Annotated in this window: 53 protein-coding genes and 1 tRNA gene (1 of these 54 running past the window's edge); 7 read left to right on the top strand and 47 right to left on the bottom strand. The window is 60.6% G+C overall.

What is annotated here, in order from left to right:
- Window positions 1–219: 219 nt before the first annotated feature.
- From fliM to AC1U7K_RS08225, 30 genes are all read right to left on the bottom strand, one after another.
- Window positions 220–1,206: a flagellar motor switch protein FliM gene (gene fliM, locus AC1U7K_RS08080; RefSeq protein WP_480250588.1), complete on the bottom strand. Its 987-nt coding sequence runs from the start codon at window positions 1,204–1,206 to the stop codon at window positions 220–222.
- Between the two features lie 149 nt (window positions 1,207–1,355).
- Window positions 1,356–1,889, bottom strand: a complete 534-nt coding sequence (locus tag AC1U7K_RS08085; protein ID WP_480250589.1) for a flagellar basal body-associated FliL family protein — start codon at window positions 1,887–1,889, stop codon at window positions 1,356–1,358.
- Window positions 1,890–2,258: 369 nt separating this feature from the next.
- Window positions 2,259–3,476 (bottom strand): flagellar hook protein FlgE, encoded by a 1,218-nt coding sequence (gene flgE, locus AC1U7K_RS08090; protein ID WP_480250591.1) that lies wholly within the window; start codon window positions 3,474–3,476, stop codon window positions 2,259–2,261.
- 34 nt (window positions 3,477–3,510) lie between these two features.
- Window positions 3,511–3,816, bottom strand: coding sequence for a flagellar hook assembly protein FlgD (locus AC1U7K_RS08095; RefSeq protein ID WP_480250592.1), 306 nt, complete (start codon window positions 3,814–3,816; stop codon window positions 3,511–3,513).
- 26 nt (window positions 3,817–3,842) lie between these two features.
- On the bottom strand, window positions 3,843–5,132 hold the full coding sequence (fliK, locus tag AC1U7K_RS08100) for a flagellar hook-length control protein FliK (RefSeq protein ID WP_480250594.1): 1,290 nt from the start codon (window positions 5,130–5,132) through the stop codon (window positions 3,843–3,845).
- Window positions 5,133–5,278: 146 nt separating this feature from the next.
- Entirely contained in the window at window positions 5,279–5,998 is a 720-nt protein-coding gene (locus tag AC1U7K_RS08105) for a MotE family protein (protein WP_480250595.1), read from the bottom strand.
- A complete protein-coding gene (locus tag AC1U7K_RS08110) occupies window positions 5,982–6,437 on the bottom strand; it encodes a flagellar FliJ family protein (protein WP_480250596.1) in 456 nt (151 codons plus the stop codon). Before AC1U7K_RS08110 ends, AC1U7K_RS08105 begins: the two co-directional genes overlap by 17 nt.
- Window positions 6,434–7,741: a FliI/YscN family ATPase gene (locus AC1U7K_RS08115; RefSeq protein ID WP_480250597.1), complete on the bottom strand. Its 1,308-nt coding sequence runs from the start codon at window positions 7,739–7,741 to the stop codon at window positions 6,434–6,436. The genes AC1U7K_RS08110 and AC1U7K_RS08115 overlap by 4 nt, the downstream gene beginning before the upstream one ends.
- Window positions 7,728–8,819 (bottom strand): FliH/SctL family protein, encoded by a 1,092-nt coding sequence (locus AC1U7K_RS08120; protein ID WP_480250599.1) that lies wholly within the window; start codon window positions 8,817–8,819, stop codon window positions 7,728–7,730. The genes AC1U7K_RS08115 and AC1U7K_RS08120 overlap by 14 nt, the downstream gene beginning before the upstream one ends.
- Window positions 8,816–9,808, bottom strand: coding sequence for a flagellar motor switch protein FliG (gene fliG, locus AC1U7K_RS08125; RefSeq protein WP_480250601.1), 993 nt, complete (start codon window positions 9,806–9,808; stop codon window positions 8,816–8,818). The genes AC1U7K_RS08120 and fliG overlap by 4 nt, the downstream gene beginning before the upstream one ends.
- A 7-nt stretch (window positions 9,809–9,815) precedes the next feature.
- Window positions 9,816–11,360 (bottom strand): flagellar basal-body MS-ring/collar protein FliF, encoded by a 1,545-nt coding sequence (gene fliF / locus AC1U7K_RS08130; protein WP_480250603.1) that lies wholly within the window; start codon window positions 11,358–11,360, stop codon window positions 9,816–9,818.
- Window positions 11,361–11,460: 100 nt separating this feature from the next.
- Window positions 11,461–11,766, bottom strand: a complete 306-nt coding sequence (gene fliE / locus AC1U7K_RS08135) for a flagellar hook-basal body complex protein FliE (protein ID WP_480250605.1) — start codon at window positions 11,764–11,766, stop codon at window positions 11,461–11,463.
- Between the two features lie 9 nt (window positions 11,767–11,775).
- The gene (gene flgC / locus AC1U7K_RS08140) at window positions 11,776–12,225 is read right to left on the bottom strand and encodes a flagellar basal body rod protein FlgC (RefSeq protein WP_480250606.1); all 450 of its coding nucleotides are present in this window, start codon (window positions 12,223–12,225) and stop codon (window positions 11,776–11,778) included.
- Window positions 12,226–12,265: 40 nt separating this feature from the next.
- Window positions 12,266–12,673 (bottom strand): flagellar basal body rod protein FlgB, encoded by a 408-nt coding sequence (gene flgB / locus AC1U7K_RS08145; RefSeq protein ID WP_480250607.1) that lies wholly within the window; start codon window positions 12,671–12,673, stop codon window positions 12,266–12,268.
- Between the two features lie 53 nt (window positions 12,674–12,726).
- On the bottom strand, window positions 12,727–14,160 hold the full coding sequence (locus tag AC1U7K_RS08150; protein WP_480250608.1) for a sigma-54-dependent transcriptional regulator: 1,434 nt from the start codon (window positions 14,158–14,160) through the stop codon (window positions 12,727–12,729).
- A complete protein-coding gene (locus AC1U7K_RS08155; RefSeq protein WP_480250609.1) occupies window positions 14,157–15,521 on the bottom strand; it encodes a two-component system sensor histidine kinase NtrB in 1,365 nt (454 codons plus the stop codon). The genes AC1U7K_RS08150 and AC1U7K_RS08155 overlap by 4 nt, the downstream gene beginning before the upstream one ends.
- Window positions 15,415–17,481: a tetratricopeptide repeat protein gene (locus tag AC1U7K_RS08160; protein WP_480250610.1), complete on the bottom strand. Its 2,067-nt coding sequence runs from the start codon at window positions 17,479–17,481 to the stop codon at window positions 15,415–15,417. Before AC1U7K_RS08160 ends, AC1U7K_RS08155 begins: the two co-directional genes overlap by 107 nt.
- Window positions 17,482–17,693: 212 nt before the next feature.
- Complete coding sequence (locus AC1U7K_RS08165) at window positions 17,694–19,136, bottom strand: sigma-54-dependent transcriptional regulator (RefSeq protein WP_480250612.1); 1,443 nt, start codon at window positions 19,134–19,136, stop codon at window positions 17,694–17,696.
- Between the two features lie 256 nt (window positions 19,137–19,392).
- Window positions 19,393–19,716 (bottom strand): Hpt domain-containing protein, encoded by a 324-nt coding sequence (locus AC1U7K_RS08170; protein WP_480250613.1) that lies wholly within the window; start codon window positions 19,714–19,716, stop codon window positions 19,393–19,395.
- Complete coding sequence (locus AC1U7K_RS08175) at window positions 19,697–21,742, bottom strand: response regulator (protein WP_480250615.1); 2,046 nt, start codon at window positions 21,740–21,742, stop codon at window positions 19,697–19,699. Before AC1U7K_RS08175 ends, AC1U7K_RS08170 begins: the two co-directional genes overlap by 20 nt.
- Window positions 21,727–24,780 (bottom strand): hybrid sensor histidine kinase/response regulator, encoded by a 3,054-nt coding sequence (locus AC1U7K_RS08180; RefSeq protein ID WP_480250616.1) that lies wholly within the window; start codon window positions 24,778–24,780, stop codon window positions 21,727–21,729. Before AC1U7K_RS08180 ends, AC1U7K_RS08175 begins: the two co-directional genes overlap by 16 nt.
- A gap of 349 nt (window positions 24,781–25,129) precedes the next feature.
- Entirely contained in the window at window positions 25,130–25,792 is a 663-nt protein-coding gene (locus AC1U7K_RS08185; RefSeq protein ID WP_480250618.1) for a response regulator transcription factor, read from the bottom strand.
- 359 nt (window positions 25,793–26,151) lie between these two features.
- The gene (locus tag AC1U7K_RS08190; RefSeq protein WP_480250619.1) at window positions 26,152–27,780 is read right to left on the bottom strand and encodes a CsgG/HfaB family protein; all 1,629 of its coding nucleotides are present in this window, start codon (window positions 27,778–27,780) and stop codon (window positions 26,152–26,154) included.
- 121 nt (window positions 27,781–27,901) lie between these two features.
- Window positions 27,902–29,116 (bottom strand): HDOD domain-containing protein, encoded by a 1,215-nt coding sequence (locus AC1U7K_RS08195; RefSeq protein WP_480250621.1) that lies wholly within the window; start codon window positions 29,114–29,116, stop codon window positions 27,902–27,904.
- Between the two features lie 431 nt (window positions 29,117–29,547).
- Window positions 29,548–32,739, bottom strand: coding sequence for an efflux RND transporter permease subunit (locus tag AC1U7K_RS08200; protein ID WP_480250623.1), 3,192 nt, complete (start codon window positions 32,737–32,739; stop codon window positions 29,548–29,550).
- Window positions 32,740–32,929: 190 nt separating this feature from the next.
- Window positions 32,930–33,250, bottom strand: a complete 321-nt coding sequence (locus AC1U7K_RS08205; protein ID WP_480250624.1) for a hypothetical protein — start codon at window positions 33,248–33,250, stop codon at window positions 32,930–32,932.
- Between the two features lie 179 nt (window positions 33,251–33,429).
- On the bottom strand, window positions 33,430–35,100 hold the full coding sequence (locus tag AC1U7K_RS08210; RefSeq protein ID WP_480250626.1) for an efflux RND transporter periplasmic adaptor subunit: 1,671 nt from the start codon (window positions 35,098–35,100) through the stop codon (window positions 33,430–33,432).
- 13 nt (window positions 35,101–35,113) lie between these two features.
- Complete coding sequence (locus AC1U7K_RS08215) at window positions 35,114–36,343, bottom strand: TolC family protein (protein ID WP_480250627.1); 1,230 nt, start codon at window positions 36,341–36,343, stop codon at window positions 35,114–35,116.
- 173 nt (window positions 36,344–36,516) lie between these two features.
- A complete protein-coding gene (locus AC1U7K_RS08220; protein WP_480250628.1) occupies window positions 36,517–36,843 on the bottom strand; it encodes a hypothetical protein in 327 nt (108 codons plus the stop codon).
- Window positions 36,844–37,215: 372 nt separating this feature from the next.
- Entirely contained in the window at window positions 37,216–37,443 is a 228-nt protein-coding gene (locus tag AC1U7K_RS08225) for a hypothetical protein (protein WP_480250629.1), read from the bottom strand.
- A 283-nt stretch (window positions 37,444–37,726) separates the two neighbouring features.
- Here AC1U7K_RS08225 and AC1U7K_RS08230 point away from each other — a divergent pair, with 283 nt between their 5' ends.
- Both AC1U7K_RS08230 and AC1U7K_RS08235 read left to right on the top strand, forming a co-directional pair.
- Window positions 37,727–37,897, top strand: coding sequence for a DUF4372 domain-containing protein (locus tag AC1U7K_RS08230; protein ID WP_480250630.1), 171 nt, complete (start codon window positions 37,727–37,729; stop codon window positions 37,895–37,897).
- 26 nt (window positions 37,898–37,923) lie between these two features.
- Window positions 37,924–38,871, top strand: a complete 948-nt coding sequence (locus tag AC1U7K_RS08235) for an IS4 family transposase (RefSeq protein WP_480250631.1) — start codon at window positions 37,924–37,926, stop codon at window positions 38,869–38,871.
- 244 nt (window positions 38,872–39,115) lie between these two features.
- Here AC1U7K_RS08235 and AC1U7K_RS08240 read toward each other — a convergent pair.
- The 8 genes from AC1U7K_RS08240 to AC1U7K_RS08275 all read right to left on the bottom strand — a co-directional run bounded on the left by AC1U7K_RS08240 (window position 39,116) and on the right by AC1U7K_RS08275 (window position 47,150).
- Window positions 39,116–39,191, bottom strand: a tRNA-Ala gene (locus tag AC1U7K_RS08240).
- Between the two features lie 304 nt (window positions 39,192–39,495).
- Entirely contained in the window at window positions 39,496–39,747 is a 252-nt protein-coding gene (locus AC1U7K_RS08245; protein ID WP_480250632.1) for a hypothetical protein, read from the bottom strand.
- A 34-nt stretch (window positions 39,748–39,781) separates the two neighbouring features.
- Entirely contained in the window at window positions 39,782–40,450 is a 669-nt protein-coding gene (gene purN / locus AC1U7K_RS08250; protein ID WP_480250633.1) for a phosphoribosylglycinamide formyltransferase, read from the bottom strand.
- A complete protein-coding gene (purM, locus tag AC1U7K_RS08255) occupies window positions 40,425–41,474 on the bottom strand; it encodes a phosphoribosylformylglycinamidine cyclo-ligase (protein ID WP_480250634.1) in 1,050 nt (349 codons plus the stop codon). Before purM ends, purN begins: the two co-directional genes overlap by 26 nt.
- 169 nt (window positions 41,475–41,643) lie before the next feature.
- On the bottom strand, window positions 41,644–43,050 hold the full coding sequence (locus AC1U7K_RS08260; protein ID WP_480250635.1) for a sigma-54-dependent transcriptional regulator: 1,407 nt from the start codon (window positions 43,048–43,050) through the stop codon (window positions 41,644–41,646).
- 9 nt (window positions 43,051–43,059) lie between these two features.
- Window positions 43,060–45,420 carry a sensor histidine kinase gene (locus AC1U7K_RS08265; RefSeq protein WP_480250637.1) on the bottom strand — a complete coding sequence of 787 codons (2,361 nt, stop codon included), beginning with the start codon at window positions 45,418–45,420 and terminating at the stop codon, window positions 43,060–43,062.
- Window positions 45,420–46,454, bottom strand: coding sequence for a peptidase MA family metallohydrolase (locus AC1U7K_RS08270; protein WP_480250639.1), 1,035 nt, complete (start codon window positions 46,452–46,454; stop codon window positions 45,420–45,422). The genes AC1U7K_RS08265 and AC1U7K_RS08270 overlap by 1 nt, the downstream gene beginning before the upstream one ends.
- A gap of 276 nt (window positions 46,455–46,730) precedes the next feature.
- Complete coding sequence (locus tag AC1U7K_RS08275; RefSeq protein ID WP_480250640.1) at window positions 46,731–47,150, bottom strand: DUF1844 domain-containing protein; 420 nt, start codon at window positions 47,148–47,150, stop codon at window positions 46,731–46,733.
- A gap of 127 nt (window positions 47,151–47,277) precedes the next feature.
- Between AC1U7K_RS08275 and mazG the strand changes: the two genes are divergently transcribed.
- Entirely contained in the window at window positions 47,278–48,114 is an 837-nt protein-coding gene (mazG, locus tag AC1U7K_RS08280) for a nucleoside triphosphate pyrophosphohydrolase (RefSeq protein WP_480250641.1), read from the top strand.
- 31 nt (window positions 48,115–48,145) lie between these two features.
- On the top strand, window positions 48,146–48,781 hold the full coding sequence (locus tag AC1U7K_RS08285) for a hypothetical protein (RefSeq protein WP_480250643.1): 636 nt from the start codon (window positions 48,146–48,148) through the stop codon (window positions 48,779–48,781).
- 253 nt (window positions 48,782–49,034) lie between these two features.
- Here AC1U7K_RS08285 and AC1U7K_RS08290 read toward each other — a convergent pair whose 3' ends face one another.
- The 5 genes from AC1U7K_RS08290 to hemE all read right to left on the bottom strand — a co-directional run bounded on the left by AC1U7K_RS08290 (window position 49,035) and on the right by hemE (window position 53,590).
- Window positions 49,035–49,454 carry a hypothetical protein gene (locus AC1U7K_RS08290; protein WP_480250644.1) on the bottom strand — a complete coding sequence of 140 codons (420 nt, stop codon included), beginning with the start codon at window positions 49,452–49,454 and terminating at the stop codon, window positions 49,035–49,037.
- Entirely contained in the window at window positions 49,451–50,050 is a 600-nt protein-coding gene (locus AC1U7K_RS08295; RefSeq protein WP_480250645.1) for a rhodanese-like domain-containing protein, read from the bottom strand. Before AC1U7K_RS08295 ends, AC1U7K_RS08290 begins: the two co-directional genes overlap by 4 nt.
- 112 nt (window positions 50,051–50,162) lie before the next feature.
- The gene (gene hemG / locus AC1U7K_RS08300) at window positions 50,163–51,611 is read right to left on the bottom strand and encodes a protoporphyrinogen oxidase (RefSeq protein WP_480250646.1); all 1,449 of its coding nucleotides are present in this window, start codon (window positions 51,609–51,611) and stop codon (window positions 50,163–50,165) included.
- Between the two features lie 6 nt (window positions 51,612–51,617).
- Complete coding sequence (gene hemH / locus AC1U7K_RS08305) at window positions 51,618–52,565, bottom strand: ferrochelatase (protein ID WP_480250647.1); 948 nt, start codon at window positions 52,563–52,565, stop codon at window positions 51,618–51,620.
- On the bottom strand, window positions 52,562–53,590 hold the full coding sequence (gene hemE, locus AC1U7K_RS08310) for a uroporphyrinogen decarboxylase (protein ID WP_480250649.1): 1,029 nt from the start codon (window positions 53,588–53,590) through the stop codon (window positions 52,562–52,564). Before hemE ends, hemH begins: the two co-directional genes overlap by 4 nt.
- 129 nt (window positions 53,591–53,719) lie before the next feature.
- Here hemE and AC1U7K_RS08315 point away from each other — a divergent pair, with 129 nt between their 5' ends.
- Window positions 53,720–54,676 carry a YbgA family protein gene (locus tag AC1U7K_RS08315; protein ID WP_480250650.1) on the top strand — a complete coding sequence of 319 codons (957 nt, stop codon included), beginning with the start codon at window positions 53,720–53,722 and terminating at the stop codon, window positions 54,674–54,676.
- A 3-nt stretch (window positions 54,677–54,679) separates the two neighbouring features.
- Here AC1U7K_RS08315 and AC1U7K_RS08320 read toward each other — a convergent pair whose 3' ends face one another.
- The 4 genes from AC1U7K_RS08320 to AC1U7K_RS08335 form a co-directional block, all read right to left on the bottom strand.
- Window positions 54,680–55,180, bottom strand: coding sequence for a hypothetical protein (locus AC1U7K_RS08320; protein ID WP_480250651.1), 501 nt, complete (start codon window positions 55,178–55,180; stop codon window positions 54,680–54,682).
- Between the two features lie 124 nt (window positions 55,181–55,304).
- Window positions 55,305–56,180, bottom strand: a complete 876-nt coding sequence (locus tag AC1U7K_RS08325; protein WP_480250652.1) for a DMT family transporter — start codon at window positions 56,178–56,180, stop codon at window positions 55,305–55,307.
- A 315-nt stretch (window positions 56,181–56,495) separates the two neighbouring features.
- Complete coding sequence (locus AC1U7K_RS08330; RefSeq protein WP_480250653.1) at window positions 56,496–56,726, bottom strand: hypothetical protein; 231 nt, start codon at window positions 56,724–56,726, stop codon at window positions 56,496–56,498.
- Between the two features lie 78 nt (window positions 56,727–56,804).
- Complete coding sequence (locus AC1U7K_RS08335; RefSeq protein WP_480250654.1) at window positions 56,805–56,981, bottom strand: hypothetical protein; 177 nt, start codon at window positions 56,979–56,981, stop codon at window positions 56,805–56,807.
- A gap of 182 nt (window positions 56,982–57,163) precedes the next feature.
- On the opposite strand from AC1U7K_RS08335, the gene AC1U7K_RS08340 reads away from it, so the two are divergent.
- Together AC1U7K_RS08340 and AC1U7K_RS08345 are read left to right on the top strand one after the other, a co-directional pair.
- Window positions 57,164–57,481 carry an FmdB family zinc ribbon protein gene (locus AC1U7K_RS08340; RefSeq protein WP_480250655.1) on the top strand — a complete coding sequence of 106 codons (318 nt, stop codon included), beginning with the start codon at window positions 57,164–57,166 and terminating at the stop codon, window positions 57,479–57,481.
- Window positions 57,482–57,494: 13 nt separating this feature from the next.
- Window positions 57,495–57,671, top strand: the beginning of a protein-coding gene (locus tag AC1U7K_RS08345; RefSeq protein ID WP_480250656.1) for a substrate-binding domain-containing protein. The gene runs 645 nt beyond the window's last position; 177 of the gene's 822 nt are visible here — the first part of the coding sequence; it begins with the start codon at window positions 57,495–57,497; its stop codon lies beyond the right edge, outside the window.

Here is a 57,671-nt window from a genome sequence, read left to right on the forward strand (position 1 = left end):
TTCAGAGACAGGACACTAGCAGGATGTTGAAAAAGGCCGCCAGCTTCGTTCTCGCTTCATTCGGACGCTCAACGTATCGAACTGAGTACGCCTCGCCTCCTCATTCGCTGCGGCGTTGCCGAACGACCTTTTTGAACATCCTGCGATGCTCTTTCTGCTCATGTTGCACCTTGAAGTCTTGTTGCTTCCGGCGCCGGGCTATCGTTTTTCAACAGCCTGCTATCCCTTCTGATTGTTCGTCAGGACCTTCACGATGCGGTACGCCCGGTTGCCTTTGAGTACGCCGGGGGTTCCGAGAAATTTCGGGAGACCTTCAACAGACGACGCCATGAGATCGCCGGGACTTTGATCGAGCACGATCACATCGCCCGGGCTGAAGTTCAGGACGTCTTTGACGCGCATCGTCGAGGTGCCGAGTTCCACCTTGATTTCGACGGGACAATCTTGGAGCGCCTCACGAAAGCGCCCGCCCCACCCGCTGTCTTCTTCGAGTTGATCGGAGAAGAATCCGGCGTACAATTTTTCCTTAATCGGTTCGATCATGGCGTACGGATAGACGACGAAGAGATCATGGCCGGAATCGCCGAAATCAACGCGAAACAAGACGGCCATCACGATCTCGGGAATCGAGACGACCATGGCGAATTGCGGATTGCTTTCCGAGCGCAGGTATTGAACCTTGGACGGGATGACGGCCTGCCAGGCTTTTTGCAAATCCTGTAGCGACCGGTCGACCATCGTTCTGATGATTCGTTGCTGAATCGCCGTGAAGTCCCGGCCCTCGGGCTTCACGTGTGTCTGGCAGCTCCCGCCGAAAAAGTGATCGACCAGCAGATAGACGAGGACGGCGTTCATCGTCAGCAGACCATGTCCCCTCAAGGGATCGATGCGGAACACGCTGAGCGACGAGGGGATCGGCACCTTTTTCAAGAAGTCCCCGAACTTCATGATCTGGGTCGACACGACGCTCACCTCGACGGACTTTCGAAGGGCCGTCGACCAGGACACGGATTGCAGGCGGCTGAAGCGGTCATTGATCATCTCGAAGGTCGGCATGCGACCACGGATGATCCGCTCTTGAGACCCGAGATCGTACTGCCGGATGCCGTCCTGCGGCTCTTCCTTTGGTGTCGTATCGACGTCGCCGCCGACCACTCCACGGAGCAGCGCGTCGACTTCTTCTTGAGAGAGGACTTTGTCAGCCATGGGATTAACCGACAAACAGTGCTGGGTGCTGGGTGCTGAGTGCTGGGTAACTGATAGCGAAGAGGAAAATTTCCATCGCTGGATGTCGGAAACGATTCGCCACTTCTTTGCCTTTACTCATCACTCAGCACTCACGACTCAGCACTTGTTCATTGCACGACGAATTCCGTGAAGTACGCGGACCGCACGCCGCCTTTCGGCAACAACGAGTTCACGCGCTGGGTGATTTCTTCGCGTAATTGGAACTTGCCTTGCGGTGTGCGGAGACTTGCGGCGTCCTTACTGGTAAGCAGAATCAGGACGGCATCGCGCACGTGAGGTACCCGAGCCGCGAGTTCGGCGCCCGCATCGGCGCGGTCCAGTTCGAGCTTGATCGTGATCTTGAGGTAACGGGATTCAGGCGCGTCGGCGAGATTCACGATGAAAGGATCGAGGTCGTAGATCACGCCGGGCCCGGCCGCCGCCGTAGAGGCCGCCGTTTTCGCAGTCGGCTCACCATGTTTGTCGGGGGCGAGAGTCGACACCTCTGCCGTCGGCTCTGTCTTGTCCTTTCCGGTGAACTTGAAAAAGGCGACCGTCCCCGCCAACCCAACCAGCAGCGTGACGACCGCGATCAGGATCACGACTTTAATCGGCATGCCGGGCGCCGGGACGATGATTTTCTCTTCAGTAGCTTCGGCCATAGATCACCTTTCAGTGTTTGACGTTCGGGGCGGATCAAGCAATGGATGTGCCATGCTCCGCTTAAAGGATCACGAAAGGAAGCTGCACCAATTCGGTAACTTCTGAAGCATACGTCCTGCGAGCGCAATGAGCATCGGCAAATCTGACGGCTGAGCGATTGACGGCGTCAGAATCGTGACGGAGGGCAGCGATGAAAGCGATCGTGTGATAGACACCGAGGACGAGAGAGTGATTCACGGACGAGGGCGGTGAGGATTCGCCGCAGCCAGGGAGGACGAGAAGGAAGATGACAATTCGGAACGAAGGGGGGCGTAGCGGTCAGCGGCAGCGCTCCTGCTGCCGCTGACCGCTCTCCCTCTTTGATTCAATTATCGCTTGAGGTTGACCAAATCCTGCAACATCTCGTCACTGGTCGTGATCGCACGCGAGTTGGCTTGGAAGGCGCGTTGCGTGATGATCATATCGACGAACTCCTTGCCAAGGTCGACGTTGGATTGCTCCAGCGCGCCCGAGATAATGCGCCCCAGCCCGTTGCTCTGCGGCGTGCCCACGACCGGCGTGCCGCTGTCCGTGCTGGCGGTGAACAGATTATCACCGACTCGGACAAGACCTTGCGGGTTGGTAAAGCGGTTCAGCACGACTTGGGCCAGCACCCGAGTCTGACCGTTCGTGAACTGGGCGACAATTTGACCTTTGGGATCCACCGTCATGCGCTGCAACGACCCCGACGCATAGCCATCCTGCGTTTGATCCAGCAGCGTGGACGGCGAGCCGAACTGCGTCATGTTGGTAAAGTCAACTGTGACCGTCTGCGGTGTGACCGCTCCGCCGCCGACCGCGAGCGACAACGCTTGCGTGCCGCCCGCCGATAAGGCGCCGGCCGAGGTAAAGGCCAAGTTCGTCCCCGCGGTCGCCGCCCCGCCGTCGACTTGGTACTCCAGATTCCACGTGTTGGCGGTGGACGTCTTGATGAAATAGAACTGCAGCGAGTGAGGACTGCCGAGCGAATCATAGAACGTCATGCCGGTTGAAAAGTTGTATGACGTCGGATCGGTGACGCTAAAGGCAGCCGACGGCACCGTGGCCGTTGCATCGAGGTTCGCTTTCACCATGGCTCCCGCTGTGGCTTGCGGCGCGCTGTTCGTGCTGGTCAGCGTGATCGCGCCGATGGTACCCGTAATCACACCGGCCGCATTGGCCTGATAGCCTTGAAGCAGATGCCCGGTTGGATCGACGACTTCGCCGACTTTATTGAGCTGAAACTGCCCGGCCCGTGTGTAAAAGTTCGCACCGCTCACATCCTGCAACTGATAGAAGCCTTCGCCGTCGATCGCCAAATCCAGCGTGTTGCCGGTCGTGGTCAACGACCCTTGGTTGAAATTGCCCTGGACCTCGTTCAGATACACGCCGAGCCCGACTTGCTGTGAGTTGGCAAGATTCGCGGAGATCAATTCGGCGAATGACGCGCGGCTCGACTTAAAGCCGATCGTTCCGACATTGGCGACATTGTTGCCGATGACGCCCAACGCATTGCCGTACGCGCTCAAGCCGCTGACGGCCGTAAACATCGAGGTCAGAATGCCCATGGGTCTCCTCCTTCGTGTTCTGTGATCGCGTGGCTTATCCGTGGGTGCCGGTCTGCGATGACGGGGTGGCCGCCGGGGCCGGCGTTCGGTCCACCAGCGTCTGCACCAAGCTCACCAGCTTGGTCAATTGTTCGACCTGACTGAACATCGCCGACTGCATGATGAACGCATCGTTGTCGGTCGGCTTCAACGGATCCTGATTTTGCAGTTGGGTCACGAGCAGCTTCAGAAAGTCGTCCTTGCCGAGCTGGTCATTGGTCTGGTCATTGGTATTGTTGGATACGCCTTGCGGCGTCGTCGCACTTGCTGCCAGAATGTCGCCGATTCCGATGCTGGCCATGGTTACTCCCTCCTGATTGGTCGGGACTACACGAACACACTGAGCCGCCGATCATCCCAGTGTTGGTCGCGTTCAGTGGCTGTGGGTATATCCCCGTCGCGATTCTCCGCAGCCTGTCGGGGATAGACATCGCGCTGTGCAGCGGTCCATTCCCAATCCGGCCGCTCGCGCCCCTGCCCTTGCACCTCGACCTGAAATCCGCCGATTCCCAGCCCGTGAGCTTGCAGGCCGCTTTCGAGTTTCGCGTAGTTTCTCGCGAGAAAATCTTGGACCTCCGGGCGCTCGGCGACCACGCTGGCATGGATCGTATGGTCGGCCAAGGTCACGTGAAGCCGTACCCGCCCCACATCGGTTGGTTGCACATCCAAGCGCACGGTGGTGATCGGCGTACCGGATGGCTGCGGTGGAACCTCTCGAACATTTGTCGGTGCCGACATCCGCTGGACTGCCCCATCGGCACGAAGCGGCGATGAGTCCGCCGTCGCCTGGAGGTGCGTCAATTGGCTTCCTTCTTCCTTGCGCTGTGAGGTGAAGAGCGGCTCGTTCCGGCCTTCGACCTGGCCAACTTCCGCCTCTCCCTTCAACATCTTCACGACGGCACCGTCACCGATCGTGCCCGGGGTATCAGTGGAGGCGGGACCCGCATCAGCGAGACGAGACGCGCGGCCTATTCCGTCATCGACTGGAATGCTTTCCTCCACCATCGCGCGAGTGCCGGCGGTCGCTGTCCTTGCAGTCGGCCGCTCCGGCTCCTGCTGAATGAGGATCGGTGCCAGGCCGCCCGTCTTCGGATCGTTACCTGTGTCAACCTTGCTCTGACAGCCGCTGGGATTTGAAGCAAGTTTCGTTTCAGTCGGCGCAGGCATTGTCGGGATCTCGCTCGAGCTGCCTCCTCCTGTGACCGGTCGTTCCATGCGCAATGCCGATTGTGCAGCTTTCAGCTTCTCGGCCAGCGCGGACGCAAGCTCACGTGCGCCGATCTCGCCGGGCTTCCCTTCCATGACCTGAAGTCGATCAGCAGCTAGACCAGCACTTGAGGCAACCATCCCTAACACTTCGAGCTGATGCAACAAAGCAGCAACACTGTTCGCGCCAGCAGTCCCTTCGTCGGACGGCTTGTTGTCGGTCGCATTTGCTTCTGCTTCTGGGTCCGGCCCAGTCACTTCCACTTGCCCTGCTTGTTGCCCGTTCAGCCCCAGCGCGAGCAATTGAAGCAGTTGCTGAAACGCGGCGGCGTCACCCGAGAGTGCCGGAATCTTTAGGTCCGGCTGTACGCCGACGTCGAGTTGAGGGATCGCTGGAACGACTGTAGGCACGCCGAGGGATTACTCAAGGACCATGCCAGTCCTCGGTACGGGCGGCCGTTGTGATATCAAGGCCTTGCTCGGCCATGTCTTCCGGCGTTGGCAATTGTTGCCGATGGGCTCGGCAAAATCGAGGCGAGGGTACAAGAGGGTACGCGCTATCGTGCCGCCTGACGAATGAACGAAGAAGAACCGCCAAGAAGCTGCTCGGTCAGTTTGGCGGCCTTCTCAGGCTTCATTTGGGAAAGAATCGCGCCGGCGGTTTTCCCCTTCAGTGACCGCAGAACCTGTAACGATTTTTCCATCGGCATCTTTTCCAGTCGCGCCGCCGCTTCTTCCGCCGGCATCGCTTCATAGATGGTCGCGACTTGCTGGATCGTCGTCTTCACCGTCGATTCGTTCGTCTCAGCTTTCGTCTTTTTCCCCTGCTGCCGGCTTGCCTCCGCCGCCTTGACCAACTGTTCGTGGCGCGAGACGATCTGCTGGATTTCGTCCCGCAGAGCCTGTAACCGTGCTTCTCCAATCCGAACCGCTTCTTCTCGTCGCTCGACCGCACGTTGCCGTTGGTTCAACATCTCGAGGACTTCTTGCGGCACATCCAAAGCCGGACCGTGTCGCCGCTCCTCCCCGGCTCGAACAGGGGATAGCGTCTCTGCAGCTTCCTGCTGAACGATCGACGACTCCTCAGGTCGTGGGCCGGCGCCTGCCGCTCCAAAAAAGGCGGCCATGAGGCTCCCGACGACGACCAGCCCTCCCATCAGCCAGATCGCGTAGGAGAACCGGACCATCATTGACGATATTCGGGGCAGCCCTCGAGCGGAATCGGATGTCGGCATGAATTCGGCGCACTCACTATAACCGTCACCCCGGGTCGCCATGGAGGTCTCCGCGTCGACTCCGCAAAAATCGGATCTGAGCCGCCTCATCGATAGCCTGTTGCTCCCGCCTGAGGAGGAGCAGCCGCCGTCTGAGCGCGTACCGGTGCTCGAGGCGTTCGAGCTTCTGGCGCTCCCGTCCGGCCTCGAGCACGACCTCGCGCTGCACTTCCCATCGCAGCCGAGTTGCATCAGCGGTGGCCATCGCGCTCCGAAGTTGATCTTCACACGCGACCACCTCGGCGTACCAGGCCTCGACTTCGACCGCCAATACTCCGCGATCCATCGCCGCCCTGTGCTCATCCACGAGCCTCTGAACCCTATCAGCCAGTGAATGTGTGCGCCCGACAAGATCGTGCAGTTCAGCCTCGAGCTGCATCAGCTCGGCCTTGACGATCTCTTCTTGCTGGAGACGATACTCCTTCAAGCGCAGGAGGTTCACCGCGCACCTTCGGCAAGGGTGATGAGGCGAGACACCGATTCGGGCAGGCCCGCGTACTCTCCCGCCTCCTGTTTAAGGTAGCTTTCGATCGCATCGATCGCCTTGACTGCGCGGTCCAACCGCGGATTCGCCCCGGTCTTATACGCGCCGAGGCTGATGAGATCCTCGCTCCGGCGGTAGGTCGCGAGCAACTCGACCACCGCTCGCGCGGCCGCATGGTGCTGCGGCGTCACGACATCGCGCATGACGCGGCTTGTGCTCTGCAAGACGTCGATCGCCGGGAAATGATTCCGCGCGACCAAATCGCGCGACAGCACAATATGCCCGTCCAAAATCGCCCGGGCCGAATCGGCAATGGGATCCGAGAGGTCGTCACCCTCCACCAGCACGGTGTAGATGCCGGTGATCGAACCGGCGCCGTCGCAGGTCCCGACCCGCTCGAGCAATTTCGGCAACAGGGTAAAGACCGACGGCGTGTAGCCTTTCGTGGTCGGCGGCTCGCCGATCGCAAGGCCCACCTCGCGTTGGCCATGTGCAAACCGGGTCAGCGAATCCATGAGCAGCAGGACGTTCTTCCCGCGATCGCGGAAATACTCGGCGATCGCCGTCGCGACGAAGGCGCCGCGGATGCGAACCAGCGGCGGCTGATCGGAGGTCGCGGCAATGACGACCGATCGCGCCCGTGCGTCGGAGGTCAGATCGCGTTCGAGAAATTCCTTGACCTCGCGGCCGCGCTCGCCGATGAGCGCAATGACATTCACATCGGCGGCCGTGTTTCGACTGATCATCCCGAGCAGGATGCTCTTGCCGACGCCGGACCCGGCGAAGATGCCGATCTTCTGGCCGATGCCGCAGGTCAACAAGCTGTTGATGGCGCGGACCCCGACGTCGAACGGCTGGGTAATGCGCCGCCGCCGAAGGGGATTCAGCGGTTCACTATACAGCGGATAGACCGTCTCTCCTCCAACTGCCCCGCGCCCATCGAGCGGCTCACCGAGCCCGTCGAGAATCCGACCAAGGAGATCTTGACCGACCCGTACGGATGCCTGACGCCCGGTCATCGTCAAACGGCTGCTCGAGCCGATCCCGCGCATCTCGCCGAGCGGCATCAACAACAACCGTTCGCCGCGAAATCCGACCACTTCCGCCGGCACGCGCCCTTGGCCATCCTCTCGAACGACCTCGCCCATGTCGCCAATCGCCGTGACTGGGCCATAGCCTTCGATCACCGTCCCGATCGCCTGCGCCACGCGCCCTTGAACAGCGATCGGATCGATTCGTTCCAGGAGATCAGCCGGCTTCACGACTGCGCCCTTTCACGGCCTGGCCGATCCGACTGAGCTTCGCTTCGATCGTCGCGTCGACGAACCGGACCGGAGTTTCAATGAAGCAGCCTCCCCGGGAAATCGTCGGATCGGGCTCGATCTTGAGCGAGACCGGTTTCTCGAAGGCGGCGGTCAAGGTGGGTCTTGCACCTTCGAGAATCGGAACGTCATCGGGGTGGACGCGAACGATGACCGCTTGGCTGTCCGGTACGCGCGCGAGCGCTTCCCGCACGTCGGCGACTGCGAAATCAGGGGTCGCCTCGACGACGTGACGAACGAGTTTCGCGGCGATGGCGACCGCCAGGTCGGCGATCTCATCCGCGGCTCCTTCAAGCATCGCGTGTCGAGCCCGATCGAATTCCCGAGCAGCGGCCCCGAGCATGGCAAGCTGCCGATCCAGACCCTGGCCGGCCTGCTCGCGCGCGCGGCGTTCCCCGTCGGCCACGCCTCGTTGATACGCCGCCTCGGCCACAGCCGTGTCCGTACTGCCGGCGTTGCGCACCGGCGACCGTCCTTCCTGAAGGTGCTCGAGCGTAAAATCTTGCAGCCGCACTCCCCCGCCGCGTAAGGCCGCCTGCTTCAGTAAGCCGTTTTCACTTCGGAGCCGTTGCATCTCGATGACGCGCTTGAGGACATGGAGGACGTGATCGGGGTCCAGCGGCTTGACCAAGAGGTCGAGGGCGCCGCTCTTCATCGCCTTGACCGCCACATCAACCGTTCCGTACCCCGTCATGACGAGCCCGATGATCCGCGCGTCGTACTGTCGAATCTGCTCGAGCAAGGCAATGCCGTCCGCGTCCGTCAATTTGAAGTCGGTCAGCACGATCTGAACCGGCGCCCGCTTGATCGCGGCCAACGCCTCGGCACCTGTCGCAGCCTCCGTCACCGAAAACCCGTGAGCCGTGAGCGTCTCGGACAACAAGGCCCGAATCGGCGCCTCGTCGTCCACGATGAGGACACGAGTGGGTGAAGGCGTCCAGGGATCTCCGGACGCGGGGAAGACGGCGGCCGACTGCGCAGCCGAAGCGGTCGCGGACGGCGCGGCTCGATCGGTCATACCATGACCTCACCTGCGCCGCCGACGACGATCCGACCTTCTTCCTCCAGTCGCCGGCACACCTTGAGGATATTCTGTTGCGCCCGCTCCGCGTCGCTGAGTTTGACCGGGCCGCGCGCTTCCATATCTTCCTTGAGCATCGCAGCGGCGCGGCTCGACATGTTCTTGAGGAACTTGTCGACGACATCGGGATTCGCCGCTTTGAGTGCGAGCGGCAGCTCTTCCTTGCTCACTTCCTTGAGCAGTTCTTGGATACCGCGGTCGTCGATCTTGATCAGGTCGTCGAAGACGAACATGAGGGAGCGGATTTGATCGGCCAAGGCGGAGTCCCGCTCGGCCAACTTGGACATGATCGAGGTTTCGGTATTCTTGTCCATGCGCGTCAAGATTTCGGCCATCACCTTCGCGCCGCCGATCGTGAGCGATCGGGGTCCGCTGCTGCCCCGCAACGCGTCTTGCAGCGCATCGCTCAAATGTTGCAGCATCTCGGGCTGCACTTCCTCCATCGTGGCCAGCCGTAGCGAAACATCGGCGCGTAAGGCATCGGGGAGCGCGGCGAGCACTTGACTCCCCTGTTCGGCGTCGAGATGTGCGAGGACGACGGCGATGGTTTGTGGATGTTCGACCTTGACGATTTGCGAGACGGCCCGCGGGTCGAGCCATTTCAATGTCTCGAGACCCGGATAGGTCATCGAGGTAAAGGACTCCATGATGTGCGCGGCTTTCTCATGACCGAGCGCCTTACTCAAGATCGTCTTGATGTATTCCCGTCCTTCGAACCCGATGCTCCCTTGGCTCGCGGCGGCGTGGAACTCATTCATCACCTCGCTTTCCTGTTCGCGCGAGATGTTTGACAGCTCGGACATATAGACCCCGACCTTGCGGATGTCCTTCGGCTCAAGATGTCGCATGACGGCGGCCGCGGCATCCTCGCCGATGGCCCGCAGCAGAATGGCCGCCTTTTCTTCACCGCTCAACTTGCTCGCCACGTGAGCCTCACGAACCGGACTTCAGCCACTGTTTGACCACGAGTGCAGTGGATTCGGGGTCCGATTTCGCAAATTCGAGCGCTCGTGTTTGGGAGACGCCGGCTAATTCCGCTTGTGCAAAGGCGGCCCCGGCACTTGCGCCTTGTGGCTGTATTGAGGGCGGTCCCGGCGCCGTCAGGGCGGCAACCAACGGCCGGACGACAAAGAGAAGGATCAACAGGAACAGGAGCCCGCCGACGCCGTAGCGGATATACGGTTGCCACTTGGCCGTCGCCGGCGGCTCTTCCGCCGATGCCCCGGCACCCGGCTCTGCTTCGAATCCAAACTGGACATTGACCACTTCGACTTCATCTTGCCGATCGGCCGAATAGCCCATTGCCTTCTTGACGATCTCCTCGATTCGTTTCATATCGGCCTCGGAACGCGGGATGTATTTGCGCGGGACATCCGCCGCCTCGCCTTCCTTCGGCGCTTCATAGGTGCCGTCGACGAGCACCGCGACTGAAAGCTTCTTGATCGTGCCGGTGGGCTCGATGATTTTCGAGACCGTTCGGCTGATCTCGTAATTGACGACTTCGTTCTTGTTGACGTTGCTCGTGCTGCTCGTCTGGGTCGGCTCTTGGGCCTCCCCGGGCGGGACGTTGGAGGCAACGCCCGGCACTCCGCCCGATACCCCGTTGGTGCCGGTCGACTTTTCCTGGCTGCGCTGCTCGCTGCGAGCGACTTGCCCGTTCGGATCGTACCGCTCTTCCGTCATCTCGACCTGACGGAAATCGAGAAGGCTCGAGACACGGACGACGGCCTTGTTGATGCCGACGATGCGCTCCAGCATCGTTTGGATTCGCGTTTCGATGTCCTTCTCCAGCGACCGTTGATACTCGAGCTGCGAGCCGGTCAGCCGTGTTGGCCCATCACCAGATCCATCGGACAACAGTCGCCCATGGCCATCGACAACGGTCACATCGTTCGGCTGCAATCCCTCGACGCTGCTCGCGACGAGGTGCACGATTCCCTGGACCTGCCCCTTGGTGAGTCCGCTGCTTCCCCGCATCGACAACACGACGGACGCACGCGGTCGATCCTGCTCATTGCTGAACAACCGGCGCTCGGGAACGGCCAGATGCACGCGCGCTCGGGCAACCTCGGGCATCTGGGCGATCGTTCGCGCCAATTCACCTTGCAGCGCCCGCCGATAGTTGAGCTTCTGCACGAATTCCGACATCCCGAGCGTCGACCGATCGAAGATCTCAAACCCCACGCCGCCGCCGTGTGGCAGCCCCTGTCCGGCGAGCAGCAAGCGGAGATCGTGGACTTGCGCATCCGGCACCAAGATCGATGTACCGCCGGCCGCGACTTGGTACGGGACTTTACTTTCTTTCAGTTTCTCGACGATCGCCCCGGCATCTTCCGGAGCCAGATTCGCGAAGAGCACCTGCATCTCGGGCTGCTGTGTCCAGAGCGCCACGCCGACCAACGCCGCGACCGTCGCCGCCAGCGCGATCACGATGCCGAGCCTTCGGACGACAGGCAGTGTCTGGAATTTGCTAAGCATAGTTTTGAGCGGCTTTACTCCAAGCGCCGCGGCGGACCGTCAGGCGACGTTGAAGCGCAAAGCGATGCGAGAACACGGCCGGCGGCCTTTTTCAACATCCTCACACCTGCATCCTCTGGATCTCTTCATACGCCGACACGAGCTTGTTGCGAACTTGCATCATCAGTTGGAAGGACACGTCGGCCTTCTGGAGCGCGATCATCATTTGATGGACGTTCTGGCTTTCACCAGCGACGAACTTGTCCACCGTCCGGCTGGCCGTCAGTTGCGCCTCATTGACTTGCGCAATCGCCTCTTTCAACGATCCGGCAAAACTCGCGCCCGAGGCTGCGGCCGCCCCACCAGCAGAGGAGACCAGGGCATCACCGCCAGCGGACCGGACCGATTTGATCGTCATGTCATCCATGGGCTACTCCTAGCGACCGATATCCAACGCGCGATTCCACATCGCACGGGTGGCGTTGATTGCCTGGACGTTGGCTTCAAAGGCGCGCGACGCCGCGATCATGTTCGTCATCTCTTCCATCACGTTGACGTTCGGCATGACGACATAGCCCTTGGCATCCGCGTCGGGATGCTTGGGGTCGTAGACAGCCTGTCCTGGCTTGTGATCGACGACGACCCTGGCGACCTTCACGCCTTCGAGGCCTTCCCGCTCCAATCGCCGTGAGGAGAGTCTGAGTGCCTGCTGGAATGTTGAGGGGACGGGGCTGCTCTGGAACACGACGTCTCGTCGCCGATATGGACCGCCTTCGGCGGACCGGGTTGACTGCGCATTCGCAAGATTGCTCGCGATTACGTTGAGGCGACGGCGTTGCGCATCGAGCGCCGTCGCCGAGATCGCAAAGGTATCGTTCAGATCCATGGGACCTCCGTTTCCGGTATGAGGGTAGAGCGGTCAGGTGTCATCTCGCGTCCCGGATGGCACTGAGCAGTTGTCGGAGCCGCATCGCCACGACGGTTGCTTGGGTGTTGTACTGCATGGCGTTGTCGCTCAATTTCGCCATTTCGAGGTCAAGGTTCACCGAGTTTGCGTCCAACGGTAAATCGTGCGCGGGTACCTCGGTGACTCGTCCCGTCGCCTGACGCGCGAGGTCGCTGAGCACCGTCAGGTGGCGATGGTGTGTCGTGCGCACCGACACGGTGGAGGCTGGCCGCGCGGCAGCCGAGAGCGCGTCACGAAAGGACAGCTCTTTGGCCCGGTACCCGGGCGTTTCCTCGTTCGCGATATTCGAGGCGATGACCTGTTGCCTGGCACCGCGCAAGTCCAGTGCCCGCTCGAGCAATCCCATGGTGCGGTCGAAGATCGTCATGGTTTCTCCCGTTGAACTGGGCAAATTTTACCGACCCGTGCAGTGTGGATCATTTACCGGTCGGCCTGCTCGTTCACGCTCGCGATCGATCCACCCTGCCCCAATTGCCGGTATTCGCGGAGCTTATTTCGGAGCGTCCGGATACTGATGCCCAGCGCCTTGGCCGCATGCGTGCGGTTGCCGTTGAGCCGCTCCAGCGTCTTCATTATCAATTCCCGTTCCATTTCCCACAGCGACCCGCTTCCAGAGACTGGGACCGCCGCCGAGGCGGCTGCCGGTGTGCCGCTGCGCAGATCCTCGGTGGGGAGGTGCTCGGGGGCGATGATTCCTTCTGTCGCAAGCAAAACCGCGCGCTCCACCGCATTCTCTAGTTCGCGAACATTCCCCTTCCACGGCCGCTGCTCCAGCACTGCCAGGGCCGAGTCCGATAATTTCGGAACGGCACAACCGTTGCGCGCGGCGGTCACCCGGAGAAAATGTTTGGCTAGGACAACGATATCCCGGGGGCGTTCGCGAAGCGGCGGCAAGGTAATCGGAAACACGTTAAGTCGGTAGTACAGATCCTCGCGAAACCGTCCCTGCTCGACCTCCTGACGCAAGGACCGATTCGTCGTCGCGATCACCCGAATGTTGACGTGAATCGGCTCACGCCCCCCGATGCGGTCGACCTCACGCTCTTGCAACACGCGGAGGAGCTTCGCCTGCAAACTCAGGTTCATCTCCCCGATTTCATCCAACAGCAGCGTGCCGTGGTGCGCCATCTCGAACTTCCCGATCTTCCGCACAAGGGCGCCGGTGAACGCGCCGCGTTCATGACCGAACAGCTCGCTCTCCAACAGCCCATCCGGCAGCGCCGCGCAATTCACGGCAATGAACGGCCGGTGCGCGCGCGGGCTGCGGCTGTGGATGAACCGTGCGAGCAGTTCTTTTCCTGTTCCGCTTTCCCCTTGGATCAACACGGTCGCCTGGCTCGCCGCCACGCCTTCGGCCATCGACAACACCCGCACCATCGCAGGATCCTCCCCGAGGATCGGACGGCTGACCGTTCCCTGCGACTCGGACCCGTCGCCGGAACTCGGCGCATTGGCCTCCAATTGCCCGAGCATCTGCTCCAGATGGTCGGTGGCAAACGGCTTCAAGAGGTAGTCGCTGGCGCCATGCTTCATCGCCTCCACGGCGGTCTCCACGGTGCCATAGGCCGTCATCACGACCACGAACGTCTGCGGGGAACGCTTCTTGATCTCCTTCACGAGGTCGAGACCGCCCAGCCGGGGCATTTTCAGATCGGTCAACACCAGCCAAGGCTTTGCGGCAGCAATCTGATCGAGTGCGTCCTGGCCGTTCGCGGCCTGAACGACGCCATAGCCGCTCCGCCGCAGCGATTCCGTTAACGCCACCCGCATAGAGGGCTCATCATCCACGACCAAGACGGCGCGGCTGTCAGTGGGTGGGTGTTCAGTGGCCCGGCTGGACAACACTGCGTTCATCGATCTTCCTCCTCAGTCAGCCTCGCGCAGCCCGGCAGGTCCGCCGTCTCGAGTCGACGTGGATGGGGACCGGCCGGAAACAACAGCGTCACGATCGTTCCACGACCGACTTTGCTCTCAACCGTAATCTGGCCGCCATGCGCGTCGACAATTCCATGCACAATCGCCAAGCCGAGGCCCGTGCCTTCCTCTCGAGTGGTGAAGAACGGGTCGAACACGCGCGAGAGGTGCACCTCGTCTATCCCGACACCCGTATCCGACACGGTGATTTGGATATGCCCCGGCCCGTCGGATTTCGGGCTCTGCCGTGCCGCGTTTACCGAAAGCCGCCCGCCCGTTGGCATCGCCTGAGCCGCGTTGAGAAACAGATTGAGCAAGGCTTGTTGGAGTTGACCGGGGTCACACCACAACTCCAATCGCTCCTCGATCGCGATCTCGGTCTGAATGCCGGCCCGTTCGATTTCATGGGCGGCCAACGTCAATGCCTGCCGCACGACCGGCTCGACGGCATGCCCTTGCGTCCGAGAGCAATCCGGCTTGGCGTAGGCGAGAAGATTGGCGAGCAAGCGGTCCATCGATTGCACGGCCACGGAAATGTGTTCGGCATATCGCCGCCGGACAGGATCGTTGGCCAAATCGCGTCGCAGCATCGAGGCGAACAATTCGACGCTTCCGAGCGGATTACGGATCTCATGGGCGATTCGTCCGACCATTTCACCCATCCCGGCCAGTCGGTCGCGTCGTTGCACCTGTTGCTCGAGACGGCGAACGATGGACACGTCGTGCAAGAGCAGAATGTCCCCCGTTGTTGCGCCTTCGGCGTTCTTGAGCACGGTACGCGAGACGGCGAGCGGCGCGCCAAGGGGAGACATGACGGGATACGTCTCGATGTCGAGTTTAAGGGCGGCGAGAAGGCTCCAGAGTACCTGTCCGATCATGTCCTGGCGTGCGACACCGAGGAGCTGTTCAGCCGCCTGATTGGCGCGAATGATGATGTCGCCGGGCCCGGTCACTAGCACGCCGGTCGCGAGCGACTCCAAAATCGCCGCGAGGTGCGCCTTGATGTCCTCGTTCTCTTTGAGCTGCTCGCGCAGGGCCTCATTCGTCGCCGCTAGTTCAAGATCGAGCTGTGCGACCCGGGCGGTCAGCGCCCGGTACGATTCTTGGAGGCTTTCCGCCGCCTGATCGAAGCTCCGAAAGGCATCATGCAGCAGATCGAGGCCCATGTTGCTCGCCTGAATCCCTTCCGGCATCTCAGCCTCCCGCCGGGTCGGCGTTTCGTGGCACATGAAGAAGTACGTCAGCCACTCGCGCCAGAAAATCATCGCCGCTCGCGTCGCGCGACCGCCGCGCAATGTCACGCGCGTCCTTTCGCCGGGTGGCCGCGCTGAGCCGAACCATCTGCACGGCCGCCCATTCAGCTTCCGTAGTCGAGCCATTGAAAAGCCGCTGATACTGATTGAAGGCCGGTTGGAGCTCGCCCGCGGCCGCCAGGGCGTCGGCATAGCGAAGTCGAGCGTTACCCGGTAACCCGCCGCGCTGCTCGGCCTCGGTGAACGCCTGGAGCGCCTGCCGCATGTTCCCTTGATTTGCATGCGCCTCTGCCAACAATGTGAGCAAGACCTTTCGGTCCGGGTGATGTCCGTCCTTCACGACTCGAAGCCACTGGCTCGCGATCCGAATGACGCTCTTGTCATCGCCCAGCCGATGCAACGTTGTCGCGAGCTGCTTCAGCGCCTCGGGTTTTCCCGGCGCACCGGGGTACTGCAGCAGATAGCGCTCAAAGACGCGGCGCGCTGCGGGAAGGTCGGCTTGGTCGATGTATGCGAGGCCGAGCCCCAGCAACGCCTGTTGATGGACGGCATCGGATGCATCGTCATGGATCAACGATTGATAGAGCTTCACGGCCTGAGGCGCAAAGCCGCTCCGGCGGTGGACGTCGGCAATCTGCAGGAGTGCCTGGGTTCCTGCATAGAGGTGCTCCGCATACCGACCGTGGCGATAAAACAGGCTCATGGCGGCGACATCATCATGCACGCGAAGCGCTGCGGTCATCCACGGCCCAAGGAGCGACACCAGTCGCTGCCCGCCAGCAACCGGCCACGGGTCCTCGCTCGCTGGCACTCGCCGATCGCTCAGCTCCTGAAATACAGCCACGGCCTCATGCGGCTGTCCCAGTGATTGAAAGAGCTCACCGAGGTGAAACAGGGCCTCGCTTCCTACTTCGTCCCGTGGGTGCGCTTTGGCTAACCCTCGCAACGTCTCCATCTGCTCGTGGGCGTCGATCGGCACGCGAGGAGCGATCTCGAACTCGTGCTCGAGATACGTACTGAGGGGATGCGCGCGCCCACGCACCATGATGTCGCGGCCCAGCTCGGCCAGCCGCATGGCGGCCTGCGCGGCCGTCGTCGTCTCAGGGAACCTTTCGATGATGGCAGCGTAGAGCAGTCGCGCACTCGTAAGCTGCCCCTCCTGTCTCCAACGATCCGCAACGCGCATTAATGCCACGGCCGATTCCAACAAGGTGGGATGCAGATTGTAGAAAGCAAGATAAAGGGCCCTCGCATCGGCCCATTGACCGCGTTGACTTTTGATCACCGCCAATGCCCACATCGATTGGGGCCGTTGCCGAAACGCCGTTGGCCATTGCCGCCGGCCGTCCTCATACACCGTCAATGCGTGGTCCGTCCGCTGTTCGGCGTACAGGGAATCGGCCAGCGCGAAGGTCGCAGGTGCCAGCAGCCGACCGTCATCGGTCGATGTGATGATGCTCCGAAGGCTTGCCTCGGCATCTTTCCATTGCGATTTCCGCATCAATACGATTCCGAGGCCGAGCAGCGCACGAGCGCGGTCCCACTCACCGGCGGAAGCCGCATGCTCATACGCAGCCTTGGCTTCTACCAGCCATCCCGCCTCAGCATACAAGTCGGCAATACGCCACCGCGCGCGAGCGGCGTTGTTGGATGATGGATCGTCTCGAATCAGGGAGCGGTACTGTTCGACGGCCAGGCTTCGATCGTGATCGGTGCCCCTGCGCGCCGTGATCTCGGCAAGAAACGCCCGGCAAGCGGTACGGAGCGGGCTGCCGGGGAATTCGTCAATGATCTTTCGGAATCCTTCCTCCGAAGCTCGGAGGTCATCCGCTCGGTACGCGTCGACAGATTGCTGGAAAAGCACACCTTCCGGGCCGCGGATACCCTCAGGATAACGCGGGCCGTCGTCCGGCAAGAGCGCCGGGGATGGAAGGGAACGGACCACGGCATCGCGCATCACTTCCGTGCGGCTCGAATCGATCACCGGCGTGCCTGACGCTGGAGCCATGGCGGGAAGCACCAGGGCAACGAGGAAGCAACAGGCGGCGGCGCTCATTAGCATGACGACGGCTTTCAGCAAGTCTCGTGCCGCCAGGTCTGATGGTTGAGGTCTATGGTTGGGGTCTATGGAAGTCGCAGATATTTCACAAATTGATGGGGCGGCAGCGGGAGGGAATCACGACAACCGTCAAACAAACGACGAGCAGCGTGTGAGGGCAGTCAAATCCTTGACGAGGAGGGCGTGTCAGAAGGGTAGAGCTCGCCCTGCAGCTTGGCATCGAGCCCTTTGCGCTTCATCTTTTCGACAAGGGTCGTTCGATTGACATGCAGCAATTGGGCGGCTTTGCTGGTCACGCCTTTCGCTTGACGCATGGCCTCAATGATCAGCCGACTCTCATGCCGCTCCAATTCCTTCATCAAATCGATGCCGGTCCCATTCAAGGCGATGGGCGCGTCGGACCGCACGAGCGGCGGTGGCAGCGTCTGAAGGATCTTCTCCGGCAAATCCGCGCATGAAATCATGCCGGTCTTCTTGAGGACCACGACCCGTTCAATGAAGTTTTCCAACTCCCGGATGTTGCCAGGCCACGCATAGTGCATCAGATATTCCAACGCCTCGGCCTCGACGCCACGAATCGAGGCATGTTTCGTCGAATTGAACCGCGAGAGGAAGTGTTCGATCAACAAGGGAATATCGGCACGACGATCGCGCAACGGTGGCACGACGATCGGGATGACGTTCAGGCGATAGAACAAGTCCTTGCGAAAGCGCTTGTCCTGGACGGCCTGCTCAAGATCCTGGTTGGTCGCGGCCAGGATCCTGACATCGACGCCGATGGTCTTCGTCCCACCGACGCGTTCAAAGCAGCGCTCCTGAAGCACGCGGAGCAACTTCGCCTGTAGCGGCAGGCTCATCTCGCCGATCTCGTCGAGAAAGATCGTTCCACCGTGGGCCAATTCGAATCGCCCCATGCGCGCGTTCACGGCGCCGGTGAAGGCGCCCTTCTCATGACCGAACAATTCCGACTCGAGGAGGTTTTCAGGAATCGCCGCGCAGTTCAGGGGAACAAGTGGATGATCGCGGCGCGAGCTGTTGTAGTGGATCGTCCGGGCGATCAGCTCCTTTCCGGTGCCGCTCTCCCCTTGAATCAGCACCGTGCTGTCGCTGTCGGCCACCTTGTCGATGAAATCAAGGACGCTCCGCATTGACTCGCTCGTGCCAATTAAATGCTCCATGCGATATTGGTCGCGGACCGTTTTTCGGAGCAGAAGGTTTTCTTGTTTCAACCGTTGGAATTCGAGTGCTTTCTTGATGACGATCGCCACCGCATCGGCATCGAACGGCTTCGTCATGAAATCGAAGGCGCCCGCCTTCATCGCCTTGACGGCAAGGTCGATCGTCCCGTATCCCGTCATGACGATGCCGACGATCTTCGAGTCGAGCTGGGAGACGCGTTCCAGTAAATGCAGGCCGTCCGTGCTGGGCAATCGAAGATCCGTTATGACCACCTGCACGACCGTTTCCTTCACCGCTTCGATGGCGTCCGGCGCGTCGGCCACCGCGGTCACTTGATATCCCTCCTCGATCAATAATTCCCGAAGCACTTCGCGGACTCCCGGATCATCGTCCACCACGACAATGTGAGTGTGACTCGTCACCATTCCTCTCTACTCCTTCGCTCCCCGGCTCAGCAGGATTCACATCGTGATAGCGGTGGGGCTTTTTGCAATGAGTGCAATGATACCTGGAAGTCCAGTACACGCACCAGGGACCAACACCGACGATGAGCAAGGACAATAGTCCCTACCTGGAATAAGGCCGAAAGTCCTTATTGCCGAGAGCCGAGCCGAATCATGTGGTGAATTGACCGGCCGCGGGAGCGGAGGCGGGACGCAGGCCAGACCAGGAAGGGAGCGACTATCTCGGCGGGTGCCCGGTAATGATCTCGATGCGCGCCAGATAATCGGACAGTGCTTCGATCTGCTTCCGAATGTCGTTCAACGCACGGCGCCTGGCGGCCCCCTCGATCGCCCCGCCGATTTCGGTAATGGCCTCGAAGCCATACCCGCCGCCACTGCCTCTCATGCTATGGCCGAGCCGCCGTATCGTCTCCATGTCGTCGAGATCGATCGCCGACAAGATCGTTTGAATGTCCTGATAACGATTTTCCAAGAACTGTGGAATCAGGGGTACCAGTTCTTCGTCAACATGGATCGGAATTCTATCGGGTGTTGAGCTCATGGGTCGGGGCGCTCCTGAGGTAGTCGGAGACGGCGGCCAACAACGTGGCCTTTTTGATCGGCTTTGTGAGATGCGCGGTGCAGCCCGCCGCCCGGCTCTGCTCTGCGTCCTCGCGACGGGCATGGGCAGTCAGTGCGACGATCGGCACCGGCCGCATTCCGCGCTGTTGCTCGAGCGAGCGAATCGCACGGGTCGCCGCATGACCGTCCATCACCGGCATTTGGATGTCCATCAGGATCAGGTCGAACCTCTCTTGCTTGCATTTTTCAACGGCCATGGCGCCGTTCTCGGCAACCTCGACGCGGTGCGTCGTACCCTTCAAATAGGCCAGAATGAGGGTGCGGTTGTCCGGTGAGTCCTCGACCAGCAAAATGTTCGCCTCGGCGGCGGAGGGAAGTGCGGCATCAGTCGGCGCCCTCAGATCGCTTCCCCGGGTTGCCGAGAGCGAAGCGCTCAGGCAAGCACGGAGTTCGTCTGGCGTGATCGGCTTCACAATGCATCCGCCGAGATCCAACGCCCTGCATTGCGCCGCATCGCCGCTCCGGCCATCAGACGATAGCACCATGAAGATCCGATGCCGATCAATGAACTGGGTGAGCGACTGGGCCACCGAAAATCCTCCCACGCCTGCCACGCGAGCACTGACCAGGGCAATGTTAAAAGGTCGGTGCTCGACATACGCCGTTGCGGCGTGCTTCACCGCTTCTTCAGCAGAACGAACCTCGGTGACGACGGCACCCCACGCTCCCAGCCAGTGAGCCACTGGAACCCTTGCCCCGGCCTCATCTTCAATGAGCAAGACCCGCATACCGGTCAACCAGCCATCGGGTGCTCCCTGCCCAATCGTCCCGGCAATGGGAAGCCCAAATCGGGCTGTGAAGGAAAACACGCTCCCCTGATGGACCGTGCTCTCGACCCACATGCGTCCGCCCATCAGGGCCGCCAGCCGCCGTGCGATGGACAAACCAAGGCCGGTCCCTCCGTATTTTCGTGTCATCGAAGAATCGGCCTGCACGAAGCTTTCGAAAATCACATCATGCTTGTCGGACGGGATGCCGATCCCGGTATCGCGTACAGCGAAACGCAGCACGACATCGAGCGGACCGGCCGCCATGCTCGACACGTCATGCATCAGGCCACCTGCCATGTCGCGCCCGACGTGCACGATCACTGATCCGGAGTCTGTGAACTTCACCGCATTGCCGATAAGGTTCACGAGGATTTGTCGAAGCCGATGAGGGTCGCCCACCAGTGTCGGCGGGACACAACCGTCGATCATGTGTTGCAATGACAATCCCTTTTCAAGAGCCCGCTTCAGGAACAGGTCGGTCGCACTTCGAACCACATCACGAACATCGAAGGAGACCGATTCCAGCGTCAACTCGCCGGCCTCTACTTTCGAAAAGTCTAAAATGTCGTTAATCAGGACCAACAGCGCCGCGCCGGCCCGCTGGATCATTTTCAGATAGTCGCGCTGCTCCTCGGATAACAGCGTTTCGGCCAGCAGGTCGGCCATTCCGAGAATCGAGTTCATCGGGGTCCTGATCTCATGGCTCATGTTGGCTAAGAAGTCGCTCTTGGCGCGATTGGCCGCCTCTGCCACATCCTTGGCGAGATGCAATTCGGTGAGCGCGCGGTTTGCGCGGAGCATATAGCGAACACGATGACTGAGGACGATCGCGTTGATGGGTTTCGTGATGAAGTCGGTCGCACCCGCCTCATACGCGCGTGTAATGGAGTCGAGATCATCGAGGCCGGTCACCATGATGACTGGCGTACGCTCGCCGCCTGGCAATCTTCTCAAAGCCGTGCAGGTGTCGAACCCGTCCAGCCCAGGCATCATCACGTCCATGAGTACGATGTCCGGACGCACATCCTGATAGCGCGCCAAGGCCTCCTGTCCATTGTGAACTTCGTCCACCACGAGGCCCGACTGCTCCAGCGCCTCTTTCGAGACCAATCGCATCACCGGGTCATCGTCGACCAACAGGACCCTCGATTTGCCTTCTGTTACGATACGATCCATGGAGAAGCCGCTTGCAACTCCTTCGCGACGTGCGATCGGACGCGCGCATGCTCGGATTCAATAGCGGTGACCAAGGCTGCCGCAGTCGCCAGTTGTCCGGCCCGCCCCAATTGCTCGCCGCGCTTGCACAGTTCGGCCAATCGGTACGCACCAATCGTGGCACTGCTGGACTTCAAGCTGTGCGTACTCCGGTGCAGCCTGTCGGGATCTCCGCACTGCACCGCAACTTTGATCTCGGTTACTAATTGTTCACTGGCCTCCAGATACTTACTGAGAACCTTCGCGAGGAGGTCCGGCTGACCCGGCTGCTGCACAGCACGGAGACTGTCCCATGCTCGACAATCTACGGGGTCGAAATTGATTATCTTCTCCACCTTTTTGGAGGACGAGACGTCCGGTGAGGCTGATGGTTTGGTTGAATTCGGACATGGATCCGTCACGGCCCCACGCCTATCCACGCGAGGTGCGGGTCGAAGCCATTTCGTGAGAATAGCCGAGAGCTCTCGTTGGGTAAACGGCTTGCAGAGATAGTCGTCCATACCCGCGAGAAGACAGCGCTCGCGATCCCCCGCGATTGCGTGTGCCGTGAGCGCCACGACCGGCAGGTGGCCGCGCGGTTGGCCATGTTCCATCCCGGCCTCTTCACGCGCTCGCACTGCCTGCGTCGCCTCGAAGCCGTCCATGACCGGCATCTGACAATCCATCAGCACGAGATCGTATGGTTTCCGGTCGAGCGCATCCAGGGCTTCGCGTCCATTCGCGGCCACATCGGCCTCGCATCCGAACGCTTCGAGCATCGCCATGGCGACTTCCTGATTCACCGGATTGTCCTCGACAAGGAGAACCACCGCGTGCGGGACTGCCATAGTCGAAGCCTGTTCATCCTCCCGAGCCGGCTCTCCACCATCCCGGGCATCACCCATGATCGTCGCAATCGAATCGTAGAGCCGGGATTGACGGAACGGCTTTTCGAGCACGCCATCAATCCCCGCCCGCTGAAACGTTCCATCGTCCGGTATCGTGACTGCCGTCACCACGATAATGCGCAAACCGGCCAGTGCCGGCTCGTCGCGAATCGTTTTCGCGAGAGCAATCGCCTCCATGTCCGGCAGTTCCCAGTCGACGATGGCCACGTGATAGGGTGTCCCCCGGGAGGCCTTGTATCGGAGGAACGCGAGGGCCTCCGCTCCTGATTCCGCCGCTGCCGCCTGCATTCGCCACGCCTTGAGCTGGTGTTCGAGGATCTCCCTCGTCGTCCGGTTTCCGTCGACGATCAGCACCCTGAGCGCGCTCAAGTCATCGCGGCGCACCGGCTGCTTGGGTTGCGAGGCGGGATACGCTAAGCGCACGGTACACGTAAAGGTTGAACCGCGTCCGAACACGCTGTCCACCGTCACCTCTCCGTGCATCGTCTCGACCAACTGTTTGACAATCGCGAGCCCGAGTCCCGTTCCGCCATATTTTCGTGTCGTCGATCCGTCCGCCTGAGCAAACGGCTCGAAAATCTTGGCCTTCGCCGCAGCGGTAATCCCAATTCCGGTATCGGTCACCGAGACGCGAAGACGGCAGTGGGTGGGCGGTACATCAACGGATGCGGAGTTCGGATCGCGATCGACTGCGACACGAACGATCACGTCTCCGCGATCGGTAAACTTGATAGCATTGCCGATCAGATTCACGAGTATCTGCTTGAGACGGCCGGCATCGCCGCGCAATGTGAGGGGCACCTCGTCTTCAATGTCGCAGGCGAGCGTCAGGCCTTTCGTCTGCGCGCGCTCGGCCACGAGGTCGATGACCTCTTCGACCGTGTCACGTACGTCGAAATTCGCCACATCTAGGGCCAATTTGCCGGCCTCGAGTTTTGACAGATCAAGAATATCGTTCACGATTCGCAACAAATTCTGTCCCGACTGTCGCACCGTTTCCGCAAAGCGACGCTGCTTGGCGGTCAGCGGGGTGGAGAGTAAGAGGTCGACCATCCCGAGCACGCCGTTCATTGGAGTCCGGATCTCGTGACTCATATTGGCCAGAAACTGCGATTTCGCCCGATTGGCCGTCTCGGCCGCTTCCTTGGCCTCCTTCATTTCCTCTTCGCTTCGCTTTCGCTGCGTGATGTCTTGGATGAACGCCGTTAAGAGACGAGATCCGCCGACTTCACTGACCGCCATGGCGACTTCGACGGCAAAACACTCCCCATTGCGCCGAACGGCCGTCGCCTCTCGCCTGGTATTTCCCCAAGGCATCCGGCGCTCGGAGCTCTCTTGCGGCCATCGAAGGATGCTATCGATCCCTCGGCCGATCGTCTCAACCTTCGTCCATCCGAACATCGTCTCGGCACGGCTATTCCATTCGATGATCCGGCCCCCCTCATCCGTGATCACGATCGCGTCCAACGCGGTTTCAATGATCTGTCGTATGTGCACCTCGCTGTCGCGCGCTTCCAACTGGACGCTCTCGTTCACGCGCCAATACGTAAGCAGGGCAGCGCTTTCCGCGAGAATGAACAGGCCTTCGATGGACGCCCATCGCCATGGATGCAATTGTGCGTCGGGATGGTTGTAGACGAGCGCCGGGGCAATCGTGCCTATCAAACCGTGGTCGAAGACGATGAGCGCGAGCGCAAGGACAAAGGGCATCCAGTCTTGATAGAGGGCGATGACGGCAAGCACGACGAAGAAATGAAAATGCGCTTCGACGTACCCATGAGACAAATGAACAACGAGCGCGCTGCTCAGTATCAGCCCAGCCGTAGCCACCGCGGCCCGACCGCGGCGGCTGAGAAACGAGGCGGTCGCGAGAACGCCGAGGAATGCAACCAGCACGCCTGCGGCGACACTGAAAAGAACGGAGTGGCCAAGCGTCACGCCAAGGACCGGCACGCCAACGGCGTGCAGGCACACGACGGTCACGATCACCCGATGCCGCAAATGCCACACCCTATCGCTGAGCGTGTGGCCGGCCGGAAAGACCGCTGCGGCCCACTTCATGCCGTGGCGCAGCGCGTGATCAGTCCATGAGCGCGTTGGTGAGATTTGCATGATCGCGGCTTTTTATAGATGTGCAGCACTTGCTGAGATGGCGCATCCTTGTCCGCCGGCGCTGGCGGTAGTCGCTGGACCAACAGACGGTTCTCCTTGCGCGTGTGGCCACAAGTTTCCTGTCTGTAAGAATCGTGCCGCGTCTGTACAGTCGGCTGCCTACTGCGTACTTCGGAACACAGCCGGACGACGACACTCCTATGTCGGTCAGCTCACTGTGAAACTTGAAGGACTTGGAACGGCGGGCGGGGTGCGCGTTGACTCGAACCCATTACAACGATCAGAAACGCGTCAACAGAAAACAGGGAAAAGCTGTGAAGGGGAAGCGCCGGGCGGGACGCAAGGGCAGCTACTGTGCGCGCCGTCGTTCGACAAACAATGCCGCGGCCTGGGAACGGCGCGAGACCTGCATCTTTTGAAACACATTACTCAGATAATTCTTCACGGTCTTCTCGCTGAGCCCCAGTTCCAACCCGATTTCCTTGTTGGTTTTTCCGGCTACGACGAGAGCCATGACCCGTTGCTCCTGCGGCGACAGCATGCCACCGTGGACCCCGTCCATGTGAACAGAAATGGCGCGCACACGTTGCAGCATGGATTGCGTGACGGCGGGATCAAGGATCGAATGACCGCTTGCGACAGTCTCCACCGCCTGGATTACACCCTCCTCGTCGGCCTGCTTGAGAAGAAACCCCGAGGCCCCCGCGAGCACGGCGGCCAGCATCGCCTCATCATCGGCAAAAGAAGTGAGAATGAGAACATGAATGTCCGGATGCGCCCCTCGAATGTCGCGGCAAGCCTCTATGCCTGTCCCATCAGGAAGTCGAACGTCCATGAGCACGACGTGCGGCAAGAGCCGGTCCGTTTCAACAATCGCCTCCCGTGCAGTTCCGACGTGACCCACAATTTCGATCCGCGAGTGGCGGCTGAACATCGCCATAAGGCCAAGACGCACGACCTTGTGGTCATCCACGATCAAGAGCCGAATCGCGTCAGTCTTGCCTTTGCTCACTCAGGCCTGCCTTTTCGATATCGACGACGACTCGCGTCCCGCGTCCAGGCGAGGAAAATACGTGTAAGCGGGACTTCATGTCTGCGGCTCGCTGAGCCAGATTTCCCAAGCCGTGACCTCCCGTTCCCACGCCAGCCAGATCAAACCCGCTCCCATTGTCAGACACTTCAAGCCTGACGGAGCCCCGGAGTTGTCGCAGCAACCAGCATCAGGACTCCTGAAGCGCTGCAGCAGCGTTCCCCGGCACGCTGCCGAAGACATTCCATTGTGGCGAATCATAGGGCAGTGATCCCTGGGCACGAAGAAATCTTTTGTCCCTGCCTCAGGGCCAAACGGACTTAGCCAGTCTACGTATCTCTCTATCTGAGGACCAAGGGAGTGAAGGAGTGATTGGCCTTCCGCGTTTCGAGGATATTCAGCAGCGGGAGATCCTTGTGCAACTCACAATGTGCGCGCAATGTCTTCGGAGATGAGGTCGCTCGGTTGCCGCCGGAAGAGGTGGACGTGATCCAGCGTTCAAGAACGGCGTTGAATGCCTCAAGGCACGCCTCGTCGAAGGCCTGCTGACCGGACCGCCGCACGAGTCGAGCAGCGTCCACGATTCCACCCCCATCCGTCAGTAGAGCCGTCGCGGTGGCGACCGAGGCGTTGCTCGGCAGATGACCAACAGTCAAAGCCTGCTCGACGATCGGGGGCGCCCATAACTCCGCCATCCAAGCCGTCAAGATACGGGAAGCTCCTGCGCTCTCTTCGTCCACTTGAGAGACATCCCGCCTTTGCATTGTACGTCGGTCATTTTGTGCGTCCGGCTCATCGGCAACGTCGATCCGAACCAGAGCCCGTTCCTTCGGGACGGCATCCACAGTCATCGCAATCGCCGCAACGCTCTGTACCTGTTCGTGGCTTAGTTCGCCAAAGACCGCTACGCTGTCAATGACCTTGGCTGCCGCAATCGTCACCCTGCCAGCGTTGTCTACGCTCACCCATTGTGAAAGATTCCAGTCACGAAAACGTGAAAATACGCTTATTGTCCGCCCGTCGCTCGTCAGCAAGCGTACATAAAGGCGCCTCGGTTCATCGACTCGTCTCATCAATTCCCTTCCGAACCCAGAGGCCTGCGCCGTCACATGGATGCTGCCCTCGGGGCCTTCCACCCACGTTCCGCCGGCCTGATGGACGGCGTCGAGAAATTGCACAACAGCGCCGTGGTCCAATCGCAAGCGAACAGGCACGCGGACGGTGATCCAGGCTTGTTCCGAGTTGGCAATCTCCGGGTGTCCAGTCTCCAATACCATCCCGAGTGCCAAGCGCTCCAGCAGTCGATTGGCGAGGAGTCGACTATCTGTCGCGGTCTTGCCGGATCCCAATAACTCGACACCGGAGAATGCATGAAGCGTGTGGTCGTAATTTGCACGAGCCGCCGGATCGCGCGGATTCGCGGCCATCGCGCGCTCAAATTCTTCTAAGGCGTCAAAGAGCTTTCCTTGGCGCGCCAGAGTTTCCCCTGTCACATTGGCGTGAATACCCGTCATGTCTGGCTGATAGCTCAAAGCCTGCGGTGTGATTGGATCAGGAAACAGCCGCTTCACGGTCGTCGAAAAAGCCTGCACGACCTCGCCACTGCGGTCCTCGGGCCCCTCCGCGGCGGCGGTGGCCAGCACGATTCCTTGCTCAACACTCAGCACTTGTCCATCGATCCGAAGGATGCCCTGCTGTTGCCTGACGCTGCCCGTAATCAACACCGTCGCACCCACAACTCGACCGATCCGCACCATCGATGTGTCACCCACGCGACCCGACAGCTGGAACGCTTGCTCTTGCAGAATTTCTTCGAGCCGTGCGCGTTGAATCACCAACACCGACGAGCCGGCAAACGCCGCGACCAGCGTATCGGGAATGGCAGCCCGGAGCCACTCGACCTTCGGGTCATGGCTCTGATTCTGAAAGGGGTAAATGGACACAACGAGCGGATCCGGAAATCGGGCCAAAACAGGACTGGATGTCGTGATGATAGCTCCCTGTTCAGGAGGAGTGAGGCGGGAGGCGGCACAACCTGCGATCGCGACGCAGAGCAGGAAGACCAACCGAATCACCCGCGAGGCCGGCACATCACTCGCCGGATCGTGAACCGACGGGGGTCCTGCAGACCATTTGCCATTGAGCAAGGTCAGTCGGCAACTGGCAGGCATGAAGGTATTCGGCATCAACGGTCACCGGAATGTCAGCAATGCCCCCTTCGGCTTGTTCTGCTTCTTGGACGGTGTTCGCGATATGAACAGCCGTCAGCGCGCTGAACGAATGTCCCGCGGACCGCCGAGGTTCATGGTGGAACGCGACCGCCTCGACAATCGTATCACCGAGCCCCCAGATGCCCAAGAGATATCCCCCGACATCGGCATGGGTCGCCCCGAGCACTTTTCGCTCGGCATCCCACTCCGAAAGCGTTTCATTATGCATGAGCGCGAGCGTTTCGGTGTACTTGTCCGGCGCATTGATGGCCAGCACCAACAGGCCCACATCATGTAGAAGACCCGCCGTAAAGGCGTCTTCGATAATACGCTGGTCCGCCCCTTGGCTCTTCACCAGAGTGCGGGCATATCGGGCGGTCGTCATTGCATGGTTCCACAGGACGTCGAGCGAGAAGAAGGATTGCGGCACGCCTTCGAATTGAGAGAAGACCTTCATCGACAGGACGAGCGACTTGATCGTCTCGAGACCAAGCAGCGCCACCGCTTGAGCCGCATTGGAAATCTGCCTCGGCAGACCGTAGAACGGCGAGTTGACGACCTGCAAAATCTTGGTCAGCATACCTAAGTCTTTGGAGACAATGCGACCGATTTTCTCGATCGAGGCATCAGGCGAATGGAGCTCATCCATCACCTCTCGGTACAGCGTGGGAAGACTCGGCAGTGTCTGCATGCCCGAGACGAGTTTCAAGAGTGGCTCGCTGGCCAACAAGTCTCGGACCGCGCATGCGCGGGTGAGCGTCGATTCGAAGAGGGCCGACTCACTCGATTTTGGCAGGCACTGGTGGGCCGAGCCGACCGAGTGCAAGAGCGCTTCCTGATCGGCGCCGTCGGACAGAAGGACCCGCACGACGTGCGGATGCCGATTCCGGACTTCGGAAAGTAGTTGCGCACCATCCATGATCGGCATACGCATGTCGGTCATCACGACATCACAGCGTTGCATCTCGATCGTGTTGAGTGCTTCCTGTCCGGTCGCCACGATAATCGTCTCCCATTGCTGCTGCAGCGGCAGCAGCGCCCGGCGCAGTCGTTCACGCGCACCGGCCTCATCGTCGACCACAACTATTTTTCTCATGAGCCTCCAGCTGATAGCCGTTGTGACGTTCGATCCTTGAACCGTGGCCCTCCACCCGCCCTTATCGGCATACCACAGCCGTCTCTTTACTCTGGAGGAAAGCAGAAGCAGGTTGTTTGTACCGGGACGGGGCGCCGTGATATAGTCCACTCTCCCTCTCGAACAGCATCCAGTGGCGGTGTAGCTCAGTTGGTAGAGCAGCGGACTCATAAGCCGCGTCTCGTTTCTGCCCTTCGCACGCCAATCTCCACATTTCACAAGAGAATCGCGCCGCCCAGCGCGCTTTCCCGTTTCGTGACCTCCGATCTGTTACCGCCCCAACCGACCAGTTCCAGCCTCTTGGTGAACATCTGGTGAACACTTAACGAAGCGAGCCTTCAATGGGCTTTGCTGTCGTTAGCGGACACGGCAGGAGCCGGATACATTTCGGTTCAGTGGGGCACCGTGTTTGAGAGGTCGTCCTCTTCTCCCCTCGCCAAGTTCGCATTCTTCGGTCGCGGCCGATCACCGGGCGCGACAGACGGCCCCCGCCACAAGGCATAAAGTGCGGGGATCACCAGCAGAGTCAGGATGGTTGAGCTCATCATGCCGCCGATCATCGGTGCGGCGATCCGTTTCATGACATCAGCGCCGGTGCCGTGGCTCCACATGATCGGGAGTAAACCAATCAGGATGGCGGAGGCGGTCATCACCTTGGGTCTGACCCGCTGGACGGCTCCCTCGATGATGGCTTCCCGAAGATCGGCCATTGAGCGGAGCCGGCCCTCCCGTTGCCGGCGTTCATAGGCCTCGTCCAGAAAGATGATCATGACGACACCCGTCTCAGCAGCGACACCGGCCAAGGCAATGATGCCCACCCACACCGCCACGCTCAGGTGATAATGGAGGAGGTACAGGAACACGACTGCGCCAACGACTGCGAACGGCACCGACAGGAGCACGATCAGGCTCCTCGTCACCGATTTGAAATTCAGATAGAGCAGCACGAAAATCAGGATGATCGTGATCGGCACCACGACCTTCAGCCGCGCTTTGGCCCGTTCGAGGTACTGGAATTGCCCACCCCAGACGAGCGAATAGCCGGCGGGCAAGGCCACGCGGTCCCGAATCAGTTGCTGTAACTCTTTGACGTAACTCCCTAAATCCCGCCCCGCCACATCGACGAACACAATGCCGGCCAGGGAGCCGTTTTCATCCCGAACCGCGGGAGGGCCAGTGGTCATCGCGATCCGAGCCAGTTGGCCAAGAGGAATCTGAACGCCATTGCGGGCTCCCACGAGCACGCGCCGCAGCGATTCCGGGTCTTCCCGTAGTTCCCGCAGATAGCGCACGTTCACCGGATACCGCTCGCGGCCCTCGACCGTCTGCGTGATATTCTTGCCCCCGATCGCCGTCTCGATGACATCTTCCACGTCCTCGACCGTGAGCCCGTAACGAGCGGCTTCTTCGCGATTGACGTGAACGTCGAGGTAGTAGCCGCCGGTGACGCGCTCCGCGTAAGCGCTGCGAGTGCCCGGGATCCCTTGAAGCAGGCCTTCGATCTCCAGGCCGATTCGCTCGATCTCGGCAAGGTCCGGGCCGAGAATCTTGATGCCGAGATTGCTCCTGATCCCGGTCGCTAGCATTTCCGTTCGGGTCTGAATAGGCATCCACCAGATGTTTGGCATCCCGGGGAATTTGACGATCTTGTCCATCTCGGCAATCAGCGAGTCCCACGTGACCCCAGGCCGCCACTGCTCCTCCGGCTTGAGGGTCATCACCGTCTCGGCCATGCTCAAATGCGCTGGATCGGTCGGAGTCCTCGCGCGGCCGATCTTGCCAAAGACATGATCGACCTCCGGGAACTGCTTCAGGAGCTGATCTTGTCGCTGAAGGAGTTGGCCCGCCTCGGTCACGGAAATGCCTGGCAAAGCGGTCGGCATGTAGAGAATTGTGCCTTCGTTGAGCGGGGGCATGAATTCGGATCCCAGCTTTCCGTACAACGGAACGGAGATCGCCACCGCCGCAATGGCCAGCGTCACGACCAGCCAGCGCGCGCGCAAGGCGCCAGCTACCAGCGGTCGGTAGAGCCAGATCAATATTCGGTTGATGGGATTCCTCCCCTCCGGTGCGATCCTTCCTCGGATGAGCCAGACCATCAAGAGCGGCGCCAGGGTAATCGACACGAATGCCGCAAACAACATCGCCGCGCTTTTCGTAAAGGCCAACGGCCGGAAGAGGCGTCCCTCCTGGGCTTCCAGCGTGAAGACCGGTAGGAAGGAGATCGTGATGACCAGCAACGAAAAGAAGAGCGGCTTGCCGACTTCCTGTGCCGCGCGGACGATCACCGCGGTCCGAGAGCCGGGCTGTCCAGAGCGCTCCCACTGCTCCAGACGCTTATGGGCGTTCTCGACCATCACGATGACCGCATCCACCATGGCCCCGATGGCGATCGCGATGCCGGCCAGAGACATGATATTGGATGTGATCCCCAGATAGTACATCGCGAGGAACGAGAGCAGGATCGCGACCGGTAAGGTCAGGATCGCGACGAGTGCGGAGCGAACATGAAACAGAAACACCAGGCTGATCACGCTGACGACAAGGCTGATCTCGATCAGCTTCTCCTTTAGGGTGGCAATGGCCCGCAGGATCAGCTCGGAGCGATCGTACACCGGGATGATCTGAATCCCCTTCGGCAGAGACGGTGTGATCTCCGTGATCTTGGCCTTCACGCGGTCGATCACCGCAAGCGCATTCTCGCCGTAGCGCATGACCACGATGCCACCCACCGTCTCCCCTTGGCCGTCCAGCTCGGCGATGCCGCGACGAAGATCGGGACCGATGGTCACACGGGCCACGTCCTGCACCATGATCGGGGTGCCTTGCCGGTCGGTTCCCAGCGGAACATGTCGGATGTCGTCCAATGACCGGATATAGCCTCTCCCCCGCACCATGTATTCCCGCTCACTCGCTTCGATGACGCGTCCCCCGACGTCGTTGTTGCTGCGTCGGATGGCCTCGATGACTGCCTTGAGCGGGATGTGATAGCCGAGGAGCTTGTTGGGATCGACCTGCACCTGGTACTGCTTCACGAATCCGCCGATCGACGCCACCTCGGCCACTCCTGGGACACTCTGAAGCCAGTACCGCAAGTACCAATCCTGAACACTGCGGAGCTCGGCGAGATCGTGCTGCCCGGATGTGTCCAGCAGTGCGTATTGGAAGACCCAGCCAACCCCGGTCGCATCGGGACCCAGCGTGGGCGAGACACCCTCCGGCAACTTGCCAGCTACGCCCTGCATGTATTCCACCACCCGGCTCCGGGCCCAGTACATATCGGTGCCGTCCTCGAAGATGATGTACACGAACGAGAGGCCGAGGAAGGACTGCCCCCGGACGGACTTGATCCGTGGCGTGCCCAACATGGATGTGACAATGGGATAGGTGATTTGATCTTCAACCAGGTCCGGGCTGCGGCCGGGCCACTCGGTGAAGACGATCACTTGGACATCCGAGAGATCGGGGATGGCATCCAGCGGAGTCTTGTAGACGGCCCAGAGCCCCCAGCCCATGAGAAAAAGGGTCGCCAGGAACACCAAGAAAGTATTCCGGGTACTCCACTCGATCACGCGTTCGATCATCGTGTACTCACGCTAAGAGTCATCCTCGTCCTTTCCGACCGTCGTGACGTTCTACCCTCCTTGGCACGTCTTCATGGAGACCGGTCCTGAAACCATTGGCGATCCATCGCTTCAGAGGACAAGGGAACAAACAATCGTCCCCCCGGAGGAATATCACGAACGATTAGAATCGCTGTTGTCATCCGCAGCCTTACTGTTGCGATGGCTTCATCGCCTCCCGATGGGCCCGTGCCATGACCTCTGCTTCCTCGGCCGCCTTTGTGTAGATTGCAGCAAGGCTATGGCAATGCTGCACCATGTCTATTTTTGAGGAGACGACCCCTCGGGTACTAGGGCCGGGGTTCTTTTGATACTCCTCGGCCATCACAATCATGTCCTTCGCACGTTGCCGGAGATGGGCCGGCTCCTTCACATACCACGCTTCCAGCCCTGCGTGGTCATTCTTGGCAACAAGGTCTTGGGGCGGGCTCGCGATGACCGCGCATGCCACTCCCACCATCATCAGAGCCACGACAACACCTCTCAGCCGTTCCGTCTCTGTGTCATGATTCCCTCCCTTTCTCATAATCGTCCTCGTGGACCCTTACTCGTTCACAATCACATATTCGGCCCGGTTCATTCTTTAGACCTCTTAAACGTCCTCAGTGGTACGAAAGCAGAATTGGCGGCCTCAAGAAAACCCTGTGCCCTTCACATCCCTGGCATCCCGCCTCCAGCGGTCACCGCAAAGCTTTCTTTGATTTCAGGCTGCCCCGCACGCTGGATTGTCACCGTGAGATCCCACTGGCCTCCCATCCCCAGATTCGCCTTGGCCTCGTACATGCCGTCCTTCCCGAGCGCCATGGGAATTGTGGCTGGGAGCATCCCCGGCATCGGCATGGTATATGTGAGCAGGACCTTCACATTGGACACCAGCCTTCCGGTCTCGTCCGTCAGCTTCACCCGAATCCGGTTCTCCCCGATCCGCGGCGCCGCGGGCTCAGTCGAGAGCACCAGCATGAGCCCGCCTGTTTTCTTTTCCTGCTTGGCCCCGGCAACGGACTTCGCCTGCTGCGTCTGAGGAGCCCCCATCTCCATGCCGCCCATGTCCATCTCGCCCATCTGCGCCTGTTCCATCCTGATCCCGCCCATGCCCAAGGCGCCCATCATGTTCGTGGCGGCCATCAGCTTGCTTTCCGAGTCAATCAAGAAATTGCCCGACGTCACCACACGGTCGCCCTCGGTGACGCCTTCACGGACTTCATAATAGGACCCGATCTTGGGGCCGAGCTTCACCGCTCGGGGCTCAAACAATCCTTCTCCTCGAACGACAAAGACGAGGGTCCGTGTGCCGGAATCGAGCACGGCCTGCTCCGGAATCGCCACCTTGCTCCCGCGATCCACGTTGACAAGCACATCCCCATACATGTCCGGCTTGATCCGGATGTCCGGATTCGGCAGGTCCAGCCGGACCTTGACGGTCCTCGCCTCCTTGTTCAGATAGGGATAGATGTAGGACACTCGGCCGTGGAACTGTTCCCCGGGGTATGAGGCGAAGGTTACCGTGGCCGGCTGTCCCATTTGTACGAATGGCACCTCGTACTCGTAAATTTCGGCATTGATCCAGACCATGGACAGATCCGCGATCGTGTACAGCGTCATCTCCGGCTGCACAAACAACCCCTTGAACACTTTCTTGTCGATCACATACCCTCGGATTGGCGAATAGATCGTGACATACGTTTGCGCCTTGCCTCGTCTTGCGAGTTCGCTGATCTGGTCGTCCGTGAGGGTCCACAGCCGCAGGCGGTCGCGCGCGGCCTCCACCATCTGGTCTGCCTGCTGTCGAACTTCCGGGATCGGGCTCTCTTTCACTTTGTCTCGCGCCCGTAGCGCAAGCAGGTACTCGTCCTGTGTGGCCACGAGATCCGGGCTGTACAAGGTGAACAAGGGTTGGCCTTTCCGGACCACCTGCCCGGTGTAATCCACAAATAAATCCTCGACCCATCCCGAGATCCGCAGATTGACATAGGCGATGCGTTGCTCATCATAGTCCACCCTGCCGACCGCGCGGACGACGGTCTCCACCGGCCGCTTCTCCACGACCGAGGTTTTCACGCCAATCAACTGCTGCTTCAGCGGGGCCACCATGGCGTAGGCTTGCGCCGGGCCCGTATCCTGGCTGGGCGCCATTGAGTGCCCCTGCATCCGGCGTCTCTCCTGATCCACGGGAGGGCTCGTGCTGGTCGGGGTCTCCTCCGGCCCTGGGGATTGCTGTGGCTCCCGTCCCATCATCAACCAGGCTCCAATGGCCAGCAGGACGATTCCCGCTCCGATCGCGATCCGGTGGGTGCGGCCTCGAGTCAACGTGCGCGTGAACATTTTCTCTCCCTCCTTACAATTCCTTGCCCACCACCTGCTCCAGTTCGGCTAGGCGGGCCTCCCGCTCAACGAGCGCCTTGTAGTACGCAAGCTGAAAGTCCCGCAGAGCCCGCTCGGATTCGATCAGGTTCAGAAAATCGGTGCGGCCGGTTCGATAGCCTGCGCGCGCCGAGGCGAGACTTTCCTCCGCCTGTGGCAGCACCGTGGTTCGATACAGCACGGCGACTTCCCAACTGGCTCGTACCTTCGCAAGCACGTCTCGAATCTGGAATCGCGTCAGGTTCTCCAATGTCTGAAGGTCCGCGCGCGCGGCGGCGACCGCCGCCGACGCCTCCTGCACGCCGGCGTCGTATTTCGGCTTGGTCCAAAAGGCGAACGGGAGGTTCATGGCCATCACGGCGCCGAATCCGTCAGTGGCCTGAAAGTTCTGGAACCGTTGCACCGCCACGGTGATATCCGGGTAGTACTGGCGGCGCGCAAGGGCGTGGGCCTGCTCGTTCCGCCGGATCGCCAAGCCGGCAGCTTTCACTTCCGGCCTGGCGTCGGCTGCCAGCCGGAACAGCTCATCGAGGTCCGTATCGAACCGCTCCACACGGGGCTCCTGCGGAAGGCCCAGCGGCGACCGAGGGTCTCGATTCAGCAGCGTGTTGACGTTGGCCTGCGCCGTCTCGCGACGCTGGTCCAGCACCGGCAGCTGCTGGTGAAGCGTGGAGAGTTCCACCTGGGCCTTGAGCACATCCACCTGATTCCCTTTTCCCGTGCGAAATTTCGCGACGGCAATCTCAAGAAATTGGGTCAGGAGGTCGATTTGCTCGTGATGGATCTGGATCGCCTTGTGGGCGAGGAACAGGTCGTAGTAGGCCTGCTTGAGACGAGCAATGAGTTCGCGCTCCTTCGCGCGCAACGCTTGCTCAGTCATCTCGGCCGACCGAGTGGCAATGCCTTCTTTCAGAGTGAGCTTTCCGGGGAAAGGGAATTTTTGCGAGAGGCCGATAATGGTGTTCGCGGATTGCCCAAGGTTGAAGGATTCAGGCGCGTTCCACCACTGGACCGACAGAGTCGGATCGTCCAGCGAGCGCGCTTGCGCGATCCGTTTCGAAGCCGCTTCCCATTGCTGGCGGGCCGCCTGGAGTTCCGGATTCTGCGCCAGCGCTTCTGTAATCAACCCCGATAGTTCCAATGGCTTCGGTGCGAACTGATCTTGGGCAAAGGTCAAACTGGCAAGGCCCAGGCTTGCAGTCATGGTTATCAAGCACGTCGATCGCACTTTCCATGTCATATTCATCATGGTCTCCTCCACGATTTCTCCCTTCCGACCGCAAACCCCGTTCAGCGTGCGCGCAGCGGGCCGCTGACGAAGTAAGCCAGCCGAAGGGAGCTATGAGAGAAAGGCTGTCGAAGAGAAACGTGGAGGGATCAGATGCGAAGAACCATGGTTCTGATCAGGTCGTCCTGTGGGGGTCTGAGTGCCGGATATCCCTCAATGAAGGGAGTGCTGCTGGAAAGGCTCATCAGCCAGGTGTGCGGAACGGCCTCGGCTGGAGATACTAACTGGATATCAGCAGAAGGATGGAAGTCGGAAGCAGTTTGGAGGCCAAGCGTGGTGAACGAGTCGCAAAACTGGCGGACCGGTTGGTCCTGCGGCTCAGCGCAGCTGCCACCCATGGCCGTCTGCGGAACACCAAACAGTGGCAACAGGCACGCATTCGCGTTGAAGCTGAAGATCAGCAACAGCAGAACCAAGGTCCCTGCGAAGATTACACGCACACGCCGCATACGTTACCTCTGGAATGTGTTCTTTACACTACGCTCGGCTTTGACCGGTGTCAACCTGGTGCAAAAATACGGCGAAAAAGGGCTGGACGGTCTCATGGAACTAGGCTCCTTGGCAATCGATGCCTACATCAATTCCGCCTAGCGAACCAGATCAGGTCGGATATCAAAGAGACAGCGAATTTCGACGGAGGGTGAAGCCCAGGCTGCTCACCTTTTGCGCGATGCGTTGCACTCAACATCGATAGCACTTGCAAATTGTGAGTGGCCTTCGGAAGAAGTTCTGCATCCAGCCGAAGAATCTTTCAAGATACTCCCATACGTCTTGCCGCCTTGGAACGCCTAGTGCCCATGCCCATCAGAACCAGGCATGGGGATCTCTTTTTCGGGCACCGTCACATGGCTCAGCGCAGGCGAATTCCAGATGACCTTGTTTCCGGGTGCCAGATTTGCGGCCTTGATGAAATGAGCCAGCTCGGGGGCTGCTGCGATCGCCGCCTCGAAATGTTGCTTCGCGCTGTCCCACTGCCCATGCTCATAGGCATGAATGCCTTCATTAATCCGCGTCATCCAGCGGCGAGCCTACGGCCTACGCGACGAAGAGTATCTGTGCCTCAAGATTCTCACCTGCATGCTCCCGCAAATCTAAAACCATCAAAAATCACCCACTAAAAATGCAGAAGAGCCAGAAAAGGTAACGCTTTCCGAGCGTCACTCCATTTGAAGCCGTATCTCGTATTAATTATTAAGGGCCACTCTTGTCCAAAAACAGCGTATGACGTTGGGTCATCCGAAGGTGTAGGGTGTTGGTGAATCACCAAACTCACCAGCCTCTCACCGAAGGAGACCCAACGTGAACGCATCATGCAGCCTGTTCAGCCAGATACTCAAGCTCATCCCGCGCACCGACTTCGAGCGCATCGTCAAGGAAACGGGGGCCGAATATCGCAGTAAGGGCTTGTCGAGCTGGAGTCAGTTTGTCGGCATGCTGTTCTGCCAGCTTGGGAAATCGAAGGCGGACTGAAGAGCTGCGAGGACAAGCTGGTGCACTTGGGCATCGAAGCCCCGGCGCGCTCGTCGCTGTCCTACGCCAACGAGCACCGGCCCTGGCAGTTGTTTGAGCAGGTCTTCTACGGACTGTTCAAGATCGTGGCGGCCAAAGCCGTGGGCAAGAAGAAATTCCGTTTCAAGAACAAGCTGGTCAGCCTCGACTCGACCGTGATCGACCTGTGCCGGTCGCTGTATGATTGGGCGAAGTACCGTCGCACTAACGGGGCCGTGAAGCTGCACCTGGTGCTCGACCACGACGGCTATCTGCCGTGCTTCGGCCTGGTCACTGATGGCAAAGTCGCCGACGTCAAGGCCGCCTGGCAAATAGCCTTCGCGCCCGGCACCATTGTGGTTGATGACCGGGGCTACAACGACTACCGGCTGTTCGCCGAATGGACGGAGGCCGGCGTCTCTTTCGTCACCCGCATGAAAGACAACGCCCTGTTCGAGATGGTCGAGGACCACGCGGTGCCGCAGCATCGGAACATCGTCAAGGATCAAACCATCCGCTTGACCGGCACAGGTGCCCAAGACAAGTGTCCGCATCTGCTGCGCCGGGTTGAGACGATCCGCGAGGACACGGGTGACACCCTGGTGTTTCTCACCAATCATCACGGCCTCGGCGCGTCCACCATTGCCGCCATCTACAAGGATCGCTGGCAAATCGAGCTGTTCTTCAAGGCGCTCAAGCAGAACCTGAAGATCAAGACCTTCGTCGGCACGTCGGCGAATGCGGTCAAGACTCAGATTTGGACCGCATTGATCTCGATGTTGCTCTTGCGTTATCTGCAACGGTCCTCCCGTTTCGGCTGGAGCCTCGCCAACCTGGTGGCGCTGCTGCGCATGACTCTCTTTACCCACCGCGATCTGATGGCCTGGCTCGACGAACCGTTCACCACACCACCTCATCAACAGGACCACTCCCAAGCCCTCTTGGCCTTCGCCTGATCTTGGACAGCATCCGGAGGCACGACCGTGAAAACCCGTCATCACCCGTCCGAACCCCGCATCAAATCACGTGAGCTTCTACCGGTCTCGGCTATCTTGGACAGCAGTGATTAAATTCGCGAAGACTCGTTAATAGTGTTCGCGCACGGAAATAAGTTAGAATAGGCGGGAAACGAGGCTATCGCTTCACAGCAACAGGGACATTTGATCGACTATTGTCAGGCGTGAAGGTTGTCAACAAAAGTGGTGGAGGGCAGGGGATTTGAACCCCCGACCCCAACGTTGCGAACGTTGTGCTCTCCCAACTGAGCTAGCCCCCCACCTGGATTGGCGCGACCTTCACCCGGCTTTAAACCCTCCGGCAGTGACGCGCCAGATACACGGCCATGTCACCAAACGCCGGAAGTGGTGTCGCTTCGCGATAGCCACCTTATAGCGCGTGTCGCTCGGCTACATCTACCCTTGGGTGTCAGCGCGTCGCGCACCCGCCTGGTCACCTTCGAGGAACCTAAAATGATAACGACGGGCACCGTGTTGATCCCGCGGGAAAAGGCTGCGCGGAATTGCGCAGCGCACGCCGCGGAGGAGACGGGGAGGAAGCACGGCGCCCGTCATGCACGCGCATTATACACGACGTACCCTCAGGTCTCCACTGTCCTCCAGATCGCGATCGAACACCATGTCGCCGATCCGTTCGTCGAGAATCCGGTTGAACCGAGGACGGAGGATCAGATCGAACACGTCGCCTTTTTCGGGAAACCAGTGGAGGATCTGTACCCGCGCTTCGTAGATCAAGCGCCGGGCACCTTCGAAGGTCAGCGGACGGCTGCGGAGCGCATGACAGGTGGCGTCGACATACGCCTGCAGGTTCTCCATTCTCGCCTGCTCTGTCTCTGCCTCACTGTTCAGGTCACGCACGCACTTCTCCGGCCGATTCTTCCTCGAGAAGACGAACTCGTCGGCCCTCGACGCGAAGGCGTCCCTCGGCGAACCACTGAACGGCTTGCGGGTAGATCCGGTGTTCCTCTTCGAGAATGCGCGCCGCCAAGGTTTCCGGCGTATCGCCTTCGGCGACTGGCACGGCGGCCTGGACAATGATCGGCCCTTCGTCCACACCTTCGGTGACGAAATGAACGGTGCACCCGGCGATCTTCACTCCCCACTCCAACGCCTGCTTCTGCGCGTCGAGCCCGGGGAAGGCCGGGAGCAATGAAGGATGGATGTTCATCATCCGATTCCGGTACGCCTCGATCAACGTGTTCGTCACGATTTTCATGTACCCGGCGAGCAGCACCAACTCCACGTCATGCTTGCGCAGCACCTCGAGCACCGCCCGATCGTACGCCTCTCGACCGTTCGGCTGCCCGGCGTACGGCTTGGGATCGAGAAAGACATCTGGAATCCCGTGGCGTCGCGCACGTTCGAGTGCCGGCGCGTCCTTCTTGTTGCTGATCACGGCCGCAATGCGGGCGTGCAGCCGTCCCCCTTCGATCGCATCGATGATCGTTTGCAGGTTCGATCCTCGCCCTGACGCCAGTATACCGAGCGCGAGCTTATCGCCCCGAATCGCTGCCGACATATTCAACCTGCGGTTCCCCCTCGGCCGAAAAGACTTCCCCGATGATGGTCGCTTTCTCACCGAGCGCTGAGAATTTTGCCGCCACCGAATCGGCCACCGCCGGCGCCACGACGAGCGCGAGACCAATCCCCATGTTGAAGACCCGGAACATCTCGTCGTCCTCGACGCGCCCCATTTTCTTGATCAATCGAAAGATCGGCGGGATCGGCCAACGTCCCCGGTGGATCCGGGCGCGACACCCATTCGGGAGGATCCTCGGGAGATTCTCCGTCAACCCGCCGCCCGTAATGTGGGCAATCCCCTTGACCGGATGATCGGTGATGACGGCAAGGAGTTGCCGCGCATAGATGCGGGTCGGCGTCAGCAGCTCTTCTCCGACGGAACGATCAAGGTCCGAGACGCGGCTGTCCACGGTGAGGCGGGCCTCCTCGAACAGGATTCGCCGAACCAAGGAATAGCCATTGCTGTGCAATCCGCTCGACGCGACCCCGATCACCGCGTCTCCGGCGGCAATCTCACGGCCGTCGATGATCTTCGGCCGGTCCACCACGCCCACTGCAAATCCCGCAAGATCGTACTCCCCCTCCGGATAGAAGGACGGCATCTCCGCCGTTTCACCGCCGATCAACGCGCACCCGGCTTGGCGGCATCCGTCGGCGATCCCTTTGATGACCGACTCCGCCGTGCCGACGGATAGTTTGCCGGTGGCGAAATAATCGAGAAAGAAAAGCGGTTCCGCGCCGCTGACGATGATGTCGTTCACGCACATGGCGACCAGATCGATGCCGACCGTATCGTGTCGGCCGGTCATGAAGGCAATCTTCAATTTGGTTCCGACGCCGTCTGTGCCGGAGACGAGGACAGGATCGGTATACCGTGAGGCCGGAAAGCGAAAGAGACCGCCGAAGCCGCCGAGATCGGTCAGCACCTCCGGACGGAACGTCGTGCGGACCAGCGGGGTGATCCGGCGCACGAGTTCATCGCCCGCATCGATGTCGACGCCGGCCTGCCGATAGGTAGTCATGCGGCGGAAGTGTCGTGTCTGGTATGCCGGCCGATGAGCATGGGAGAGGGATGATACAGAAGCGGCAAGCAGCGGTCAATGAAGGTGCTCGCGATAGGGCCGCGTTCGTGTCGAGACTTCTTCCTGATGTTCCAGACGACCGGCCAAGTCTATGAGGCAGAGGCGGCGCTCAGCCCTCGGGGCGAAGTTCGATGTTCAGCAGTTTGATCTTCCGGTGCAAGTGGCTGCGTTCGATCTGAAGATCGTCGGCGGTGCGGGAGACGTTCCAATTGTGTTCGCGCAACTTGCGGCCGATGTATTCGCGCTCGAAGGCGTTGCGTGCATCGCGGAGCGACTCGTACTGTTTGCCGGCGAGCGATGCTAGGCTGGTCGAGGAAACGACCGTTGGCGCCGGCGCGATCTGAGCCGTTGCGGAGCGAGGCTGCAGAAACATCGCGGCATGCGCGGCTTCCACGATGTTGCCCGGCACCATGATCATCAGCCGCTCGATCAAATTCCGTAGCTCACGGATATTGCCGGGCCAATCGTATTGCTTCAGCACCTCCATCGCTTCCGGCGTGACGTCTTTGACCTTGAGCCCCTGCTCCTCGGCATGAATCTGAATGAAATGACGGGCGAGTATCGGGATATCTTCGCGCCGCTCCCGCAACGGCGGCACGTCGATCGGCAACACGTTCAAGCGGTAGAAGAGGTCGTCCCGAAAGTGGCCCTTTTCGATCTCCTGCGCGAGGTTCTTGTTGGAGGCGGCGATGACCCGCACATCGACCTTGATCACTTTGGTGCCGCCTACCCGCATGAATTGCTGTTCCTGCAACACGCGAAGCACTTTGGCTTGGGTGTTGAGGCTCATATCGCCGATCTCGTCGAGAAACAGCGTGCCGCCGTCGGCCTGTTCGAACTGGCCCCGCTTCTGCACCGTCGCGCCCGTGAACGCCCCCCGCTCGTGGCCCAGCAACTCGCTTTCGATCAAATTTTCGGGGATGGCGGCACAGTTCACGGCGATGAACGGACGATCGCGCCGCGGGCTCGCCATGTGAATCGCCCGAGCCACCAGTTCTTTGCCCGTCCCGTTTTCGCCGGAGATCAGCACCCGCCCGCTGGTCGGACCGGCCGTCGCGATGAGCTGCCGGAGCCGCTGCATCGCGGGAGACGTGCCTACCAGCTCGAAGCGACGTTCCACCCGCGTCCGCAAATGGAGGTTCTCTTCCTCCAAACGCCGCTGATCCAACGCATGCCGCACGCGAAGGGTGACGTTTTCGAGCGAGAGCGGCTTTTCAATGAAGTCATATGCGCCGAGCTTGATCGCCTTGACCGCTGTCTCGATCGAGCCGTGCCCCGACATCATGACGACGAGCAACTTCGGCATCTGCTCGCGCGCGCGCCTCAACGTCTCGAGGCCATCCATCTCGGGCATCCAGATATCGAGCAGCACGAGGTCGGGCGGCTCGGCGGCAATGGCCTTGAGCGCTTCCGCCCCGCTCTTGGCGACCATGACGTGATAGCCCTCATCCTCCAGGATGGGACTCAACGCATTGAGGATCGCCACTTCGTCATCGACGATGAGAATGGACTCCATGATGCCTCATTACACCGGCAGCTCGAACGTGAACACGGCGCCCTTGGGGTGATTGGGGCCCGCCTGAATGTGCCCGTCGTGATCGGTGATGATGCGGTGGACGATCGCCAAGCCGAGTCCGGTCCCTGTCTTCTTCCGTGAAAAGTACGGCACGAACAGCCGCTCCTGATCCTCGGGGTTGATCCCGATGCCCTCATCGGCCACCGACACGACCGCGCGGTGCTTCCGGGTATCGTACCGCGTGGTAATCCAGATACGACCTTTTTGGCTCATCGCTTGAATGGCGTTGTCCAGTAGATTGACGAGCACCCGCTTCATCTGTTCCCGGTCGAAATTGATGGCCGGCAGGCTCTCATCCAACGTGAGCAGCAGTTCCACCTCACGATGCGCGTTCCGGTAGAGCGCGACCACTTCATGAATGACGTCGTGGAGCGATTGTCGGGCCATCTGTGGCAGCGGCAGCCGGGCGAACTTCGAGAATTCATCGACCATGCCCTTCAGGCTGTTCACCTCGTTGACGATCACCTGCGTGGACTCGTTGAAGATCGCCTCGAAGTCGGGCGCCTTCTCGAAAAACTTCTTGCGAAGCCGTTGGGCCGAGAGCTGAATCGGGGTCAGCGGATTTTTGATTTCATGCGCCACGCGACGCGCCACTTCCTGCCAGGCGGCGACCTTCTGTGCCTTGATCAACTCCGTCAGATCCTCGAAGACCAGCACGAACCCGAGATCCTGCCCCCCCTCGTTCCGCATGCGGCTCAGATTCAAGCCGACCGTGAGAAACTTCCCTTGCACTTCCATCTGGCCTTCCAGCGAGAGGCTGTCGCGGCGATCGGCGAGCACGCGATCGTACGCGTTTTGAAACAGGTCGAGCCCCAGCCCTTTGAACGCCTCGGTGACGAGATGGTGGCGCAGGTGCTCGGCCGGGATCCCCAAGATCCGCTCCGCCGATGGATTGACGGTCGTAATGATGCCGTTCCGGTCAATGGACAAGACGCCGGCCGCGATCGTATCGACCACGGCCTGCGTGTACGCCCGCCGATCGTCCAACTCCTGGTTGGATTGGCGAAGGGAGAGGTTCACTTCTTCCAGCTTGGACTTGCTGACCTTCAGGTCATGCGTCATGCGGTTGAACGAATCGACCAGCGTGCCGATCTCATCGGTCGCCTTCGCGTGGATCTGGACATTGAGGTCCCCGCGGGCGATCGCCTCCGTTGCTTCGGCCAAGCGCTGGATCGGGACCGTAATGCCGCGCGCCACGTAGAACCCGAACCATGTCGCTCCGAAGAGAATCATGGTGGTGATGACCCCGACGAAGAGATAGGCGCCGGCCTTGATCGGGTTCTTCATCGCCTTGATCTGCCGGTACTCATTGTACTGACGGGAAATCGCCTCCCACTTCACGAGCAGCGATTCCGGCACATAGTCGTCGACGACCACGACGCCCGCGACCGCGCCGTGCCGCATCCCAGACGGAATCGGGACCGCCGCGCGAATCAACCGGCCGTTTTGCGATTCTTGGACCGACGTCAGCTCCCGGTTGCCGTTCAAGACCTGGAGCACGAGTTGCCCGACCGGCAGATCCAGCGCCGTGGCCGGCACGTCGGGACTGAGGGCCTTGGTCAACGTCTCCATCTTCGCGGAGAAGACCTCGACCCCGGCCACATTGTGCTCTCCCCGTTTGCGCGCCATCGCGGCGATCAGCAGGTCGCGCTGCTCCGGCGTCATCATGTCCTCCCGGAAGATCTCACGCCCGATCGCCCGCGCGCTGTTGACGGCGAGCGCGATATGGCCGTCTCGGTACATCCGCGCGACTTCGTGCGAATCCTTGAGGACCTGCTCGATTTGATCGTTGAACCAGACATCCACTGCCTTGTTGACCAGCCCGCTCGCGACGACGGCCAGAAGCACCGTTGGAACGAGGGCGAAGCCGATGAAGGCCGCCACGAGCTTCGTCCGGAATCCCGACCCGAGCAACCGGTGCCGCCGCTCGAAATACGCCTTGATCAAATTGCGCGACAGCAGCAGGGTGAGTACGACCAACCCGATCAGGTCGAGGTTGATCAGGAGCAGCACGAAGGCGTAGCTGGCGCTGGGGAGAATCGAATCCGATTCGACGCCTTGCGGCGCCGCGTACTGGGAGTAGTAGATCGTGAGCGCGAGACAAGGCACGAGCAGCAGGAGGACGATCCACACCGGCCGCAGGGAAGGCCCGCGTCGATCGCCTTCGGGGGCGAGCTCCTCACGATCGCGCTCATCTTTCAGGTCGGCATCGACCTCGTCGTCCAACAAGAGCGCGCCCGTTCCCTCGGATGCAGTCCGACGGCCCTTCGGTGTGGCGCGAGAGGACGCTGTGGCCGGGTGATCAGCCATCAGTGACGTAAACCTCGTTCGTGTGCCGCCCACGCGGCTTCAAAGACATGATAGGGCTCCTTCAGGACGGTTTCAAACGTCTCGGCAAACTCGCCCGGTCCGGACAACGTTTTGACCAATCGAGCGACTGCGGCCAGACCGAAGCGCTCGATCAAGTACACCGTGGCATCATAGCTCTCGGCATAGATCACCCCCGCATCTTGTCCCGCAAGGCTTAGAAAACTCCCGTGCATGGCGTGGAGCGGCCGAAACTCTGCTTTTTGACGAGCCGTACTCAAGTGGTGCCGTTCCGGACGGCCGCCTTCACAATACAGCGACAACCCCTCATCGAGCCAGCCTGGTACCCGTCCCCCGCCGAGCCGATGGATCGTCGCATGACCGTATTCATGCGACAGCGCGCGGTCGATGACCTCGTCACCTTGCGTCATCAACCGCAATGGAAGATGGATGCGGCCATCGAAGATGCCGCCGGCCCACGGAGGAGCATCGACCTCTGCCGGAAATCCAGCATCGCGATGCAGCAACACGACGATCGGCATAGCCGCATCGTCACCGAACGTTCGCGCGATTCGACGCGCAATGACAGCCAGTCGGTCCATCGCCCGTTCGGCGGCGGACCGTGCGCCGCGCGGATATTTGACGGTCAAGACACCGCGGCGCAAAGTCGCAAGCTGTGCTTCATGGTCCACGTCCCGTTGCAGCGCCATGAGACGGTCCTGGATCGCGACGTCATTCGGATCGAGACGAGCCGCGACCTGATAATGCACCAACGCCGTCCGCGTATCATCGTTGCGCGATAACAGATCGCCCATCAACACATGTCCCGGGATCGAATTCTGATCGAGCGCGAGCACCTGCGTGAGCGCCCTTCGCGCTTCGGCATCGTGCCAGAGACGCGCATGTGCGGTAGCGAGGCCCAACCACGCCGACGGATTGCCTGAGGCCGCTCTCGTTGCACGCTCAAACGCCGATAGGGCGGCGCGAAAATCACGGATCCGGAGTCTCTCCCAGCCGTCGGCGATTCTAGACGCCACGTTGCTGTCTTGACTTGACTGTCGCGGCGCAGCGGTCATCGATCCGTTGGAAGCTCCCTCACCATTAGTCGTCGCGAAAGAGGGAGGTGACGAGACGGCGGCCGGGAACGAACCGACGAGGATGGCGCAGAGGACACGGGCGGCGAGAGAACTGCTCACCACAACACCCCGGATGCTGCCACGGACGAAATGAGGACGGAGGTGACGACGCTTCGTGTGTTCAGATCAGAAGGCCCGATGAGATCAAGGTCTGCGGCTCGCGGCCTTTGTGACCTGTTAATGGCTCGCCGGTTTCCCGGACGCCATATCGACATACTTCATGCGCAAGGCGTAGAGCATGTCGGTTAAGACCGCTTGTTCGTCGCCGCTGAGGTTTCCACGCGTCTTCTCTTCGAGCATGGAAAGAATATCGATGATTTCCTTCGCTTGGGCCAGATTCACTGGCACCCGCGGCTGCGCGGGATCCAGTTGCTCCCCCATCAACATCATCGCGGACGTGCTCAGCGAAAACACAAAGCTGGAAAAGGTAACGGGCGGGGCTTGCTCATGCGTGCTCGTCGTGCCGGTCGATTCGCGGCTGGCTTGCGGTCCACGCTCCCCTGACTCGGTATGCGGGGCGGCGGACGATGGAGACGGCTCTTCGGTGCGCCCCCGACGGTCGCGAACGACAAACGTTTTCTCTTCATCACTCATCATCTACTCGCTCGATACTGGCTCGGACCCTATCATATTTGTACCGGCCGCGCAAGCCGACCGCGTTGAATCGGCAGAGGAAATCCGTGTAGAGTGATTGATCGTTGCACGTCGAGGGACTGGCCTGACCATGTCAAATGAATTCGATGAATTGGTTCATGTGATGGCCAAGCTCCGCGCGCCGGACGGCTGCCCATGGGACCGAAAGCAAACGCACGAGTCGCTCAAGCCCTATTTGATCGAAGAAGCGTATGAAGTGCTCGAGGCGATCGATCATCATGACCCGGAACGCCTGCGCGAGGAACTCGGCGACCTCTTACTGCAGATCGTCTTCCATGCCCAAGTCGCAACAGAGCAGGAACGGTTCACGATCACGGACGTGATCGGCCGCCTGACGGAAAAACTCATCCGTCGTCACCCGCATGTCTTCGGCACCGCCGAGCAAAAACAAGAGGCGCTCAACGCCGACGATGTCAAGGTGCGGTGGGAGCAGATTAAAAAACACGAACGGGAGGCCCGGGGAGAGCCGCATTCTCTGCTGGACGGCGTCCCGAAGACCCTCCCGGCCCTGCTCCGGGCGTTCCAAGTTCAGGCCCGGGCGTCCCGTGTAGGGTTCGATTGGCCGGACCTCAAGCCGGTCTTGGGCAAGCTGGAGGAGGAGCTGCGTGAGTTCCGGCAGGTCTTGCCGGCCGATGGGGAGACGGCTCCGGCAGGTGATCAGAGAGATCGGCTGGAGGCGGAATTGGGGGACGTGCTGTTCACGATCGTGAACATCGCACGCTTCCTCAAGATCAATCCCGAGGAAGCGCTGCGCACAACCGTCAACCGCTTCACCGAGCGGTTTCGTTACATCGAACGTCGGGCGGCTGCGGACGGCCGATCCCTGGAGTCACTGTCGTTGGAGGAACTGGACGACCTGTGGAACGAAGCCAAGGCGCGTGATCATTCGCCCAGGCGCTTGGACTGACCGACGACGTCCTCAGTGAGGAGCGTGCTGTATGGAAAAGAACGACGCCCCCTACGAAGAAGGCAAACGCGCCGGCGCGCATCCCGCCCTCGTTCTGTTCGGCGTAATCCTCGCCCTCTGGTTGATCATGGCGGTGTTCATCCCGAATCCCAAAAAAGATCGGCAGGGGACGGTTCCTGAAAATCCGGAAGCCACCCAGCGGGTCGTAGAGGAATCGGATGCCGCCCCGGTCATGTTCACGGTCGCGGCCTCGATTCCCGACGTCAATGCCGTGAGCATCCTCGTGCCAAAGGAAGCGACGACGAGTCAGATCATCGGCCTTCTGAAGAAACTGCGTGACGCCCGACTCTCCAATACGTTCTCGTCCCTCGGTATCCCGGCGACGACGCCGGGCAATAAGCTGGGACCGCATGCCGTCGCGGACATCTACATCTTTTCCGATCGCCAGTATGCGACGCCGGAAGCCGTCCGCGTCCTCGCCCGCGGCGCGCACGCCCCTGGCGAACTGTACCCTCAGGCGATTCCCTTCGAAGTGGCGATGGAACAGGTGCGCGGCCACTACCGCATCGATCTCAACGACACTGGCAATCCGGACCGCGGCTCCGTCGGATTTGCCGATGAGTCCGGTGTCCATTCCAAAAACTTCCGCCGCGTCTTCGGCAACTAATCGCGGCCCTATACACAACTTCTACCCAGCGCCGCTCAACCCTTCGCATAAAATACGTACGACACCAATATCTAGTAGCCTTGACACGATCCGCCACAATGCCTAAAAGTTGTGCATCCCGTTATCAGCCCGCTCTCTGTAGGCTTCCCGCCTACACCGTGTGAGTTGCTCACAAGCTTATCCACAGATTCTGGGGACTGTCTCACGCCGGAATTTTTCTTGACTTCACGGGTTGGAAAGGAGGGATGGGGAACTACGCGGACGGCTTCAGCCCGGTTCGTGCCGCGATTTGCGTGAGCAACTGCCCCTTGGCCTCATGGATCCACACCTCCAACCGAGGAAACAGGTGTTGCAACGGTCCGGTGAACGGCCCGATGAGCACATCGTTGCGCTCGGCGAACATGCCGTCCTCGTTCGCAATCTGAAACTTTCGATCCGCGATGGCCCGCGAAAGGAGTTTGCTGATCATCAATTGCTGCCCCGGGCTGCCGCCCGTCAACCCCAACACCTTCACCTTGCAATACTCCAACTCATCCGGAATCGAAACCTTGATGCGGACGGCGTGTGCGGTCGGCCACTGCGGACGCTGAACGGCATAGTCGTAGGAGAAGACCGGCTCACGTGGTTCTCGGAAGGGTCCGTGGACTTCGAGAATCGTCGGCGCCTCATTCATCGCTTCAACTCGAGTTTGATGAATGTCACTTCCCCTTCGCCTTGGGTCGGACCGCGCCACTGACGCAACCCGTCATGAATGTTGTAGAGATTTGTGTAGCCGCGTCGGCCCAAAAAGTCGCACGCCAACCGGCTGCGTTCGCCGCTCGAGCAGTACACGAATACCTTTTCGGCCTGATCCGAGATCTCATCGCGATAGCGCTGGTCCAGTTCTTCGAACGGAACGAGCTTCGCTCCGGGGATGCGCCGCGCCGCGTACTCCTTTGGCGTCCGCACGTCGACGATCATGATATCCGACACCCGGCCGTCCATATCAAGGATCTGCTGCGCCTCGGCCGCTGGAATATCGACATAGAGACGGCCTGACCGAATCAATTCGGACACAACCGGTTTGCCGGTGCTGATATTGCTCACTTGCCACCGCAATGGCTCCACTGAAGCCGCGATGTCCTCCGGAACGCGCTTCACGCGGCTTTCGAGATAGTAATGATCGCGCCTGATTCGTTTGACGTCTTTCGTGACAGCCGTCACCCTCCAGAGCGCGAGCGCCGCCACAACAAGCGCGAGCACGGCTATGACGGAAACAAAGCTCTCCATGGCTTTTCCTCGTTGGGTCGCAATTCCGGTACTACGTTGGGGGTACTATAGGCAGCACATCTCCTCATCGCAAGAGGGCTCTGCGGAGCAGTGCTTCCCGGCTACAATCAGCTCATCCCCACGCCTGCTCGCACGCGTGCACCACTCGCTCGCCGGTCTCGACACCGTCCCGAATACAATCCGGAATCCCGATTCCTCGATAGGCCGCGCCCGTCAAATAAAGCCCGTGGTGTTGCGCCGTGAGAGCGAAGAGCCGGTCCATCCGCGCAAGGTGCCCGACGTGGTATTGCGGCATCGCGCGTTCCCACCGGGTGACGATCGTAAAGCGCGGCGCGTGGCGAAGGCGTGCAATGGCCACAAGGTCATCACGGACGCGTGTCAGCAGCGTCTGATCGTCCGCTTTGACGATCGCCTCCCGCCCCATCCCGCCGACATAGCAACGCACTGAGAGCGACCCGGCCGGCGCACGCTCGGGCCACTTCAAGGAACTCCAGGTCGCGGCCAGCAGATCACGGCCTTCAACACGAGGCACGACGAACCCGTAGCCTCTCACGGTTCCCGGCAGGTCGCGCGTGTCGTAGCCGAGTGCCACCGTGGCGGTCGAGACATAGGGAATGGCCGCGAGTAACGCCGCTGCCTCTCGGTTGATCACGCTGAGCAAGTCGGCAGCGACATACGCCGGTGTGGCGAGCACGACCAGGTGTGCGCGGATGGCTTCTCCGTCCTCCAGCCGTATTTCGTAGCCGTGGTGCACCTTGCCGCCTTCTTCCGATAAACCGATGGCGCGCCGCGCTACGATCATCTGGACGCCCGCTGCTTCGAGCCGACTGACCAGCGTCTCGACCAACCTCCCCAACCCCCCGCGCAAGGTTACGAACATCGTTCGCCGCTCCTGCGCGGGTGCGATCGCCTTCCGGGCACGGCTGCCGGCCCACATGCCACGAATGATGCTGCCGTAGTGCTGCTCCAACTCGACAAAGCGTGGAAAGGTCGCCACAAGGCTCATTTGTTCGGCATCGCCGGCATAGATGCCGGCCATCAGCGGTTCGATGAAGTGCGCGAATGCCTCCTGACCAAAATGGCGCCGGAAGAACGACGCGACCGACTCATCCGCCAACACACGACGCTTCGGCGAGACGAGATCGAAACCCATGCGGAACGCGCCGCGCCAGGACACAATTCCACTGCGAAGGAACGGTCCCAATTGTCCGGGCGCGAGCGTGACGAGTCCTTCCGGCAGGGGCCGCAAGCGACCTTTCGTGAACACGAAGGCCTTCTCGGCGGTTGGATTCGTGTTGGTCAGTTCGTCTTCAAGCCCAAGGTCGCGGCACAAGGCCAAGGCAGCCGGCTTCTGGGAAAGAAAAGAGTCGGGGCCCGCTTCCACGATGAAGTCGTCATGGTGGCGGGTCAGGATTTTCCCGCCCCAGCGGGTATCGGCTTCAATTACAGTGCAGGTGATTGGAAGCCCGTCGGCAGCCGCGCGCCGCTGGACCGTCCAGGCCGTCGCAAGGCCGGCGATGCCTCCACCGATGATGACGACGTGTTTCGGAGCGACGGGCACGGGCGATCAACCGACGAGCGAGGTCCGTTGTTCCTCCACGAGCGAGGCAAGCACGTCGATGAGGGCTGGGCTGGCATTCAACATCGGCATCCGTTCGAGCTGCATGCCGTGACGGGCCGCGAGCCGCTTGAACTCGATGTCGATGTCGTACAGCACTTCCAGGTGGTCGGACAGAAAGCCGATTGGCGCAATGAAGACATGTCGATGCCCTTCGCGGCGTAACTCGTCGAGCGTGGCTTCCACGGTCGGGCCAAGCCACGGTTCATCGGAGCGGCCTTGGCTTTGATAGGCCAGGCGCGCAATGGCCGGGCGGAGCCGGTCGCAGAGGGCCTCCATCGTGGCGCGCACCTCGCTGGGATACGAATCACCGGTCTCTACGATACGCTCGGGCAAACTGTGTGCGGTGAACAGAATCGGCACGGTCCCGCGCACCTCGGCGGGAAACTTGCTCAAGCCCTCGCTGATCCGGTCGGCCACGGCGGCGAGGAAACCCGGATGGCGATACCAGCCCGCGACATAGCTGATGGGAAAGTCTCCGCCCACCGCGGCGCGAGCCTCTTCCACTTTTTTCCGATAGGCGCCGGTGCTGAGGGCCGAGGCTTGCGGCGCCATCGCGATGGCGATCAACCGTTCGGGCAGCTCATCGGCCAGCTCGGCATACGCTTGCTTGATATACGGATGCCAGTGCCTCATGCCTACGGCGACGCGATACCCCTCGCCACCGGGCCCGTTCAGCTTTTGTTCCAGCTTTCGCGCGACCTCCCGCATAATGCCAAGCACGGGGGATTTCCCTCCCGTCAGTCGATACCGCTCGCGAATGGCTTCGACGAACTCGGGCGGTGTCGGTCGGCCGCCGCGGACATCGAGGAGATACGGCTCGACATTCTCCAACGTATCGGGACCGCCCATCGCCATCAAGAGCACAGCCGTCGGTCTCAGTGGTCCCGGACTCATCTCGTGCTCAGCTTATGGACGAAGTCAATGGCGGCGGCCACATTCTCCACCGGGGTGTTCGGCAGGATGCCGTGACCCAGATTGAAAATGTGCCCCGGTCGGCCGCCCGCCTCTGCCAAAATCTTCTCGACTCGGCGCTCAATTTCATGCAGCGGAGCAAACAAGGCGACCGGATCGAGATTGCCCTGCACCGCCACATCGTCCCCCACGGTCTTCCATGCCACATCGAGGGGCACGCGCCAATCAATGCCGATCACATCGCCGCCGGCCTTTCGCATTAACCCAAGCAGCCCCGCCGTGCCCGTGCCGAAATGGATGAGCGGGACGCCTTCCCGTTTGAGGCTCGTAAAGATCAATTGCACATGCGGCAACACATATTCGGCGTAGTCGTCCGGCGCGAGGCATCCCACCCAGCTATCGAAGAGTTGCACGGCTTGCGCGCCGGCATGAATCTGCTGCCGCAAATATCCCGTCACCACGCGGGCGAGCTTGTCCATCAGTCGATGCCAGGTCTCCGGCTCGCGGTACATCAGCTGCTTGGTCGCCACGTAGTTGCGCGAGCCGCCGCCTTCGATGGCGTAGCTCGCCAAGGTGAACGGGGCGCCTGCAAAACCGATGAGCGGCACCCTGCCATCCAGCGCTCGGCGGGTGACTCGAATCGCGTCGTACACATAGCGGAGCTCCTGGCCATCGATCACCGCCAGTCGGTCGACCGCCGCACGGCTCCTGATCGGATTGTGAATCACCGGCCCTTCGCCTTCCGCGAACTCCAACTGAAGGCCCATTGCCTCGAGCGGCAGCAGAATATCCGCAAAGATGATGGCCGCGTCCAACGGAACCCGTTCAATCGGCTGCAGCGTCACTTCCGCGGCCAGGTCCGGCGTCTTGCAGACCTCCAGGATCGAATGCTTCGCGCGGACCGCCTGATACTCCTGCATATAGCGCCCGGCTTGGCGCATGAACCAGACCGGCGTGCAATCAACCGGTTCGCGGCGACAGGCTTTGAGAAATCGATCGTTGTTCATGATTCAGATAGACGTGAAGCGCCGTGCCTTGCGGCTGGCGCATTGTAGAGACCGAAGCGACGGGGTGTCAATGAAAGCCGCTGTTGATTTCGCCTTGCTGGGCAATCGAAGATGCTCACAAGGAAAGCCATGGGGACAGTTTCCTACAGCCCGCGCATCGGCATCAGTCGATGCCTGCTCGGCGATGAAGTCCGATACGACGGAGGGCACAAGCGCGACGTGTTCCTCACGGATATTCTCGGTCCACATGTCGAGTGGGTGGCCGTGTGTCCGGAGGTTGAAGCCGGTCTCGGTGTGCCACGGGAGCCGGTTCGCCTGGTGGCGGCCGGGTCCTCGGTCCGCGTCATCGGCGTGACCAGTGGTTCCGACCACACTGATCGGCTGCGGCGATGGTCTCAAGGACGGCTGCGGGACCTCGAAGCCCTGCACCTGTCGGGCTACGTGTTCAAGAAAGATTCGCCAAGCTGTGGGATCGACCGGGTTCGTGTGTACAGGCGCAATGACGTCACTCGATCGGGCGTCGGCATCTTCGCGAAGGCCTTCACCGAACGGTTCCCCTTGATTCCGGTAGAGGACGAAGGGCGGCTGCATGACCTAACAGTACGTGAACACTTTGTTGAACGCGTGTTCGGCTACTGGCGCTGGCAACAGTTTCGGCGAGCCCGTGCGACACGCGCCGGGCTGATCGCGTTTCACACGCGGCACAAGTTTCTCCTACTCGCACATAGCCGCGAACATTGCGAGACGCTAGGCCGCCTCGTGGGAGAGTTATCAGCGCGACCCTTGGGAACCCTGCTCGCACGCTACGCCTCGGGGTTCATGTCGGCCCTCAAGGTCCCCGCGACGCGGCGGACCCACGCGAACGTGCTCCGTCCCTTGGTCGGGCATTTCACGAACCGCCTGAACAGCCCTCAGAAGAACGAGATGCTAGAGCTTGTCGAAGACTACCGCCGGGGACATGTGCCGCTGATCGCACCGATCACGCTGATCAAGCACTACGCCACGCTGTTCGAGCTGACGTACTTGAGCGAGCAGGTCTACCTTGCACTGCACACAAAGGAGCTGATGCTGCGCAATCACAGCTGAGGACTAGACCCAGTCGGAGTCGCTTCTCTCTCGGGCCGGTCTCACGAGCGGTTGGAGGGTCTGACGGATCGCCGCGATTTCTGCATCAAGCTCACGACTCTCGTGCTCAGAAAGAATCCGGGCGTCCTCAGGGCGGAGTTCGATCCGGTAGTGGTTCTTCCGCGACGAAAACCATTCGATGTACGGGTGCGGCGTCAGATGTGGATGGGGATCGAATGAAATCAAACTGACTTCACCGATCTGGGGCGTCTCCATATCACCGAGGACATGGGCGGCGAGGTCCTCATCGGCGAACGACGAGTTCCGAAAACGAATCGCATGTCCCGCAATCTCACCACGAAAGTTCCCGGTCAAATAGATGTCGACGGGGCCGATCGCCGCAAATGTGATCCGACCGACGACGGAGCCGTCCTCACGATTGTCGAGAAACCCTTCTTTCACCCACCGGCTGTTCCCGAATTTTTGTGCCATGCTATTCGGCAAACGATCTGCAGGCGTCTGCATCGTTCTCGGCCCGAAAAAGTCCTCGACGTATTGCAGCGAATACGCCTCCGGTTTTTTCGCGCCTGCGGCCTCGCATCTGCCCGCACCTCCTTTGCCTCATGTACTCACTTCCTTTCAGACAACCCTACGGGGCGACCGCCGCGGGCGGGGCGGCGGCCTCCGGCGCGGGTTCCAGCTTCGGGGCCAGTGAACCAAGGACCACGCCGGCGAGAATCAACGCGCTCCCCAGCCACGCCTTCGTCTCCAGTTGTTCGCCAAGGAAGTACCAGGCGAGCCAGGCCGCATACGCCGGTTCGAGTGAAAAGATCAGCGCCACGCGTGGAGCAGGGACGAGCCGCTGCGCCCAAATCTGAACACCGAATGCGGCCGTCGCCATCACGCCCGTGACGACCAGGCTGACGAGCAGTACGGAGGTGGGAGCAAAGGCGCCCGCCGGTGCTGCTTCAATCTGCATCGTCGGCAGCATGAGACCGCTGACGAACGCCATCTGCCAGAAGAAGAACGAGAGCGGGTCGCCCTCTCGCGTGTAGCGTTCCAAGCACGCGATGTGGGCGGCAAAGGCTGCGGCGCAGCCAAGCGTCAGGAGATCCCCGATGTTAAGCGAGACGCGAGGATCGACAAGGAACCACAGGCCCACGGTGGCGAGGCCCGCGGAGGCCCAAATGCGCGTATCGGATCGGCCGAGGATCAGTGGGACGAAGACCACATAGAGGGCGGTGATGAAGGCTGAGTTCGACGCCGTGGTGTAATGAATGCCGACAGTTTGCAGGACGTACCCGAGAAACAACCAGATGGTGGCAATTCCACTCCGTCTCAAGGTATCGCGATCAGCGCGTAGCCCCGAGCGAACCAACACCACGATCCCGAGGACGCAAACCGTGCCCAACACAAACCGCAGGAAGAGAAACGAGAGCGGCGGAATCTGCTCCAGAGCGGCCTTGGTCGCAGGAAAGGTGGCGCCCCAAATGAACGTGGTCAACAATAGTGCGAGCTGCGGCATCGTCAGAAGAAGTGCTAAGTTTTGAGTGCTGAGGCGCCCGGCGTCACGAATAAGTGACGCCACGCTTGGGCGCGCCGGCGAGATGGTGAGCCGACCGTGTCTTCCTGAGTTTAAAAGAATCGAGCTGACACGACAAGACAGCCGGAATTAAGACAGTGTAGAGTGTTAAGTGCGGAGTTTAGAAAAACAGAGCGATCGCACAAAACTGTGTTGGGTAAGCTTTGAGGGCTGTGATTAGGAAGCACAAAAGGTGAGCCTCAACGCCCGTTCAGAACTCAATTCCCGACAACTCAGCACTCGCGACTCGGCACTTCCCTACGGTTTACACAGCGAGCAACGCTTTTGAAACGTCACGCCGGCCTGTTCCATCGCGGCCAAGGCCCGCTCCTTATCGGGATAGTCGAACCAGCCGCCTTCCCAGAAATCCTTATAGACGTGCACGGCCGGCACTTCCGAGCACCGATCACGGTGAAGCGTCGCGCGATCGATCGAACGAGCAATGTGCACCCAGTACGTCATATCGAGTGGCCCTACTAACGGTCTCAAACCGTATCACGTACGGCAACCCGGTCGCAATTGAGTTTGTTCCGTGAGGCAGTGAACGCGGGGTGAGGCGGCCGGGACTTAGGGGAGGAGCTGCCACTCATCCTTCTCGATGAACACTTTTGCGCCGGTTTCCAGCTTCTTGACATCGTCCTTTTCGAACAGCCGCATGTACCGCTGGATGCGGTCCGGATCGTCGATCCGCTCCTCCTGCATCATCCCGCTCGACAGCTTGTATTTCCGAATCAGCACCGGCATACCATCCTCCTTGCCTCCTTGCATTTCGCGAAGTGGCTACGATACCCGACGATTCCGTGGGAGGTCAAGGTCTTCACCACCAAACGGTCAGTGACGCGCAAACCCGTCCTGCAATGAGCATAGCGGGCGGGCCGAGCCATCAGTTATAATGAGCCGTTCGTCTTCCCCACAAGGAGCACGCTATGCCTCTGTACGAATACCGATGCGGCGCCTGCGAGGAGCAGTTCGAAGTCACCCAGTCCATCGGAACGCGGGCCGAAGACACCGTCTGCCCTCATTGCCATGCACGCCAGGCCACACGCCTGATGTCCGCCTTCGCATCGAAAGTCGTGGGCGACCATAAGCCCGGCTTCAACGAAATGAAGGCGGACAGCATGATGAAAGAGCGTGTGGACAAGTTCAAGAAACTGCCCCCGGCCTTCGGCAAACGTACCCCGCCTCCGGCGATTTCGGACGTCTTTGGTGGATCGCCGGCACCGAAATCATCCGGGACGAACTAAAGGCATTGCGGTCATGAACCAGACGCACCGTCTCGCCGCCGCCATATTTTTGCTCGCTTCCGTGCTCGTTCCAACGGCTCACGCCGGCGACGCCTCGGGGCAAATCGTCATCGCCGGGAACGGCCCCGAGCAATTCGCCATGGAGCAGTTGGCCCGCGCGTTCGAAAAAGCGAATCCGCGCGCCTACGTC

The organism is Nitrospira sp. Vd2, assembly GCF_979581665.1.

What these genes read in the sequence shown, in the direction of transcription:
- fliM (WP_480250588.1), bottom strand. Translation starts at nt 1,206, where the DNA reads ATGGCTGACAAAGTCCTCTCTCAAGAAGAAGTCGACGCGCTGCTCCGT.
- AC1U7K_RS08085 (WP_480250589.1), bottom strand. Translation starts at nt 1,889, where the DNA reads ATGGCCGAAGCTACTGAAGAGAAAATCATCGTCCCGGCGCCCGGCATG.
- flgE (WP_480250591.1), bottom strand. Translation starts at nt 3,476, where the DNA reads ATGGGCATTCTGACCTCGATGTTTACGGCCGTCAGCGGCTTGAGCGCG.
- AC1U7K_RS08095 (WP_480250592.1), bottom strand. Translation starts at nt 3,816, where the DNA reads ATGGCCAGCATCGGAATCGGCGACATTCTGGCAGCAAGTGCGACGACG.
- AC1U7K_RS08105 (WP_480250595.1), bottom strand. Translation starts at nt 5,998, where the DNA reads ATGGCGACCCGGGGTGACGGTTATAGTGAGTGCGCCGAATTCATGCCG.
- AC1U7K_RS08120 (WP_480250599.1), bottom strand. Translation starts at nt 8,819, where the DNA reads ATGACCGATCGAGCCGCGCCGTCCGCGACCGCTTCGGCTGCGCAGTCG.
- fliF (WP_480250603.1), bottom strand. Translation starts at nt 11,360, where the DNA reads ATGCTTAGCAAATTCCAGACACTGCCTGTCGTCCGAAGGCTCGGCATC.
- fliE (WP_480250605.1), bottom strand. Translation starts at nt 11,766, where the DNA reads ATGGATGACATGACGATCAAATCGGTCCGGTCCGCTGGCGGTGATGCC.
- flgC (WP_480250606.1), bottom strand. Translation starts at nt 12,225, where the DNA reads ATGGATCTGAACGATACCTTTGCGATCTCGGCGACGGCGCTCGATGCG.
- flgB (WP_480250607.1), bottom strand. Translation starts at nt 12,673, where the DNA reads ATGACGATCTTCGACCGCACCATGGGATTGCTCGAGCGGGCACTGGAC.
- AC1U7K_RS08150 (WP_480250608.1), bottom strand. Translation starts at nt 14,160, where the DNA reads ATGAACGCAGTGTTGTCCAGCCGGGCCACTGAACACCCACCCACTGAC.
- AC1U7K_RS08160 (WP_480250610.1), bottom strand. Translation starts at nt 17,481, where the DNA reads ATGGCTCCAGCGTCAGGCACGCCGGTGATCGATTCGAGCCGCACGGAA.
- AC1U7K_RS08165 (WP_480250612.1), bottom strand. Translation starts at nt 19,136, where the DNA reads ATGGTGACGAGTCACACTCACATTGTCGTGGTGGACGATGATCCGGGA.
- AC1U7K_RS08170 (WP_480250613.1), bottom strand. Translation starts at nt 19,716, where the DNA reads ATGAGCTCAACACCCGATAGAATTCCGATCCATGTTGACGAAGAACTG.
- AC1U7K_RS08175 (WP_480250615.1), bottom strand. Translation starts at nt 21,742, where the DNA reads ATGGATCGTATCGTAACAGAAGGCAAATCGAGGGTCCTGTTGGTCGAC.
- AC1U7K_RS08180 (WP_480250616.1), bottom strand. Translation starts at nt 24,780, where the DNA reads ATGCAAATCTCACCAACGCGCTCATGGACTGATCACGCGCTGCGCCAC.
- AC1U7K_RS08195 (WP_480250621.1), bottom strand. Translation starts at nt 29,116, where the DNA reads ATGAGAAAAATAGTTGTGGTCGACGATGAGGCCGGTGCGCGTGAACGA.
- AC1U7K_RS08200 (WP_480250623.1), bottom strand. Translation starts at nt 32,739, where the DNA reads ATGATCGAACGCGTGATCGAGTGGAGTACCCGGAATACTTTCTTGGTG.
- AC1U7K_RS08210 (WP_480250626.1), bottom strand. Translation starts at nt 35,100, where the DNA reads ATGTTCACGCGCACGTTGACTCGAGGCCGCACCCACCGGATCGCGATC.
- AC1U7K_RS08215 (WP_480250627.1), bottom strand. Translation starts at nt 36,343, where the DNA reads ATGACTGCAAGCCTGGGCCTTGCCAGTTTGACCTTTGCCCAAGATCAG.
- AC1U7K_RS08225 (WP_480250629.1), bottom strand. Translation starts at nt 37,443, where the DNA reads ATGACGCGGATTAATGAAGGCATTCATGCCTATGAGCATGGGCAGTGG.
- AC1U7K_RS08245 (WP_480250632.1), bottom strand. Translation starts at nt 39,747, where the DNA reads ATGGAGAACCTGCAGGCGTATGTCGACGCCACCTGTCATGCGCTCCGC.
- purN (WP_480250633.1), bottom strand. Translation starts at nt 40,450, where the DNA reads ATGTCGGCAGCGATTCGGGGCGATAAGCTCGCGCTCGGTATACTGGCG.
- purM (WP_480250634.1), bottom strand. Translation starts at nt 41,474, where the DNA reads ATGACTACCTATCGGCAGGCCGGCGTCGACATCGATGCGGGCGATGAA.
- AC1U7K_RS08260 (WP_480250635.1), bottom strand. Translation starts at nt 43,050, where the DNA reads ATGGAGTCCATTCTCATCGTCGATGACGAAGTGGCGATCCTCAATGCG.
- AC1U7K_RS08265 (WP_480250637.1), bottom strand. Translation starts at nt 45,420, where the DNA reads ATGGCTGATCACCCGGCCACAGCGTCCTCTCGCGCCACACCGAAGGGC.
- AC1U7K_RS08275 (WP_480250640.1), bottom strand. Translation starts at nt 47,150, where the DNA reads ATGATGAGTGATGAAGAGAAAACGTTTGTCGTTCGCGACCGTCGGGGG.
- mazG (WP_480250641.1), top strand. Translation starts at nt 47,278, where the DNA reads ATGTCAAATGAATTCGATGAATTGGTTCATGTGATGGCCAAGCTCCGC.
- AC1U7K_RS08285 (WP_480250643.1), top strand. Translation starts at nt 48,146, where the DNA reads ATGGAAAAGAACGACGCCCCCTACGAAGAAGGCAAACGCGCCGGCGCG.
- AC1U7K_RS08290 (WP_480250644.1), bottom strand. Translation starts at nt 49,454, where the DNA reads ATGAATGAGGCGCCGACGATTCTCGAAGTCCACGGACCCTTCCGAGAA.
- AC1U7K_RS08295 (WP_480250645.1), bottom strand. Translation starts at nt 50,050, where the DNA reads ATGGAGAGCTTTGTTTCCGTCATAGCCGTGCTCGCGCTTGTTGTGGCG.
- hemH (WP_480250647.1), bottom strand. Translation starts at nt 52,565, where the DNA reads ATGAGTCCGGGACCACTGAGACCGACGGCTGTGCTCTTGATGGCGATG.
- hemE (WP_480250649.1), bottom strand. Translation starts at nt 53,590, where the DNA reads ATGAACAACGATCGATTTCTCAAAGCCTGTCGCCGCGAACCGGTTGAT.
- AC1U7K_RS08315 (WP_480250650.1), top strand. Translation starts at nt 53,720, where the DNA reads ATGGGGACAGTTTCCTACAGCCCGCGCATCGGCATCAGTCGATGCCTG.
- AC1U7K_RS08320 (WP_480250651.1), bottom strand. Translation starts at nt 55,180, where the DNA reads ATGCAGACGCCTGCAGATCGTTTGCCGAATAGCATGGCACAAAAATTC.
- AC1U7K_RS08325 (WP_480250652.1), bottom strand. Translation starts at nt 56,180, where the DNA reads ATGCCGCAGCTCGCACTATTGTTGACCACGTTCATTTGGGGCGCCACC.
- AC1U7K_RS08335 (WP_480250654.1), bottom strand. Translation starts at nt 56,981, where the DNA reads ATGCCGGTGCTGATTCGGAAATACAAGCTGTCGAGCGGGATGATGCAG.
- AC1U7K_RS08340 (WP_480250655.1), top strand. Translation starts at nt 57,164, where the DNA reads ATGCCTCTGTACGAATACCGATGCGGCGCCTGCGAGGAGCAGTTCGAA.